This window comes from Pseudonocardia sp. T1-2H, from assembly GCF_038039215.1.
Classification (GTDB): Bacteria; Actinomycetota; Actinomycetes; order Mycobacteriales; family Pseudonocardiaceae; genus Pseudonocardia.
In genome coordinates, this window is the sequence record NZ_JBBPCL010000001.1 from 5,741,189 (window position 1) to 5,796,360 (window position 55,172).

Sequence of the window (55,172 nt, forward strand, 5' to 3'; positions counted from 1 at the left end):
CGAGGGCCAGCGCCAGCAGCTGCAGGCGCACGGTGCGGGTGATCACGAGCCACCTCCGAGAAGACCGCCGAGCACGCCGCCGCCGGGCGCCGGGGTGGTCGTGGGAGCGGGTGTGGTCGTGGGCGCCGGCGGGGTCGTCGGCGGCGGGTTGCCCGCCGAGTGGCCGCCGGACGGCGTCGGGACGGGGCCGAGCAGCGGGAAGGCCGGCTGGTCCGGGCGACCGCCGAGCAGCGGGGAGAGCAGCTGCGCGGTGGCCGGCAGCTGGTTGAGGCCAGGGGTGTCCGGGCCGGGGAAGGGCTGGTTGGCGCGGGCCAGGTTGTCCAGCAGGTTCTTCAGGTCCAGGTCCGCGCGCACGTAGAGGTTCGCGTAGTCACCGGCGAACGCGTCGGTGGCGGCGTCGCTGAAGGGGAAGCTGCCGAGCAGCTGCAACGAGTCCGGGAGGTCCTGACCGGACTCGGCGAGCTTCTGCAGCGTCGGGCGCAGGGCCCGCAGATCCGCGACGGCGTCCTCCTGGCTGCGGTTCACCACGTTCGTCGCGACGCCGGAGAGCCGGTCCAGGGACTGCAGCATGTCCACGAGCTGGGTGCGCTGGCTCTCCAGCTCCCGCAGCCCGGGGCCGAGGTTGTCCAGGGCGTTCGCGATCTGCCCGTTCCGCTCGTTCAGCGTGGCGCCGAGCCGGTTGAGCCCGTCCAGGGCGCGGGTGATCTCGCCCTTGCGGTCGTCGAGCGCGCCGACCAGCGTGTCCAGGTTGTCCAGCAGCGAGCGGATCTCCGGGGCGCGGCCGTCGAGGGCGTTGTTCAGCTCGGTCGAGATGGTCTTGATCTGGGCGACGCCGCCACCGTTGAGGAGCAGGGACAGCGAGCCGAACACCTCCTCGACCTCGACGCCGCGGCCTGCGCGGTCGATCGGGATGGTCGCGCCGTCCGCCAGGGTCCCGGCGGCGCTGTTCCCCCGTTCACGGGAGCGGGCGCGGAGAGCTCGACGAACTTCTCCCCCAGCAGGCTCGTCGTGCGCACCCGGGCCTCGGCGTTCGCCGGGAGCGTCACGTCCCGGTTCACCGCGACGGTGACCATCGCGTTCCACGTCGCCGGGTCCACGGCGATCCCGGAGACGGAGCCGACCGGGACGTCGGCGACCTTCACCAGGGACTGCGGCACGAGGTCGACGACGTCCGGGAACTGGATGGTCACCGTGTACGGGTCGTCGCCGAGATCCGCGCCACCGGGGAGGGACACCCCGCGCAGGCCGCTGGAGAGCACGCCGCAGCCGCCGGTCAGCAGCGCGACCGTGGTGCCGAGGGCCAGCACCGACGCGACGCGGCGCGGGCGGGCGGTCCGAGGGCGGATCACGAGCCACCTCCGAAGAGCCGGGAGAAGAAGCCGCCACCGTCGTCGGCCGGGGCCGGCGGCGTGGTGGTCGGCGCGGGAGCGGCCGGCGCGGTGGTGGCGTTCTGCGGCACCGGGCCGGGCGTCGGCGTCGTCCCCGGGGCGGGGACGGTCGGCAGCGCCAGGCCCGGCACCGGGGGTGCCTGTCCTTGGGTCAGCGAGCTCAGGACCTGCGCGGCACTGGGGAGCGGCACCGCGCCGTCGAGCACCGGGGCCAACCCGGAACAGGTGTCCGCGACGGACCGGAACGGGGCCAGCTGCTCGGGCGTCGCCCGCTTCAGCTGGGTGCAGAGGGTGAGGATCGGCGGGTAGGACAGCTCGTTGATGTTCGCCCGGGTGTCCAGCGTCCCGGACGAGCCGTTGTAGCTGTTGGCGAGGTTGCCGAGACCCACCGGCGCGACGTCCAGGATCTCGGCCAGCGAGCGCTGCTGGTCCACGAGCACCTGGGTCACGTCGGTCAGCCGGTCCACGTTCGAGCGCAGGGTGTCGCGGTTGTCCCGGACGAAGGCGGAGACGTCGCCGAGCGCGACGCCGAGGTCCCGCAGCGCGCCGCCCAGGTTCTCCCGCTCCCCCGCGAGGAACCCGGTGACGTCGGAGACCCGGCCGTTGAACTCGCGGACCTGCGCGTCGTTCTGCGCGATGGTCTCGGTGAACTTCTGCAGCTCGGTGACGGTGCCGAAGAGGTCGTCGCTGGAGCCGGCGAGGGTGCCGGAGAGGCCACCGAGGTTCCGGATGGTGTCGTTGAGCGCCTGGCCGTTGCCGTCCAGGTTCTGCGCCGCGACGTCCAGGGCCTCCGACACCGCACCGGTCGAGTTGGCGCCCTGCGGGCCGAGCGCCCGGGAGAAGCTCGGTCGCGGTCCGGGAGAGGTCGTCCACCCCGAGCGGGACCGCGGTGCGCTCGAGCGGGATGGTCGCCCCGTCCGCCAGGGTCGGGGCGCCGGGGGCGGCGACCGGGAAGAGCTGCACATAGCGGCCGGTGACCAGGCTCGGCGAGACGACCGCGGCCTTGGCGTCGGACGCGAGCCGGACGTCCGGACCCGTGAGGGTCATGTCGACCTTCACCTGGGTGCCCTCGGGGGTGATCGAGTCGACCCTCCCGACCGGGACACCCAGCACCCGGACGTCGTTGTCCTCGAACAGCGCCGAGGCGTTGGTGAAGTAGGCGGTGACCTTGCGGCCCCCGTTGTTCGTGACCAGCCAGATCGCGCTGGCCAGCAGGATCACGATGACGGCCAGCAGCGCGAAGAGCTGCAGCTGACGACGGTCGTTGGACCAGGAACCCACCGGGAGCCTCATCTCAGCAGCCCCCCGGGTTGAGCGGGCCGATGCTCGGGGTCGGGAGCAGGCCGCAGATGTAGTTGTCGAACCAGCGGCCGTTGCCCGTGGCGTTGGTGAACAGCCGCAGGAAGACGGCCTCGTTCCGCAGCGTCGCCGCGAGGTTGTCCTGGTTGCTCTGCAGCACCGCGGTGACGCGGTCCAGGGTCTCCAGCGTGGGCCGCAGCTGCTCGCTGTTGTCCGCGACCAGCCCGGAGAGCTGTGCCGAGAGCGACCGGGTGCCGGTCAGCAGCCGGTCGATCGCGTCCTTGCGCTGCTGCAGCTCGCCGAGCAGCAGGTTGCCGTCGGAGAGCAGCTTGTCGAACTCCCCCCGGCGGTTGGCGAGGATCGTCGAGAGGTTGCGGGAACCGGCGAGCAGCTGCTTGATCTGCGCGTCCCGGCTGGAGATCGTCGTGGAGAGCCGGGAGAGGCCGTCGAGCGTGCCGCGCACCTCCCCGGGGGTGTCCCGGAAGGTGTCCGCGAGGGTCCGCAGGCTCTCCGCGAGCTGGCCGGTGTCCAGCTGGTCGACGGTGCCGGACAGGCCGTTGAACGCCTCGACGACGTCGAACGGCGAGACCGTGCGGGTCCGCGGGATGGTCGTGTCCGGGTCCTGCTCCGCCTCGCCCTGCGGGTCCAGCGCCAGGTACTTGCTCCCGAGCAGGGTCGCGATCTGGATCGAGACGCCGCTGCGGTCGCCGACCCAGGCGTCGTCGACGTGGAACGTGACGAGCACCTGGTCGCCGTCGAGCTCCACGCTGCGCACGCGGCCGACCTCGACACCGGCGACCGTCACGCGGTCGTCCGCCTGCAGTCCGGCGGCCTCGCCGAAGTAGGCCTTGTACGTGTCGCCGCCGCCGAAGAGCGCGGTTCCGTTGAACGCCACGAGCACGGCCACGAGGATCACCAGGATCCCGGTGATCGCGAGCGGGACCGGGCGGCGGGCTCCGGGGAGGGCCATCTCAGTTGCCTCCCGTTCCGAGGTCGCCGAAGAGCGGCAGGGCGGGAGCCCCCGCGGGCGGCTGCAACGGGTTCCGGCCCGAGACGAGCTGCTCGAGGGCCGGCGGGGGCGCCGGCAGCAGCGGGGACGGCTGCCCGTCGACGCCGTCCGGGTCCGTCCCGCAGCGCGGTGCGTCCGACTGCCAGAGCGGCAGCTCCTGCGCGGGAACCAGGTCCCCCACGCCGATCGAGCCGGAGAGCCCGCAGAGGTAGAACTGGAACCAGCTGCCGTAGCTCGCCGCCCGGGAGATCTTGTTCAGCTTGTACGGCGAGAACTCCAGGAAGTGCTCGAGCGTCGGCTTCGCCGCGTCCAGGTTCGACGAGAGCGCCCCGAGGGCGGCGATGTCGTCCTTGAGCGGCGGCCGGGCGTCCGCGAGGAACCCGGCGGTGACGTCGGTGAGCTCGCCGATGGACGCGATCGCGTCCCCGATGGGCTGCCGGTCCTGCGACAGCCCGGACACGAGCTGCTGCAGGGAGACGATGAGGTCGTCGAGCTGCTGGTCGTGCGCGTCGAGGGTGCCGAGCACGCCGTTGAGGTTGTCGATCACCTGGCCGATGACCTGGTCCTTGTCCGCGATCGTGCTGGTGAGCGAGGCGGTGCTGGCGAGCAGGCTCTGCACCGTGCCGCCCTCTCCCTGCAGCGTCTGCACGATCTGCATCGAGAGCTGGTTGACCTGCTGCGGGTCCAGCGCCGTGAACAGCGGCTTGAACCCGTTGAACAGGGTGGTCAGGTTCAGCGGGGGCTTCGTGTGCTCGACGGGGATGGTGTCCCCCGCGGCGAGCGTCGCCCCGGTGGCACCGGCGCCCTGGCCGAGGGAGAGGAAGCGCTGCCCGATGAGGTTCTTGTAGAGCACCGCGGCGATGGCCGAGGCCGGCACCCGCAGGCTCGAGTCGACACTGAAGTCCACCTGGGCCAGGCGCCGGTCGACGATCTGGATCTTGTCCACGGCTCCGACGACGACGCCGGCGATCCGGACCTCGTCGCCGGTCAGCAGGCCGTTGACGTCGGTGAAGCGGGCGCTGTAGGTGGTCTTGTCGCCGCCCTGGCTGTTCGCGATGGTCAGCCCCAGCACCGTGGTGGCCAGCATCGTGACCAGCGCGAACACGCCGAACTTGACGAGCGGTCCGATCGGGAGACGGCTCATGTCAGGGTCACCTCCGCACCCCGGTAGAGCGGGCCGACGAGGACGCTGCCCCACTGCGGGACGTCCTGCGGCGAGCCGCCGTTCTGCGCCGACACGAGCTCGGCGACCATCTGCTGCTCACCGGGCGAGTTCGGGACGCCCATGTCGACGCCCCGCCACGCGGCCGGGGTCGCACCCGACGTCGGCTCGTTCTCGCGCGGGCCACCGCCGCGGATCAGGCCCCACGAGTTCGTGCCGTCGTAGGTGCCGAAGGTGTCCGCACCGAACGCCTCGGGGTCGCCGCGCGGGGTGCCCACCGGCGCGGGCGGCGGGACCGAGCCGTCCCGGAACGGGCCGTCCGGCGGGTACTGCGGCCCCGGGTCGACGATCGGGTAGCAGCGCGGGCCACGGTCGTCGGAGAACTCGGGCTCGTCCTGGTTCGGGACGTACTTGCCGTTGTTGGCGACGATCTCCAGCGTGATGTGGATGCCGGGCTGGTCCGTGCCCTTGCCGAACACCTGGTCGACGTTCGGGATGAGCCTGTTCATCTGCTGGAAGAAGCAGGGGAACTCCGGCGCGTAGCGGGCCAGGGTCTCCAGCGTCGGCCGGCTGCTGGCGGAGAGCTGGATCAGGTTCTCGCCGTTCGCGTCGAGGAAGGCCCGCAGGTCGTCCGACGCGCCGGTGACGGAGCGGTAGAGGTCGCGCAGCTCGTCCCGCTGCTCGACGATCGTCCGGCTCGTGGTCGTGAGGTCGTCGAGGGCGTTCAGCAGGTCCGGCGCGGCGTCGGAGAGGTTCTGCGAGAAGTCCGCGAGTTGGGTGATGTCCTCCTGCAGGTCCGGGAGGGACGGGTTCAGGCCCGCGGTCAGCGTGTTCAGCCGGACCAGGGTGTCCCCCAGCTCCTCGCCGCGGCCGGCGAGCGCCTGGGAGAGCGAGCCCAGCGTCGTCGACAGGTCCTGCGGCTTGACCGCCTGCAGCAGCGGGAGCAGGTCGTCGAGGACCCGCTCGACCTCCATCGCGCTCTGGCTGCGGTCCTCTCCGATGACGTCCCCGGCGCTGAGCCGGGCCGCGCCCGCCTGCACGGGCGGGACCAGCGACACGAACTTCTCGCCGAACAGCGTCTTCGGCAGCAGCCGCGCCGAGACGTCCGCCGGGATCTGTCCGATGAGGTCCGGGTCCAGGCTCATCGACACGGTGGCGCCGGCGCCCTCCGTGCTGACCTCCTCCACCTTGCCGACGATCAGCCCGCGGATCTTGACGTCCGCCCGCTCGGCGAGCTGGTTGCCGACCCGGTCGACCTTGAGCGTGACGGGCACGCCGGACTGGAACGCCCCGACGTACTTCGCGATCGAGAGCCCGATCAGCAGCGCGATGACGGCCAGGAACGCGAGGCCCTGGACGACCTTCTTCGTGGACGTCATCCCGCCACCCGCACCGAGGTCTCGGTCCCGTAGATCACCAGGGTCAGGAAGAAGTCCAGGATCGCCGTGCTCACGATCGACAGCCGGACCGCGCGGCCCACGGCCACGCCGACGCCCGCCGGGCCGCCCTTGGCCGAGTAGCCGTAGTGGCAGTGGATCAGGATGACCACCGTCGCGAAGACGATGACCTTGAGATAGGAGTAGAGGATGTCGCTGACCGGCAGGAACAGGTCGAAGTAGTGGTCGTAGGTGCCACCCGGCAGCCCGTTCAGGAAGGTCACGTTGAGCCTGGACGCCGCGAAGCTCGACAGCAGGCCGATCGTGTACATCGGGATCACCGCGAGGATTCCGGCGATCACCCGGGTGGTCACCAGGAACGGCACGCTGGGCACCGCCATGACCTCGAGCGCGTCGATCTCCTCGGAGATCCGCATGGCGCCGAGCTGCGCGGTGAAGCCGGCGCCGAGCGTCGCGGTGAGCGCCGACGCCGCGACCAGCGGGGCGATGTCGCGGGTGTTGAAGTAGGCGGTGATGAAGCCGGTGAGGGCCTCGACGCCGAGTGAGTCCAGGGCCCGGAAGCCCTGCAGCCCGACGAGCGAGCCGACGAACAGCGACAGCGACGCCATGACGCCCGCGGTACCGAGGATGACGATCAGCGAGCCGGAGCCGAAGCTGACCTCGGCCAGCAGCCGGGCGATCTCCTTGGGGTAGCGGCGCAGCGTGCGCGGGGTCCAGGCGATCGCCCGCGCGTAGAGCGAGAGCTGGTCCCCCAGCTGTTCGAGCTGGTCGACGGGGCCGCGGAGGGCGCGGCGGGCCCGGACGGAGAGCGGGGTGGCCACGTCAGATCCCCTTCGGCGGGACGATCTGGAGGTACAGGGCCGTCAGCACCAGGTTGATCATGAAGACCAGGACGAACGAGATGACGACGGACTGGTTCACCGCGTCCCCGACGCCCTTGGCGCCGGGCGGCGGGTTGAGCCCCCGGTAGGCGGCCACGACCCCGGCGGTGAAGCCGAACAGCACGGCCTTCAGCTCGCTGACGACGATGTCGGACACCTGGGCGATCGCGGAGAAGCTCGCGATGTAGGCACCGGGAGTACCGCCCTGGACGATCACGTTGAAGAAGTAGCCGCCCCCGACTCCGACGACCGTGGCCAGCCCGTTGAGCACCACCGCCGTCGTCGCCATGGCCAGCACGCGGGGCACCACCAGCCGCTGGATCGGCGAGATGCCCAGCACCTCCATGGCCGCGATCTCCTCGCGGATGGTGCGGGCACCCAGGTCCGCGCACACGGCCGAACCACCGGCGCCGGAGATCAGCAGCGCGGTGACGATGGGCGCGGCCTGCTGCACGATCGCGAGCACGCTGCCCGCGCCGGTCTGGCTCTGCGCGCCGAACTGGCGGGTGAGCTCGCTGAGCAGCAGCGCGATCGTCGCGCCGAAGGGGATGGTGAACAGCGCGGTCGGCAGCGCGGAGACCTTGCAGACGAACCAGGTCTGCTCGATGTACTCGCGCAGCTGGAACGGCGGCTTGAAGGTCTGCCGGATGATGTCGACCATCAGCCCGAACATTCGCCCGACGGGGGTGAGGGCGCGTGTCACGGGACTGGGGCCGGCCTGGGGAGCGGTCACGGCGGTAGTCCTCGGGGAAGCTCAGCGGCTGTGGTGCCGGCCGGAGGGTGGCTCGAACAGGTTGTCGGGTCGGGGAAGGTCTCGGTGGGGGCGCCGTCGCCGGCGAAGCCGGAGTGCGGGGAGGCCGCCGGCTGGCCGTACGGGGAGGCGCCGGTGACCTGTTCGCGGGTGAGGGTCGTGCCGACCTGCTGCTCGCCGGAATAGGACTCCCGGATGGCGGCCTGGGCGGCGGGCGGGAGCGTGGGGAGCATCCGCATCACCCGCTCGCGGCGGCGGTGCACCGCCTTGCGGTCCGGGAGCCCGGCCGCCGCCTCGAGCTGCGGCTTGAGCGGCGGCAGCCCCTCCAGCTCGGTGACCTCGGCCATCTCCCGCGCCGCCTGCGCGGTGTCCTTCTCCTCCGACATCCCGATCGGGCCCTGCCGGCGACCGTTGAGGAACTGCGCCACCACCGGGTCGTCACTGGTCAGCAACACCTCGCGCGGCCCGAACATGGCCAACTGCTTGCGGTAGAGCATCCCGATGTTGTCCGGGACGGTCTGCGCGGTGTTGATGTCGTGGGTGACGATCAGGAACGTCGAGTCCGTCTGCGCGTTCAGGTCGATGATCAGCTGGTTCAGGTACGCCGTGCGCACCGGGTCCAGACCCGAGTCCGGCTCGTCGAACAGGATGATCTCCGGGTCCAGCACCAGCGCCCGCGCCAGCCCGGCCCGCTTGCGCATCCCGCCGGAGATCTCGCCGGGGAGCTTGTTCTCGTCGCCCTTGAGGCCGACGAGGTCCATCTTCTCCATCACCACGTCGCGGATCTGCGCCTCGGACTTCTTCGTGTGCTCGCGCAGCGGGAACGCGATGTTGTCGAACAGGTTCATCGACCCGAACAGCGCGCCGTCCTGGAACAACACCCCGAACAGCTTGCGCAGCTCGTAGAGCTTGGACTCGCTGCACCGAACCAGGTCGGTGTCGTGGATGACGATCGAGCCCTTCTCCGGCTTCAGCAGCCCGATCAGCGACTTGAGGAACACCGACTTCCCGGTACCCGACGGGCCCAGCAACACGCTGACCTCGCCCGGAGGGAGCGTCAGGGTGACATCCGACCAGATGTTGGCCCGACCGAAGGACTTCGTCAGCCCTTCGACCTTCACCTCGACACCGGTCACGTCGCCTCCTTGCGCTCACCGATCCGCCGTGCCAGGAACCACACCGCGCGGAGCGCGGAAGGGTCCTGCATCACACAACGAGCAGCACGCAGTGTGGTTACCCATCAGTATTCCCGGCGCCTCGAACGGCTCTCCGCCGGGTTCACCGACACGGGAACGCCTAGTGACCATGGATGGCTCTCCGTGACGATTTCGTCCGGACACTAGGCCGTATCGAGCACGGGACTGACCCGCTCGGAGGTACGAGCGGGCCAGTCCCGTCAGGTCGTGCATCACACCGCGTCCGTCGAATGTCACTCGATCGGAGCAGCATCCCGTGGCGGGGAACTCAGCCGGCGGCCTCCGGAACCGCCTCGAGCCCCCGGGCCGCGTGCGGCACCGGGCAGCCGGCCGGGAAGGTGCCCAGCCGGTCCACCTCGTGGCCCTGCGGGTAGCTGCGGACCTGGGGCAGATCCCGGACGAGCTGCGGCTCCGTTCGCACCGGCATGTGCCGGACGACCTTCGCGCGCAGCCGCATCGCGAACCGGGACGCCTTCTCGAACGCCGCCGGGGGCGCGTCGTAGTGCAGGGCCCGGCGCAGCGGCGGGTCCATCAGCGCCCGGGAGAACGCGTTGATCAGGGCCTTCGGCGCCTTGTCGTTGGGCGGGAACGTGCACATCAGATCCAGTGTGGAGTCCGCGACGGCGCGGCCGCCGGCGTCGAACCCGAAGTGCACGTTCTCGTACTCGTCGAGCGCGGCGCCGAACTCCTGCCACGTCGCCGGGATGTCCTTGATGCCCATGTGCTTACCGAGCTCGCGGTAGTAGTTCGCGCTCGCGACCTTCTCGGTCTCGGTGAACGGGCGCCAGCCGAACTCCTCCATCCACCGCAGCGGGACGACGACGAACGTGCACAGCACGTACCGCAGGTCGTCGTTCGTGATCGGGTAGCTGCGGTGCATCTGGTTCATCCGGCGGATCGCCGCGCGTCCGGTCTCGTGCGCGAAGCCGTGCTCCAGCACCGCCTCGAGGATCAGCCCGGTGTCGTCGTAGCGCTTCTGCACCCGCTCGGTGAACTCGCCGGTCTCCGCGAGCAGCCGCCCGATGCTCGGCACCGCGTAGGTGCGGAACAGTGCGAACCCGAGGGACTGGTTCATGTCCCAGGGGAACTCGTACATCGTGGTCAGCCGGTAGATCTCGTGGAAGTCGGCTTCCGGGTCCAGACGCTCGATCTCCGCGCGCCGGTCGAAGCGACCGGCGCGGTCGGGCAGGAGTCCCACGAGCTCAGCTCGCGGTCGCCAGCACGCGCTGGTCCTCGGCGTGGAACCGCTCCTCCAACGCCTCCGGGGACGCGTCGACGTCGATCGTCAGGAGATCGGCACCCCGCGCGGACTCGATCGCGCCGAGCCGGCGGCCGAGCTTGTCCATGGCGTACTCGGCCATCTCGGAGATGTCGACGGCGAACGGCGGGTCCTCGCCGTCGTACTTGTCGAACGTCGCCGTGACGACGCCCATCGCCGGGACCATCAGCTCCTGCATCCGCTCGTCCACGACGTCGAACATCGAGTCGTCGGCGGCGACGTGGCGGCGGCAGGTGAACGTCCCCCAGGCCATGTGGCGGCGCTCGTCGTCCCCGATGTACTTGATCACCTGCTGGATGCCGGGCAGGATCCCGCGGCTGGAACAGACCTTCTGCCAGGCGAAGTAGCCGGTCAGCGCCAGGGTGCCCTCGACGATGTGGTTGTAGGTCACCGACGCCCGGATCTGGTTGCGCGGCGACGGGTCCTGCGCCAGGGCGTAGAGGCTGTCCGGGAAGCTCCTTGGTGAAGATCTCCATGTACGAGTCGTTGAACTCGATGTACTCGTGGAGGTCCCCGGTCATCCCGATGGCGTCGAACCAGAGCCGGAAGGCCTGCGTGTGCTTGGCCTCCTCGTAGAGGAACTGGGTCAGGTACATCTCGTCCGCGAACCGGCCCTCGGCGGCCATCGCGGCGACGAACGGCTGCAGGTCCTGGGTCACGGACTCCTCGCCGGCGAGGAACTGGGCGGCGAGCGCGCAGGTCCACCAGCGCTCGTCGTCCGTCATGGCCGCGAAGTCCTTCGCGTCCTGGGAGAAGTCGATGTCCGCGGGGTTCCAGTGGCGCGCGTTGCCCTTGGTGAACAGGCGCATCGGGAAGGAGTCGTGCTTGATCCCACCCTCGCCCAGGGACGCGAACCCGTTCCGCTTGCCGTGCTCGATCGTGCGCATCGTTCGGCTCCTTCGCCGTGCCGGGGAATCAGAAACGGATGAGGCCGCGGATGTTGCGGCCCGCCCGCATGTCCTCGTAGCCCTCGTTGACCTGCTCGAGCGTGTACTCCCGGGTGATCAGCTCGCGGAGCTTGAGCATGCCGAGGTTGTGCATCTCCAGCAGCCGCGGGACGTCGTGCTGGCCGTTGGAGCTGCCGAACAGGGCGCCGCGGATCTGCTTCTCGTAGAGCGTCAGCTCCAGCAGGGACAGCGAGGCGACCTCCTGCTCCGCCTTGCCGAGCGCGGTCACCACGACCCGCCCCTTCTTCCCGACGAGCTGCAGCGCCGGCTGCAGGTCGTCGCCCTCGGCGATGCCGGTGGTCAGGATCGCGGCCTCCGCCAGCTGGCCGCGGGTGAGCTCGCTGACGATGCCCCAGGCCTCGTCGATGCTCGCGGCGGCGTGCGTGGCACCCAGCTCAAGCGCCTTGTCCCGCTTGAACTCGACCGGGTCGACGGCGACCACGTGGCGACAGCCCGCGGCCTTCGCGCCCTGCACGGCGTTGGCCCCGATCCCACCGATCCCGATGACGACGGCGGTGTCCCCCGCACGCAGGTCCGCGGTCCGCACGGCCGAGCCGAAGCCGGTGGTGACGCCGCAGCCGACGAGCGCGGCGAGATCGAGCGGGAAGCCCTCGTCGATCTTCACGACGGACTTCACGGGGGCGACGGTGTGCTTGGCGAAGGTCCCGAGCAGGCACATCTGACCGATGTCCTCACCGCGGGCGTGGAAACGGTAGGTGCCGTCGAGCTGCGGGCCGAGCGTGGCGCCGGCGCCGTCGTCACAGAGGCTGGTGTAGCCCCGCACGCAGTAGGAGCATCGCCCGCAGCTGGGCAGGAAGGTCATGACGACCGGGTCGCCGACCGCGACCTCGGTGACCCCGGGCCCGACCTCGATCACCCGGCCCGCACCCTCGTGCCCGCCCACCATGGGCAACGCCGCCGGCAGGTCGCCGGTGACCAGGTGTTCGTCGGAGTGGCAGAGGCCGCTCGCCGCGAGCTCCACCAGTACCTCGCCGGGACCGGGCGGATCGAGCTCGACGTCCTCGACCTCCCACTTGCCGCCGGGTTCCCAGAGCACCGCTGCCGTGGTCTTCATAGCGGCACACGATGCCGTGGATCACCACGTCCGGCACCGGGCCGACCGCGCCTCCCCTGGCCCGCCGGTGCCACGCGATCACTCCGACGGGTCAGGCGGCGGGGAGGGGCAGCTCGAGGCGGGCGGTGAGGCCGCCGCCCTCGCGGGGAAGCAGGCTGAGCTCGCCGTCCATCGCTCCCACCAGCGCCTCGACGATCCACAGGCCCAGGCCCGCGGTGCCCCTGCGCTCCCCGAGCGCGACGCCCTTCGCGGTGACCAGGCCCTGCTGCCCCGGCGGCAACCCCGGGCCGCGGTCCCGGACCTCGGCGACGAGCCGGCCCTCGGCGTGCTCCATCGCGAGCTCGACGGGCTCGGCGCCGCTGTGCCGGGCGGCGTTCTCGACGAGGTTGGTGAGCACCCGGCGCAGCCGCTGCGGATCGCACCGCACGGCCGCATCCGGCGGGTCGACCGACGGCCGTCGCCGCGCGGGCTCGACCCCGGCCGCGTCGAGCACGGCGTCCGCCAGCTCCGCGAGGACGACCCGCCGCTCCCGCACCCGCCCGAGCGGGCTCCCGTCCGTGACGGCCAGGTCCGCGAGCCCGTCGAGCATGTCCCGCAGGTGCACGGCATGCTCCGCCAGCAGGCGCACCGCGGTGACCTGCGACTTCTCCGAGAGCCGGCCGGCCGCGAGGTCTGCGGTGAGCGCCGTGAGCGAGGCGACCGGCGTGCGGAACTCGTGCAGGACGACGCGGACGCCGTCGAGCCGGGCCTGCTGCGCCGCGACGAGCCGGCCCCGCAGCTCCCGCTCGGACAGGAACCGCTCGTGCTCCGCGGCCGCCCGCGCCCGGGACACCGCGGCCGCCTGCAGCTGCCGTTCGAGCATCCGCACGAGCACGCCCACCAGCACCGCCGCCGCGACGAGGAAGCCCGACCACCAGGCCCCGGTGAGCAGCCGTTGCGCGAGCGGCACGGACGGGTCACTGCCGAGCAGGCACGCGACCGTGAACCCGACCCCCAGCGCGAGCGCACCGAGCCGGCCCCGGACGGCCCCGGTGCGCAGCGACGCCGCGATGGCCACCAGCGGCAGCACCGCCACCATGATCGTGTCCGCGCCGCCGGTCATCCCGCACGCGACCAGGAGCACCAGCCCGTCGACCACCGTGATCAGCGCGGGCCGCACCGGGAGCCGCTGGCGCCACTCCGCGACGGCGAGGGCCACGGCGTACACCCCGTAGCAGGCGACCAGGACCCACGCCGCGGTGAGCCGGCCACGCGCGATCTCCGGCCCGATCACCAGCGCCAGTGCGACGCTCGCCACCACGACGAGCCGGATGACGACCGCCGCCCGCTCCTCGGAGAGCCGCGTCGTCGGCTCCTCGTCGTCCCCCGTGCTCACGTCGATCCTCCTCGCGCAGGTCAGGCCGGTGTGCCGGGCCGACCCTAGGCCTGGTTAGGCTCGCCCCGTGCCGGACGGTCCGCACGTCGTCGTGATCGTCGACGACCACGCCCTCTTCGCCCAGGGTCTCGCGCTGCTGCTCGAGTCCCGGGCCGGTGAGACGTTCCAGGTCGCGGGCTTCGCCACCGCCGGTGAGGACGCCGTCGCGCTCGTCGGGAAGCACCGGGCGGGCATCGCGATCATCGACCTGGCCCTGCCCCCGCTCGGCGGCGTGGAGACCATCCGCCGGGTCAAGGCGGCCTACCCGTGCACCCGCGTCCTCGCGCTCTCCGGCACCGAGGACCTCTCACTCGCCGCAGCCGCGCTGCGCGCCGGCGCGGACGGCTACCTCGCGAAGTCCGCGGACCCGGAGGTGCTGGTCGCGCCGCTGCTCGCGCTGGTCGCCGGGGTGCGGGTGGTCCGCGCGGAGCTGCTCGACGCGCTGCTCGCGGCCGCGGACCGGACCGCGGACGGGCTCGTCGACCGGCTGGGGCCGCGCGACATCGAGCTCTGGACGTTGCTCGCCCGTGGGCTGGAGACCGCCGAGATCGCCCGGCCGATGCTGGTCAGCGAGCGCACCGCGAAGCGGATGATCGCGTCCCTGCTGCACAAGCTCGGGGTCGCGAACCGGATCGAGGCCGCGGCGCTGGCCGGCCGCTGCGGGCTGCTCGACGGCCCGGACGGGCTGCGCTGACCGTCCCGGCGGCCACGGGCCCGCACGGGCCAGACATGGCCCGGTCAGGGTGTCGTCGCGCTCGGGTCCGGTGCGCCAGACTTCGCTCCTCACGACGAGAGGAGCTGCGCCGTGGCGGCGTTCACCAGCGAGGACGAGGTCTACGACTACCTCGGCGGGGTCTTCCGGATGGGAATGGAGGACCCGGCGCTCGTCGAGAAGCTCAAGCCCTCGGGCGTCGTCCTCCGGATCACCTACACGGATCCGGACGCCGTGATCACGGTCGACATGCCGAATTCGGAGCTCCACACCGGCCCGGGCGTCGGCCCGGAGCCGAACGTGGAGCTGTTCATGTCCGCGGACACCGGCAACCGCTTCTGGCTCGGCAAGGTCGTCCTCCCGGTGGCCCTGGCGAAGGGCCAGGTCCGGGCGAAGGGCCCGGTCGCGAAGCTGCTGAAGGTGCTGCCGCTCGCGAAGGGCATGTTCGGCCAGTACAAGCAGAGCCTCGAGGCGAAGGGCCGCACGGACCTGCTCGCGGCGAAGTAGCTCGATCGGGTCCTTTCGGCGCGTCCGGCCGGTCCGGGCCACCCGGCACGCGAATACTCCCCGGCACGGTGGTCTCATGATCACCGGAGCCGGGGAGGGCGGTCGACATGGACACTGTGTGGCTGGACGTCCAGATGTGGACGCCGATGCGCGGGCGTGTGCACCCCTTCACGACGGTGGTCTGCGACGCGCCCGATCCCGCTCCCCGCACCACCGCGGACTGGCAGACCTGGGCCGCCGCCTACCTGGAGATCGTCGCGGGCAAGGACGACTGGCAGCCCGGCCGCTACCACTACACGGCCGAGCTGCGGGACGACGGCGGGCGTACCGCCCAGGTCTTCACCCGCGGTCAGTGGAACTGGCGCACCTGAGTACCACCCCGTCCGTGTATCCGGCGGACGACCGCACGTAGGTCACTCCCGATCGTCGGGCCACGCCGGTGGCGCGCCGCCGGATCGCGGCTGTCCACGCCGTAGCGCGGTGCCAGCAGGGCGATGAGGGTGAGCAGAGCCGGGATGACGATCAACATGATGTCCATGTGAGGAAGCGTGCGCCGGATTGGCCTTTGCAACCATGGCCAATTCGACGAGAGTGGACTCCATGGATCGTGACGTGCTGGAGCGCCGGATCGGCCCCCGCAGCTTCGCCCGGCTGCTCGGACCCTGGCGGCCACCGGGCGGCCGCGGGCTGGCCTCGGCCCTGACCGAGCGGGTCCGCCTGCTCGTCCTCGACGGCCGGTTGCCGCTGGACACCCGGGTTCCGGCCGAGCGCGAGCTCGCCGCCGCACTGGACGTCAGCCGCACCACCGTCGCCGGCGCCTACGACGCACTCCGCGCCGCCGGCTTCCTGCACAGCAGGCGCGGCGCCGGCAGCTGGACCAGGATTCCGGCCGGGCCCGCGGTCGGGGCGGACAGCCCCTCCCCGTTCTCCCCGGTCACCGACGACCACCTCGTCGACCTCGCCACCGCCGCCCTCCCCTCGCCGAGCGACGCCCTGCGCCGCGCGGCCGCCGCCGCCCTCACCGACCTCGACGGCCACCTCGGCGGCCACGGCTACACCCTCGCGGGCCTGCCGGTCCTGCGGGCCGCGGTCGCCCGCCGGTTCACCGACCGCGGCCTGCCGACGACGCCGGACCAGATCCTGGTGACCTCGGGGGCGCAGCACGCGATCGCGCTGCTCCTGGCCCTGTTCACCGGGCCGGGCGACCGGGTCGTCGTCGAGCATCCGACGTACCCGAACGCGCTCGACGCGATCCGCGGACGGGGCTGCCGGCCCGTCCCGGTCCCCCTCGGCCCGGACCCCGAACGGCCCTGGGACCTCGACCAGCTGACGGCCACGGTCCGGGACACCGCACCCGCGCTCGCCTACCTGATCCCGGACTTCCAGAACCCGACCGGCGCGCTCATGGACACCGCGACCCGCGCCGGCGTCGTCGAGCTGGCCCGGCGCACCCGCACCCCGCTGATCGTCGACGAGACGCTGGCCGAGCTGCCCCTGGACGTCCCGGGCCCGGTCCCGGTGGCCGCCCACGGCGCCGAGGACGGGTCCCTGGTGATGACGGTGGGCTCGGCGAGCAAGGTCTTCTGGGGCGGCCTGCGGATCGGCTGGATCCGGGCGTCGCCGGCGGTGGTCCGCCGGCTGGCGGCACTGCGGCCGTCGATCGACCTGGGCGGCGCGGTGCTCGACCAGCTCGTCGCGGCCCGGCTGGTCGGCGAGGTCGACGCGGTGGCCGACGAACGCCGGGAGACGCTGCGGACCCGGCGCGACGACCTCCGCGCGCAGCTCACCGCGGCCTTCCCCGAGTGGCACGTGCCGCGTCCGAGCGGCGGCCTGAGCCTCTGGGTGGACCTCGGCGCGCCGGTGTCCAGCCTGCTCGCGGGGGCCGCCCGGCGGCACGACGTCCTGCTCGCCGCCGGCCCGCGCTTCGGCCTGGACGGCGCCTTCGAACGGCACCTGCGGCTGCCGTACACGGTGCGCCCGGACCGCGTCCCGATGGCGGTCGAGCGGCTCGCCATCGCCTGGCGGACGCTGGGCAGCATGCCCCCTCCCACCGAGGCCGAGCGGATCGCCGTGGCGTGAGACATCCCCCGGCTCGTCGCGCCGGGGCGCGCCCGCACTCTAGAGTCCGACCGAACGATCGATAAACAAGGAGGACTGGTGACCACACGCAGCGGACCGCTCAGCGGGGTGCGGGTCGTCGAGCTCGCGGGGATCGGCCCGGGGCCGCACGCCGCGATGATCCTGGCCGACCTCGGCGCCGACGTGGTGCGGATCGACCGGCCCGGCGGCCTGCGCCTCGGCCCGGACACCGCGATCGACCCCACGCTGCGCGGCCGTCGCCGCGTCGCCGCGGATCTCAAGTCCCCCGAGGGCCGCGAGACCGTGCTGCGCCTGGTGGAGAAGGCGGACGTCCTGCTCGAGGGCTACCGGCCCGGCGTCACCGAGCGCCTCGGCGTCGGCCCGCAGGACTGCCACGCCCGGAACCCGAAGCTGGTCTACGGCCGGATGACCGGGTGGGGCCAGGACGGCCCGATGGCGGAGCGCGCCGGCCACGACATCAACTATATCTCCCTCACCGGCGCCCTGCACGCGATCGGCCGGGCCGGCGAGCGCCCGGTCCCGCCGCTCAACCTGGTCGGGGACTTCGGCGGGGGCTCGATGCTGCTGGTCATCGGCGTCCTCGCGGCGCTGCTGGAGGCCAAGGGCTCCGGCGAGGGGCAGGTCGTCGACACCGCGATGGTCGACGGCGCGAGCATCCTGCTGCAGATGGTGTGGAGCATGTTGCAGTCCAAGATCTGGACGGACGCCCCGGAGAGCAACCTGCTCGACGGCAGCGCCCCGTTCTACGACACCTACACCTGCGCGGACGGCCGGCACATGGCCGTCGGCGCGATCGAGCCGCAGTTCTACGCCGCCCTGCTCGACGGCCTCGGGATCGACGCCGCGGACCTGCCCCAGCAGTTCGACCAGGCCTCGTGGCCGGCCCTCAAGGCCCGGTTCACCGAGGTGTTCGCGACCAAGAGCCGCGACGAGTGGACCGAGATCTTCGCCGACACCGACGCCTGCACCACCCCCGTGCTGGCCTTCGGCGAGGTCGCGGCGCACCCCCACATCGCGGCCCGGTCCACGATCGTCAGCCCGGACGGCGTGCCGCAGGCCGCGCCGGCCCCGCGCTTCTCCCGCACCGCCACCCGCGTCCCGCCGCAGCCGGCGGCACCCGAGGACGTCGACTCGGTCCTCGCCGCCTGGTCCTGACCCACGCCACGACAGAACGCCCCCGCCGCGAGTGCGGCGGGGGCGTTCCGGTGGTGCTGTGCGGCGCGGATCAGGCGGTCGGCTCGTCCACCAGCAGGTTGCGGGTGCGGTTCGGGTCGACCGGGATGCCCGGGCTCGTCGTGGTGGAGACGGTGATCTTCTTGATGTAGCGGCCCTTGGCGGCCGACGGCTTGGCGCGCAGGATCTCGTCCAGCGCGGCGCCGTAGTTCTCCACCAGCTTCTCGGTGTCGAACGACGACTTGCCGATCACCAGGTGCAGGTTGGCCTGCTTGTCGACACGGAAGTTGATCTTTCCGCCCTTGATCTCGTTGACGGCCTTGGTGACGTCCGGCGTCACGGTGCCCGTCTTCGGGTTCGGCATCAGGCCACGCGGGCCGAGGATGCGGGCGATGCGGCCGACCTTGGCCATCTGGTCCGGCGTCGCGATCGCGGCGTCGAAGTCCAGCCAACCACCCTGGATCCGCTCGATCAGGTCCTCGGCGCCGACGACGTCCGCGCCGGCGGCCTCGGCCTCGGCGGCCTTGTCACCGATCGCGAACACGATGACGCGGGCGGTCTTACCGGTCCCGTGAGGCAGGTTCACGGTTCCACGGACCATCTGGTCCGCCTTGCGGGGGTCGACGCCCAGCCGCATGGCGACCTCGACGGTCGCGTCGGTCTTCGTGCTCGCGATCTCCTTGGCCAGGGTCGCGGCCTCGAGCGGGCTGTAGAGCCGCTCGGCGTCGATCTTCTCCGCCGCCTGGCGGTAGACCTTGCTGCGCTTTGCCATTGAACTGTCCTCATGCTTCCCCGGGTGGAGGTCCGCCCGGAAGGTCAGGTCGTGGTACGAGCCGCGCCCGGCTCTCCCACGCTCTCTGGTGTATCCGTACTGCTGGTGGGTCGGTGTCGGGGACTCAGCCCTTGACGGTGATCCCCATGGACCGGGCGGTGCCAGCGATGATCTTCGCGGCCTGGTCCAGGTCGTTCGCGTTCAGGTCGCGCATCTTCGTCTGCGCGATCTCGCGGACCTGGTCCATCGTGACCGTCGCGACCTTCTTGACGTGCGGCTCGCCCGAGCCCTTCTCGACGCCGGCGGCCTTGAGCAGCAGCCGGGCGGCGGGCGGGGTCTTGAGCTCGAAGGTGAACGAGCGGTCCTCGTAGACCGAGATCTCGACCGGCACCACGTCGCCACGCTGGGCCTCGGTGGCCGCGTTGTACGCCTTGCAGAACTCCATGATGTTCACGCCGTGCTGGCCCAGGGCCGGCCCGACCGGCGGCGCGGGAGTGGCCGCGCCGGCCTTGATCTGGAGCTTGATGATCGCGGAGAGCTTCCGCTTCTTGGGGGGCATCTCTGGTTTCCTCGTTCGTCGGTGCGCAGCATGGCTACTGCGCGCGCCGCGGACCTGCCTCCGCGGCGGAGGTTCGTGTGGGTCAGATCTTCGAGACCTGACTGAAGGCCAGCTCGACGGGCGTCTCACGGCCGAAGATGGACACGAGCACCTTCAGCTTCTGCGCGTCGACGTTGACCTCGTTGATCGTGGCCGGGAGCGTCGCGAACGGGCCGTCCATGACGGTGACCGACTCGCCGACCTCGAAGTCGACCTCGACGGTGCCGGCGCCGCGGCCGGAGGTGCCGCCGCCGGGCGCGGCCGCGGCGGCCTTGTCCTTGGCGGGCTCCTGCTTCGGCAGCAGGAACTTCAGCACCTCGTCGACGGTCAACGGCGAGGGACGCGAGGTGGCGCCGACGAAGCCGGTCACACCCGGGGTGTTGCGGACGGCGCCCCACGACTGGTCGTTGAGCTCCATGCGCACCAGGATGTAGCCGGGCAGCACCTTGCGCTGCACCTGCTTGCGCTGGCCGTTCTTGATCTCGGTGACCTCTTCCGTGGGCACCTCGACCTGGAAGATGAAGTCCTCGACGTCCAGGGTCTGCACCCGGGTCTCGAGGTTGGTCTTCACCTTGTTCTCGTAGCCGGCGTAGGAGTGCACGACGTACCAGTCGCCGGGCGCGCGGCGCAGGGCCTGGCGCATCTCCTCGACGGGGTCCAGCTCCTCGGCCGGCTCGGCCTCGGCGACCTCGTCGACGGCGCCGTCCGCATCCGCGGTGTCGGCTTCCTCGTCGTCAGTGCCGGCGGCGTCAGCCTCCTCGGCCTCGATCGTCTCCGCCGCGGCGCCGGGCGTCTCGACGTCCTCGACGTCCGTGTAGGAGTCCGACGCGACGTCCGCGCCGTACGCGGCCTCGACGTCGTCCTGCTGGACCGAGGTGGTGTCCTCTTCGGCACGGTCGTCGGTGTCCGGGGTGGCGTCGATCGCGGCCTGGTTCGCCTCGATCTCGCTCTCGGTCAGCCGCTGGCCGCCGTCTGGGGAGGTCACGTGCGTCTCGCTTCCTTCATCGCGTCGTGCTCTTGGTGGGTGGACGGGTCCGGCGGGCTCAGGTACCGAACAGGAACAGCACGCCCTGCCCGAACACCCAGTCCAGCAACGACACCAGAGCCACCATGAACGAGACGAAGACGAGCACGACGATCGTGTAGGTCACGACCTGCTTGCGCGTGGGCCAGATGACCTTGCGCAGCTCCGCGACGACCTCGCGGATGAACCGCACCAACCGGCTGAACACCGAGGGCTTGCGCTCGGTACGTCCGTCCCGCGACGGCGTCGGACGACCCTTGCGAGGCGTGGCGACCGCGCCCGCACCGGTGGAGGCGGGGGAGACACGCTTGCCCCGCCGGTCCGCGGCGGTGCTCGGACGTTCCCGCCCGGGCTGCTCCGGCTCCTCGCTCACGCTTCCAGGTCCTCCAGCTGTGACGACGCCGCGGCGCCCTCACTCGTCCGAAAAAGTTCCGTACTCGTCCTCGTCCGTCATGCCGTCCACGGATGTGCGGGCCGTGAATGTTGCAGGGGTGACAGGACTTGAACCTGCAACCTGCGGTTTTGGAGACCGCTGCTCTGCCAATTGAGCTACACCCCTACGCGTCCCGAACCGTCCGGTGGACGGCGCGGAACAGGCACACCTGAACTTCCGGTGTGCCCGGCTCGATCGAGTCTACCCCCACGCCGGACGGGGCCGGACACGGGACCTCGATGGAGCCGTCGGGTGCGAAACCCGCTGGCGGCAGCGTACGTGGCGTGCGGGAGACTGGGCACATGGCCACTCCGACAGCCTCCCACGCACCGAAGCCCAGGATCTCCGCCCGGATCGGGGGCATCGCCGAGTCCGCCACCCTCGCGGTCGACGCCAAGGCCAAGGCGCTCAAGGCCGAGGGGCGCCCGGTCATCGGCTTCGGCGCCGGCGAGCCCGACTTCCCGACCCCCGCCCCGATCGTCGAGGCCGCGCAGGCCGCCGCCGCGGACCCGAAGAACCACCGCTACTCCCCCGCCGGCGGGCTCCCCGAGCTCAAGGCCGCGATCGTGGCGAAGACGAAGCGGGACTCGGGCTACGACATCGCCGCGAACCAGGTGCTGGTCACCAACGGCGGCAAGCAGGCCGTCTACCAGGCCTTCGCCACCCTGGTGGACCCGGGCGACGAGGTCATCCTCCCGGCGCCGTACTGGACCACGTACCCGGAGGCGATCGCCCTCGCGGGCGGCACCCCGGTCGTCGTCACCACAGGGCCCGAGCAGGACTACATGCCCTCGGTCGAGCAGCTCGAGGCCGCGCGCACCGAGAACACCAAGGTGCTGCTGTGGTGCTCGCCGTCGAACCCGACCGGCGCCGTCGCCTCCCGGGAGCTGACCGAGGCCGTCGGCCGCTGGGCCGTCGAGCACGACATCTGGGTCGTCACGGACGAGATCTACGAGCACCTCGTGTACGACGGCGCCGAGGCCGTCTCGATGCCCGTCGCCGTGCCGGAGCTGGCCGACAAGTGCGTCGTTCTCAACGGTGTCGCCAAGACCTACGCGATGACGGGCTGGCGGGTCGGCTGGATGGCCGGCCCGGTGGACGTCATCAAGGCCGCGACGAACCTGCAGTCGCACCTGTCGTCGAACGTCGCGAACGTGTCCCAGCGCGCGGCGGTCGAGGCCCTGAGCGGCTCGCTCGACGCCGTTGCGGAGATGCGGGAGGCGTTCGACCGGCGCCGCCGGCTGATCGTCGAGCTGCTCTCGGCGATCCCGGGCGTCGAGTGCCCCACGCCGCGGGGCGCCTTCTACGCCTACCCGGCGGTCGGCGCGCTGCTCGGCAAGGAGATCCGCGGGCAGAAGATGGAGACCAGCCTGGACCTGGCCGCGGCGGTGCTGGAGCACGCCGAGGTCGCGGTGGTCCCGGGCGAGGCCTTCGGCACCCCCGGCTTCTTCCGGCTCTCCTACGCCCTGGGCGACGACGACCTGCGCACCGGCGTGACCCGCATGGGCGAGCTGCTGGCCGAGGCGAAGTAACCCGCTCACGCACACGTTCGCGGGCTCGCGCACAGGTCGGAACCCGTGCGCCGACCCGCGAAGGTGTGCGTGGGCCGCGGGCAGAACGAAGGGGCGGGCACCGTTGCGGTGCCCGCCCCTTCGTCGCCTGTGCTCTCTGCCGGTGTCGGGCTACTTGTCGGTGTCGGCCAGGTCGACCAGCGCCGCCGCACGCTTCGCGTACTTCCACTTGCCGAGGTCCGCGATCGTCTTGATGCCGAGCGCCGCGAGCTGCTCGTCGTGCTTCTCCGTCAGCCCCTCGAGGGCCGACGGCGGGGCGGCCAGGATCTCCGAGGCCGTCTTGTCCTCCCACGCCTTGTCCACGAGCTTGCCGAACTTCACGCTGTGCCCCCTTGACGTAGAGATGTGCGATACGCGCGCAGCATCTCGGCATCCGGAGCAGGCGGCAACCGGGGATCACCCGGCAGGTGGGGTCGGGCAGGTGGGGTCGGGCAGGTGGGCCTAGGGCAGCTGGACCTCGGCCGATGCGCGGCCGAGGACAGTCTTCCCGTCGAACTTCGCGGTGATGTCCACGCGGGCCACGCGCGTGCCGTCCGTCTCGGTCACGTCGCCGACGACGCCGGTGATGTCCACCGACGCGCCCTCGTCGTCGTCCGGGACGAGAACGGGGCGGGTGAACCGGACGCCGAACGTGCGCAGCGCGGTGGGGTCGCCGATCCAGTTGGTGACGAGCCGACCGGCCGTGGCCATGGTCAGCATCCCGTGCGCGATGACGCCGGGCAGCCCGGCGCCGGTGGCGACGCGGTCGCTCCAGTGGATCGGGTTGAAGTCCCCGGAGGCACCGGCGTAGCGGACCAGGTCGGCCCGCGTGAGGTGCACCTGCAGCGGGGACGCGTCCCCCTTCGCGACGCGGTTCGGCTCAGGAGTGCTCACGACGCCGCCTGCGTGACGAGGAGCGCCGTGGTGGTGGCGACCGGGGTGTCGTCCGCGATCTCGCAGCGGACCGTCAGCATGTGGCTGCCGGCGCGGCTGCGGAGGTCGTCGACGTTCACGGTCGTGAAGAGTTCGTCCCCGGCGTGGATCGGCCGGTGGAACGTGATGCGCTGGTCGCCGTGGACCATGCGGGTGTAGTCCCACCCGAAGGCGGGATCACGGAGGAACGCCTCGAGCAGCGGCATCGTGAAGGACACGGAGAAGGTCGGCGGAGCGACCAGGTCCGGGTGTCCGGCTGCTCGGGCGGCCTCGACGTCGTGGAAGACCGGCGAGTCGTCACCGATGGCGGTGGCGAACTCGCGGATCTTCTCCCGGCCGACCTGGAACGGGCCGGCGGTCGGGAGCGAGCGGCCGACGTAGGACTCGTCGGGCACGCGTCAGCGGGTCTCGCGGTGCGCCCGGTGAGTCCCGCAGTTCGGGCAGAACTTCTTGACCTCGAGGCGGTCGGGGTCGTTGCGCCGGTTCTTCTTGGTGATGTAGTTCCGGTGCTTGCACTCCTCGCAGGCCAGCGTGATCTTGGGCCTAACGTCGGTGGCCTTGCCCATCGGAGGTGCCTCCCAGCAGGTACTTCTTGAATCAGTTCGGTGTGGTAGCGGCGGCCGGACTTGAACCGGCGACACAGCGATTATGAGCCGCTTGCTCTACCGACTGAGCTACGCCGCCATGCGAAGCCCATCAGTGCCACTTCGCTGGAGCCCCTTTACGGAATCGAACCGTAGACCTTCTCCTTACCATGGAGACGCTCTGCCGACTGAGCTAAAGGGGCGGCATGGCCGTCCCGGGGAGTCTGAACCTCTCTCCCCGGTGGGCCTGGGCAACTCTACACAACGCCGCGTCCGGTGCGGAAATCCGGGGGTGCCCGTCCGCGTTCACGCAGGTCAGCGTACCCGCGCGGCGGGTGGTGCGCCGCCACCCGCCCACCGCGCGAAGACGCTCACCAGCTGGACTTGCGCACCCCCGGCAGGGCACCGGCGTGGGCGAGCTCGCGGAGCCTGATCCGGGACACCCCGAACTTCCGGGAGTAGGCCCGCGGGCGGCCGTCGACGGAGTCCCGGTTCCGGACGCGGGTCGCGCTCGCGTCCCGGGGCTGACGGTCGAGTTCCGCCCGGGCCGCGGCCCGCTCGTCGTCCGGGGTCGTGGGCCGGGCGAGCAGCGCCTTCAGTTCGGCACGCCGCGCGGCGTGCCGGGCGACGACCGCCTTCCGCCGCTCGTTGCGGGCGATCTTCGCGGACGTGGCGATCAGACCTTCTCCCCCTGGCTCCGGATCCGCCCGACCGCCGCCTCGACGCCGATCCGGTCCACGGTCCGGATCCCCTTGACCGAGAGCCGGAGCCGGACGAACCGGTTCTCCGACGCCAGCCAGTAGCGGCGGGACTGCACGTTCGGGTCGAACCGGCGCGGGGTGCGCCGGTTCGAGTGGGACACGTTCCGGCCGAAGCCGGGTTCGCGTCCCGTCAGCTGACACCTGCGGGCCACGCCGTCACCCCCGCCCGGGGCGCGGGTACGGCAGCAGGGCCATCTCCCGCGCGTTCCGGATGGCGACGGCGACCCGCCGCTGCTGCTGCGGCGTCAGGCCCGTCACCCGGCGAGCGCGGATCTTGCCGCGGTCGGAGATGAACGTGCGCAGCAGCGCGGTGTCCTTCCAGTCGACCTCGGTGATCCGGCGCTGGTGCAGGGGATTGACCTTGCGCTTCAGCGGGCGGCCGGGGCGCTCCGGGCGCGCCATGTCAGCGCTCCTCGCGGAAGTCGACGTGCCGGCGGACGACCGGGTCGTACTTGCGCAGGACCATCCGGTCCGGGTCGTTGCGGCGGTTCTTGCGGGTCACGTACGTCGTGCCGGTCCCCGCGGTCGAGCGGATCCGCACGATCGGACGGAGCTGGTTGCGGGCCATGCCCACCCCTCCCAAACAAATGACATCGATTTTCATTTACAGTAACAGCGCGACCGACCGCGTTGTTCCCTACCCGAGGAGTACCCGTGTCCCCACCCACCGAACTCATGGTGCTCGCCGGGTTGCCCCCCGTCGGCGTCGAGCAGGTGATCGCGCGGATCCGCGCGGCGGACCCCGAGGTCGTCGTGCTGCACCACGACCTGCGCGACGTCGCGTCCGGCACCGTCCACCGCCGGGTCCGCGGCCCCGGCACGGACACCTGGACCGACCTGCACCTCGCCCACGGCTGCGTCTCCTGCACGCTCCGCGAGGACCTGCTGCCCCGGCTCCGGGCGCTGGCCGGGACGGTCCGCCGGGTGGTGCTGCACCTCGATCCGGTGCTCGAGCCCGAGCAGGTCTGCTGGGCGCTGCGGCACGTGCTCGTCGACGGGGTGGTGCTCACCGACCTCGTGGACCTGCGGGGCGTGCTCACGGTCGTCGATGCCGGGACCTGGCTCGACGACGCGACGGGCGACGAGGCCGTCGAGGAGCGGGGGCTGGCGGAGCTGCCCGACGACGAGCGAACCCTCGCGCAGGTCGCCGTGGGCCAGGCCGAGTTCGCCGACGTGATCGTGCGGACCGGCACCGCCGAGGCCTGGGAGCTCGCCCGGCTCGACGCCGTCCTGGCCCGGCTCGCGCCCGCGGCCGGCCGGATCCCGCTCGCCGAGCTGGACGCGGGTGTCCTGGAGCTCGACGGCCTGCCCGCGGCCGCCCGTCGCGGCGTCCCGGACGACGTCCACGGGTCCCTGCTCCGCGGCACGCCGCCGCTCACGCCGGACTGCGGGGTGCGGCTGCACGTCTTCTCCGCGCGCCGCCCGTTCCATCCCGAGCGGTTCCACGAGGCGATCGACCTGCTGCTCGACGGCGTGGTCCGGGCCCGCGGACGGATCTGGCTGGCCACCCGCCCCGGCGACGTCCTGTGGGTCGAGTCCGCCGGCGGCGGGCTGCGCGTCGGCCAGGTCGGCGAATGGCTCGCCGCGCAGGACGCGGACGCCTGGGAGCGCGTTCCCGAGGAGCGACGGGCGCTGGCCTCACTGGGCTGGCACCCGGACTTCGGCGACCGCGCCCAGGACCTCGTCGTGCTCAGCCACGACGTCGACGCCGACGGGACCGACGCGCTCGACGCGGCCCTTCGCGGCGCCCTGCTCACCGACGACGAGCTGGCGGGCGGCCCGGCCGCCTGGCACCGGCTGCCGGACCCCTTCGGCTGGTGGCACACCGATCCCTGCGAGCCCACCCCCGGGGTCCCCGCCTCGACCGGCACCGATCACCACGAGGAGAACTCCTGATGGCCGTCCCCAAGCGCCGCACGTCCCGCTCGAACACCCGCAGCCGCCGCGCGAACTGGAAGGCCGCGCGACCGGACCTGCTCCCCGTCACGATCGACGGGCGACGCCACCTCGTCCCGAGACGCCTGGTGAAGGCCTACGAGCGGGGCATCCTGAGGCCCGAGTGAGGGCTCCTTACCCCCGGCCCGGGCCCGAGGCGTTCGCGGACGACGTGATCGTCCGATGCCGACGGGGCGGCCTCAGCACGACTCTCGACGCCATGACGACCGAGTACTTCATCCAGTCCGAGATCGCCGTCCGTCGTCGGGACATGCTGGCCGCCGCCGCCGAGTCGCGCCTGAGGCGCCTCGCCCGCGCCGCGCGCGACGCCCTCCGGGAGGCCTCGGCCGCGGCGGCCCCGCACGAGCACACCGTCGCGCAACTCCCCCGACATCGTCGGGGGGTCGTGCAAACATGACCCCCGTGCCGAGACCGGGGGTGGGGATCGGCCTGGTCGGCCGCCACGCCGAGCGGGCCACGCTGGCCGCTGCGCCGGCCCGCGCCCGGTCCGGCACGGCCTGCGGCGTGCTCCTCGGCGGGGACGCCGGGGTGGGGAAGTCCCGGCTTGCCGGCGAGCTCGTCGAGGAGGCCCGCCCGGACGCCCTCGTGCTCGTCGGCCGCTGCATCGACGCCGCCGAGTCCGCGCTGCCCTACCTCCCGTTCACCGAGGTCGTCGGCACCCTGCTGGCGGCGCGGCCGGAGCTGCCCGAGAGCCATCCGGAGCTGCTGCGGCTGAGCCCGGCCGGGCATCAGGACGCGCGCGCCCGCGAGGAGCGGGAAGCGGGCAACTGCGGGTGTTCGACGCCGTGCTGTCCGCGCTCGCGGCGGTCTCGGTGCGGGCACCGGTGCTGCTCGTCCTCGAGGACCTGCACTGGGCGGACCGTTCCAGCCGGGACCTGTTGACCTTCCTGCTCTCCCGGCTCGGCGGGCAGCGGTTGCTCGTGCTCGCCACCTATCGCACGGACGACCTGCACCGACGCCATCCGCTGCGCCCGGTGCTCTCCGAGCTGGTGCGGCTGCCCGCGGTCGAGCGCCTCGAGCTGGGGCCGCTGCCGCCGGCGGACGCGGTCGCCCTCGTGGAGCGGCTGGGTGGGGACCTGCTGGGCGAGGCGGAGGCCCTCGAGCTGGCGCAGCGCAGTGAGGGGAACGCGTTCTTCGCCGAGGAACTGGTCACCGCGTGGAACGACTCAGGCTCGCCGGGCGAGCTCTCCGGCGCCCTGTCGGACGTGCTGCTCGCCCGCATCGAGCGGCTCCCGGCGCAGGCCCAGCAGGTGCTGCGGGTGGCGTCGGTGGCGGGCCGCCGCGTCCGGCACGACCGGTTGGGTGTGATCTGCGCCCAGGGACCGGACGCCCTGGACGTCGACGAACTCGAGACGGCGCTGCGCGAGGCCGTCGCCCGGCACGTGCTGGTGGCCGAGTCCGCGCCCGGCGCCGTCGAGGGCTACTCCTTCCGGCACGCACTGCTCCGGGAGGCCGTCTACCACGATCTTCTGCCCGGGGAGCGGAGCCGACTGCACGGCCGCTACGCCGCCCTGCTGGCCGCGGCACCGGACGAGCCCGGCACCGCCGCGGAGCTGGCCCGGCACGCGCTGGCCGCGCACGACCTGCCCCGGGCGCTCGACGCGTCGGTCCGGGCGGCGCAGGAGGCGGACCGGCAGGGCGCCCCCGCCGAGGTGCTCGTGCACGCCGAGCGGGCGGTCGAGCTGTGGCACGCGGTACCCGGTGCCGAGGAGCTGACCGGCACGGACGAGGTCCAGGTGACGCTGGCCGCGGCCTGGTCGGCGAGCGCCACCGGAGATCCTGACCGCGGGGTCGCGCTGGCCCGGCGGGCCGTGGAGCTGGTCGACGCCCGGCGGGATCCGCACCGCGCGGCGGACGTACGCGTCCGCCTCGCGATGCGGCTGCTGGACCGCAACGACTACGGGGCCGAACCGCTCGCCGTCGCGCGGGAGGCCGTGGCCTTCCTCGCGGACGAGCCCCCATCCGCGGACCAGGCCTGGGCCCACGCCGTGCTGGCCCGGGCCTGCTGGCGCGAGGACGAGGTCGAGGAGATGCGCGCCGAGGCCGCGGAGGCCCTGCGGATCGCCCGCGCCGCCGCGGCCCGGCTCCGTGCCCGTTCCGGGGACCCGGAGGAGCCCGAACCCGACGACGACCCGCAGGACATCGCGGCGGCGGAGGCGGACGCGCTGATCACCCTCGCCGTCTCCGAGGAGCACGCCGGGCGCACCGGGCACTCCCGCGCGCTGCTGTCCGAGGCGCTGCCGCTGGCCCGAGGCTCCGGGAACGTCGCCGTCGAGCTGCGGATCTTCTACAACCGCGGGATCTCGTTCCTGGAGGAGACCCTGCTCGCGGAGGCGTCGGCCGAGTTCGCGGCGGCCGAGCGGCGGACCGCGGAGACCGGGTCGACCTGGAGCGCCTACGGGATGGACCTGCGGGTGGCGCACGTCCTCACCCTCTTCACGGCCGGGGACTGGGCGGCGGCGGAACGTACGGCCCGGCTCGGGGGCGCCTCCGTCTCCGCGACGGTCGCGGGCCGGCTCGCGGCGGCCGGCCTGCTGGTAGAGATCGCGCGGGGCCGGGACGTCGAGGCGCGTTGGACCGAGCTCGTCGCCATGGACACCCACGACGACCAGGTGCTCCTGCTGCTCGGGCGGACCGGGGCGGAGTCCGCGCTCTGGCGGGGCGAGCCCGCCGAGGCGGTCCGGCGGATCGACCACGCCCTGGCCCACCTGCGCCGCGTCTTCACCCTGGACATGGCCGAGATCATGCTCTGCGCGCTGGGCCTCGCGGGCCGGGCGGAGCTGGGCACGAACCCGGAGAACCTGACCGCGGCGGACGCGCTCGCGGCGGCCGCCGAGCACGTCGCGGCGCACGGGCTGCCGAGGGCGGGCACGCTCGGGCCCGAGGGCCGGGCGTGGCTCGCGCAGGTCCGCGCCGAGCTCGGCCGGGTGCACGGCCGCTCGGATCCGCAGGAGTGGGCGGCGGTCGTCGAGGCCTTCGGCTACGACGCGTTCCGGCAGGGGATCGCCCGGCTGCGCCGCGCCGAGGCGTTGGTCGGTGCCGCCGTGGACGCCGGCCACGAGGGGGCGAACGGCCGATCGGGGGCCGCCGGTCTCCGGGACGAGGCGACCGCCGAGCTCCGGGCCGCGATCGGGACCGCGGAACGCCTCGGTGCCGTTCCCCTCGCCGCCGCGGTCCGGGAGTTCGCGGCCCGCTCCGGCCTCCGGCTCACCACCGCGGGTCCTGCCGCCGAACCCTTCACCCCCCGGGAGCGGGCGGTGCTCGCGCTGGTGGCGGGCGGGCGGACGAACCGCCAGGTCGGCGAGGCGCTGTTCATCAGTGAGAAGACGGTCAGCGTCCACCTGTCCCGGGTGATGGCGAAGCTCGGCGCGGGCAACCGCACCGAGGCGGTCTCGATCGCGCACGAACGCGGCCTCCTCGCCGCGGACTGAGCGTTCGCGTTCCCGCCGGGAACCCGCGCGCGGGAGCCTCGTCCGGCGGAAACCGTTCCCTGAATGACCGTTCAGTAACTATGCTTCGGACGGGCCGGTCACCGAGGACCGGCGGGAGGGACGAAACCCATGTCGACGACCGAACGGTCACCCGACGCCACCACCACCCCCCGACCGGATCTCTCCGACGTCGAGGGTTTCTGGACCGCGCCGATCCCCCGGCGGGCAGCCGCGTTCGCCGGGCTGCGGATGAATGAGCCGATCCCCTTCTACGAGGAGCCGCTGCTCACCTACGTCCCACAGGGCCCCGGCTACCACGCCCTGACCCGGCTCGACGACGTCGTCGAGGCCAGCCGGAACCCGCAGATCTTCCGCTCGGGCAGTGGCTCGACCTCCGTGGCGGACATGCCGCCGGAGTTCAACGAGTTCTTCGGCTCGATGATCAACATGGACGACCCGCGGCACGCCCGGCTGCGCCGCATCGTCTCCCGCGGCTTCACCCCGCGCCGCCTCGCCCAGCTCACCGAGGACGTCGAGCGCTCGGCCCGGCAGATCGTGGACGACGTGATCGACGCCGGCGAGTGCGACGCCGTCACCCAGATCTCGGCCCGGCTCCCGCTGAAGATCGTCTGCGACATGATGGGCGTCCCCGCGAGCCAGTACGAGTTCGTCTTCGACCGCTCGAACGTCATCCTCGGCGCGGCCGATCCGGAGTACGTGCCGGACGCGGGCAACATCGTCGCCGCGCTGCTCGGCGCCGGGGCGGACCTGGCCGGGCTGATGAAGGAACTCGGCGAGGAGCGCACGAAGAACCCGACGGACGACGTCACGTCCGCGCTGGTCAACGCGGAGATCGACGGCGAGCGCCTGACCCCGGAGGAGCTGGCGAGCTTCTTCGTGCTGCTCGTCGTCGCCGGGAACGAGACCACCCGCAACGCGATCAGCTGGGGCATCAACCTGCTCACCGAGCACCCGGAGCAGCGCGACATCTGGCTCGCGGACCTCGACGGGGTCACTCCCACCGCCGTCGACGAGATCGTCCGCTGGGCCTCGCCGGTGATCTTCATGCGGCGGACCCTCGAGACGGATGCGGTGCTCGGCGGCAAGCAGCTCACCGCCGGGGAGAAGGTCCTGCTCTTCTACTGGGCCGCGAACCGCGACCCCGCGCATTTCACCGACCCGGAAGGCTTCGACGTCCGCCGCTCCCCGAACCCCCACGTCGGCTTCGGCGGAGCCGGGCCGCACTACTGCCTCGGCGCGCACCTCGCCCGCCGCGAGATGTCGGTGATGTTCCGCGAGCTGCTCACCCGGATCCCGGACATCCACACGACCGGCGAGCCGCAGCGGCTGCGCTCGATGTTCATCAACGGGATCAAGCACCTGCCGGTCGCCTTCACCCCCGGAGGGAAGAAGTGAGGACGCTGGACTACCCCGAGGTCCCCGTCGGCGCGATCCTCGCCGGTGCCGCCCGCCGCTACACCGACCGCACCGCACTGCACTACTACGGCCGCGAGCTGACGTTCGCGCAGCTCCACGCGCGGGCGAGCGCCTTCGCGAACGCGCTGACCGACGCCGGGATCGGGCGCGGCGACGTCGTCGCGATCCACCTGCCGAACTGCCCGCAGTACGCGATCGCCTACTACGGGATCATGCTGTCCGGCGCCACGTTCACCCCGGCGAACCCCCTGCTCCCGCCCGCGGACCTGGCCGCGCAGCTCGCGGACTCCGGCGCCGTCGCGATCCTGAGCTGGGCGCCCGCGTACCCGGCGTTCGCCGCCGTCCGGGAGAAGACCGGGGTGCGGCTCGCGCTCGTCACGGACAAGGCACAGGCGCTCGACCCCGCGCACCGGCTCGCCCTCGACGGAGCGGAGGACTTCGAGGCCTTCCACGCGGACGGGCCGACCACGCCACCCTCCGTCGAGATCGACGTCCACAGGGACCTGGCCCATCTCGCCTACACCGGCGGGACCACCGGCCGGTCCAAGGGCGTGCAGCTGCCGCACCGCAACGTCGTCGTCAACGTCCTGCAGTACGCGTGCGTCGGCAGCGGCGCGCATCCCGCCCTCGACGAGGCGGGCGGCCTGATGCTGGCCGAGCAGGGCCCGCCCGAGGAGTACCCGACGCGCTTCGGGGAGGGAGCGGTCGTCAACCTCACGCCGTGGTTCCACGCGATGGGCACCATCGGCGGCCTGAACATCCCGGCGCTGACCGGCACCACCGGCATCCTGCACGAACGTTTCGACCCGGCCGCCTACCTCGCGGACGCCGAGCGGTTCCGGGTGACGTCGATGGGTGGCGCGCCGCCGCTCTACGCCGCGCTGCTGCGGCACCCGGATCTCGTGACCCGGGACCTGTCGACGGTGCGGTCGATCAGCTCGGGCGCCGCGCCCCTGCCCGTCGAGATGATCGACGCGCTGCGCCGCCGCTTCGGTGCGGACGTCGTGATCACCGAGGGGTACGGCCTCACCGAGGTCACCATGGGGGCCACCCAGAACCCGTCCCACCGCTCGGGCGACCGCCGCATCGGCACGGTCGGGATCCCGGTGCCGGACACCGAGGTCCGCGTCGTCGGGCCCGACGGCGAGCCGCTGCCCACCGGGGAGGCCGGGGAGGTGTGCATCAAGGGCCCACAGGTGATGACGGGCTACAAGGACCGGTCCGAGGAGACCGCCGCCGCCCTGCGGGACGGCTGGCTGCACACCGGCGACGTCGGCGTGCTCGACGCGGACGGCTACCTGCGGATCGTGGACCGGCAGAAGGACATGCTGCTCTACAAGGGCTACAACGTGTACCCGCGGGAGCTGGAGGAGATCCTCTTCCGGATGCCGGGTGTCGTCGGGGCGGCCGTGGTCGGCCGGCCCGATCCGGACGTCGGGGAGCTCGCGGTGGCGTTCGTCGTCGCTCCCGGGCTGGACCGGGCCGGCGCCGAGGCGCTCATGACCGCGGTGAACGAGCAGGTCCTGCCCTACAAGCGGCTCCGGGAGATCCGGCTCGTGGACGAGATCCCGGTGTCCGCGGCGGGCAAGGTCCTCAAGCGCGAACTGCGCGAGCGGCTGACGACGGTCCCGGGCTGACGCCCGTTCGTCGACCGGAGCGGCCCGGGAGGACCGACGGCTGCTAACGACGGCGCGTAGCCGAGCGATCACCAGAAGGTGCGGAACCCGGCAGGCGGTCCGGGGCCCGCACACCGGTCGCCGAGGAGGCGGTCGACGCTGCCTCGGGAGACGGTGATCAGACATGTCGGTGCCGACGCAGCCGGCCGTTCCGGGCGCGCGCACCCTCCGGGGACCGCGGCACGTGCTGCGGCTCGAGCCGCCCGCCCCGGGCCGCGTCGCAGCACCGGTCCGGGCCGGGCGTCGGCCGCACACGGCGTTCGACGTGATCGGCCGCGCGGGCAGCCTCGTGACGCTCGCGGCGATGCTCGTGCTCGGGGCCGCAGCCGGCGGAGCCCTGGACGACACGCCGAGCACCCGGCCGACGTCCGGCATCTCCGGCCCGGCACCCGCCGGACCCGCGCACTGACCGGACGCGCGGACCCGAACAGGGGGCTGGAGCCAGGGTCCGGGCCTAGGCAGCCACGTCGGACTGGTTCAGCGGCGTCTTGAGGACGTGGTCCACCAGACGCATGACGAGCTGGCCGCCGCCGAGGCGGTAACCGAACTCCTCCCAGGTGAGCAGCTCGCGGGAGAGCATCTCGCCCACGGGGCCCGGATACAGCCGGGTCACGCGGAACGCCGCTGCTCGCAGGCGCATCTTCTCGTGGTGGTCCATGGGTACGGGACTCATTCCGCTACCTCCGTGGGCGTTGGAACTGCGGTCCGGCGCGCGCGCTCAGCGCTGAGTCGCCCTCCGTAGGGCTCCATCGTGACGCACCACGTTGACCACCCTGTTTTCTGGCACCCGGGAGTGACCAGTCTCTCACTGTGAGAGAACAGCGTGTACGTGATCCGCTACCGCCTGCAGCTCGGAACACGGCTGGGGATGACCCGCACCACAGCGCCCAAACCTCCACGGCCGCTAGCGTTCCTGCATGACCATCGGCGCCCGCACCCGCACCACCGACGTCCTCTGGGCCGACATCACCGACATCTACGCCGCCGTCCTGGCCCACCCGTTCGTCACCGGCCTCACCGACGGGACCCTGCCCCACGAGGCGTTCCGGCACTACATCGTCCAGGACGCGCACTACCTGCGTGGCTACGCGAAGGCGTTGGCGGTCTGTGCGGCGAAGGCGCCCGACGAGCACGACCTGGCCATGTTCGCGGCGCACGCGGGCGGGGCGATCGCCGCGGAGCAGGAGCTGCACGCGGACCTGCTCGGCGGGCTCGGGCTGACCTCCGAGCAGGCCGCGGCGGAGCCCGTCGCGCCGGCGACCCGGGCCTACGTCAGCTACCTGCTGGCGACCGCGTACTCCGGCTCGTACGCCGAGGCCGTCGCCGCCGTGCTGCCCTGCTACTGGATCTACGCGCGGGTCGGCGAGCACCTGCTGGAGCAGGGGTCGCCGGACCCGCTGTACTCGCGCTGGATCGCCACGTACGGCGGCGGGGACTTCCAGGCCGTCGTCGACGCGGTGCTCGCCGCGACGGACCGGATCGGCGAGGGCCTCTCGGAGCGCGAGCTCGCCCGCATGCGGGAGCACTTCACGACGACCTCGCGCTACGAGTGGATGTTCTGGGACGCGGGCTACCGCCAGGAGCGCTGGCCCGTCTGAGCGGCGCCGGCCCCGCGGCTCAGCGGCGGTCGAGGCTGTCCGGGATGACCAGGTGCAGCAGGAAGCCGACGACCGCGACGATCACCGCACCCCAGAAGCCCGGCCAGAACCCGGCGATGTGGAAGGGCAGGCCGACGTTGCTGCTGAGCGTCCCGACGAGCCAGAACAGCAGCGCGTTGACCACCAGCCCGAACAGCCCGAGCGTCAGGACGTAGAGCGGGCAGCTCAGCACCTGGATCACCGGCTTGAGCACGGCGTTGACGATGCCGAAGATCAGGGCGACGACGACCAGCGTGCCCAGCCGGGCCTGGGTCGTCGCCCCGCCGAGGGAGATGCCGTCGACCAGGATCGTGGCGATCCAGAGGGCCACCGCGACGACGACGACCCGGATGACGAAGGCCAGGATCGGGGATCCCGGCCGGTCCGTGTAGGTCATTCCACCACCGCCTGGTTGACGAGGACCCGCAGCTGCGAGCGGATCGGATAGGTACTGGAGGGCATCAGCTGGGTCATGAAGACCCCGGTGATCTCCTCGACCGGGTCGACGTAGAACGCGGTGCTGGCCAGGCCGCCCCAGGCGTACTCGCCCAGGCTGCCGAAGGCCTTGCCCGCGGCGGGGTCGACCACCACCGAGAAGCCGAGGCCGAACCCGACGCCCTGGAACGCGGACTCGGCGAAGATGGGCCGGCCGAAGGCCTCGAGGTCCGCGTTGCCGGGCAGGTGGTTGCGGGTGGCGTAGGCCAGCGTGCGCGGGCCGAGGATCCGGACGCCGTCGAGCTCCCCGCCGCGGGCCAGCATCTGGGTGAAGCGGTGGTAGTCGTGCAGCGTCGACGCGAGACCCCCGCCGCCGGAGAGCAGCGTGGGCTCGCGGGTGATCGCGTCCCCCATCGCGCTGCTGCGGACGAGCCCGCCACCGGGCTTCGGGACGTAGAGGCCGGCCAGGCGCGACAGGTCGTCCGGCTCGCTGACGTGGAAGGACGTGTCCGTCATCCCGAGCGGGCCGAGGATGCGCTGGGCGAAGAACGCGTCCAGGGACTGGCCGGAGGCGACCTCGACGACGCGGCCGAGCACGTCCGTCGCGACCGAGTAGTTCCACTCGGTGCCCGGCTGGAACAACAGGGGGATGCTCGCGTAGCCCTCGCAGGCGGCGGCGAGGTCCTGGCCGCGCGGGGCGCCGAACTCGTAGCCCTTGCCGCGGTACATCTCGTCGACCGGGTGGGCGTGGTGGAAGCCGTAGGTGAGTCCGGCGGTGTGCGTGAGCAGGTGCCAGACGCGGATCGGCTCGGTGGCCGCCTCGGTGCCGGGGTTCAGCGCGGAGCCGGACCTGTAGACCCGCATGTCCGCGAACGCCGGGATGTAGCGGGAGATCGGGTCGGTGAGCTCGAGCGCGCCCTCCTCCCACAGCATCAGCGCCGCGACGGAGGTGATCGGCTTGGTCATCGAGTAGATGCGCCAGATCGTGTCGTCGGTGACGGGCAGGGCCGCGTCGATGTCGCGCAGGCCGTGGTGGCTCACGTGCACGACCTTGCCGCGGCGGGCGATCGCGACGGACCACCCCGCGAGCTTCGCCTCGTCCACGTAGCGCCGGAAGTGGGTGTCGATCCGGCCGAGCCGGGCGGCGTCCATCCCGACCTCGGCGGCCTCCGCCTCGATCTTCAGTGCGGTCACCCGGCCGACCCTACCCGGGTATCAGCCCTAGGAAACGAGGACGCGCATCATGGAGCCATAACGCGATTCCAGGGCCCGAAAAGTCGCATTGTGGCTCCATAACGCGAAAATCAGGGTGGGGTGAGGACGGCCCGGCCCAGCCATCTCGTGGCCAGGAGGGCGAGTTCGACGTCCAGGCGGCCGTCGGCCAGCGGCCGGCCGCGCTCCTGCTCCGCCCGGCTCACCCGGTACTTCACCGAGTTCTTGTGCATCGTCAGCCGCTCCGCGGCGGTCGTGTAGCTCCCGCCGCTCGTGAGGAAAACCCGCAGCGTCTCGCGCAGCCGGGCGTGCTGCGGGTCGTCCAGGGCCAGCCCGCCGAGCGTGTCCGCGACCCAGGACCGGGCGGCCTCGAGGTCCCCGCACAGCAGCGACACCGCGCCGACGTCGGCGAACGCGGTGGCGACGTCCGCCTCCGCCCCGGCGACGAGCGCGACGGACTGGGCGCGGACGGCTTGGCGGTGGCTCGCCCGGAAGCCCGCGATCCCGGCGCCGGGATCGCCGAACGCCAACCGGGCGGAGGGGTCCAGCTCGCGGACGACCGCCCCGACGGCGGCCGGGTCCGGCGGCGCGGAACGACCGACGGGCAGCCAGGCCCAGGCCGTCGCGTGGTCGTAGGCGACCGACAGCGGCCGGCTCCGGCAGCCGAGCTGCTCCGCCAGCGCCCCGGCCAGGCGTTCCGGCCCGGCCAGCTCCCCCTCCGTCGACCAGGCCACGACGGCCAGGTGCCGCCCGCGCAGCGCGTAGCCGAGGACCCCCTCCAGCGCGTCGACGTCCAGCGGCCCCGTCCCGTCGAGCGTGCCGTCGAGCAGGGCACGGATCCGTCCCGCGCGCAGCGTGTTGCGGTTGGCGAGCCAGCGCTCGCGCTCCTCCTCGTAGACCTCGGCGACCTGCTGGGAGATCCAGTCGACGTAGCCGAAGGTGTCCGCGACCATCCGGCGCACCACCCCGAGTGCGGTGGCCGGGTCCTCGTCGCGCCGGTCCAGCTCCTCGAACGTCCAGGCCAGCAGCCGGTCGTGACCGAGCCGGTAGGCGCGCAGCAGGGCGTTGACCGGGACCCCGCGCTGGGCGAGCCGGCGCGCGTACTCGAACGCGGCCGAGGGCGGTTCGACGTGCTCCGCGGGGATGTCGTGCTGGAGCATGTGCAGGATCGTGGCGACGTTTCCCTCGATGCTCGCGCCCAGCAGCTCGACGATCCGCGGGTCCCCGTCGAGCTCGGAGATCTCGGTCGACAGGACGTGCCGCAGGTCCATCGTCACCTCGACGACCTGCGCGCCGAGCCGCGCCGCGATGGACACGACGCACTCCCCGACGCGCTCGGGCGCGCTGCGGAGGTCCGTCGACGATGGCGGCACGGGCTCCAGACTAGGGACTGACGATCGTTCGGCAAGGCCCGTCCGAGCGCAATCCCGGCCGGGGTCCCGCGTCGGCGACGCTGCCGACGCGGGACCCCGGCCGGAGTCTCAGCTCCCGGTGGGGACCAGGTCGTAGGCGTCCACGTCGAGCCGGCGGGTCGCCGCCTTGTAGTCCTCGACGCTGCCCATCCAGTTGTTGGTGATCCGCCCGGCCGCGGTCTTGTACCAGCTGTTGCAGCTGCCCGCGAAGGAGCTGTCGCTCAGCTCGGCCTGCAGCTCGTCGTTGAACCGCCGCTGGACGTCCGCGCGGACGTCGAGCGCCGCGTCCTTCTCCTGCGAGACCTCCAGACCCTGCAGCACGTAGTCGAACTGGCACTCGAGCATGGTGATGATCGAGTTGTGGCCGAGGTTCGTGTTCGGGCCGTAGAGCATGAACATGTTCGGGAAGCCGGACACGGTGACGCCGAGGTAGGCCTGGGGGCCGTCCCGCCACGCCTCGTTCAGCGAGACGCCCCCGCGGCCGGTGATGTCCAGGGCGCTGTTGAAGGACAGCGTCTCGAACCCGGTCGCGTAGACGATCACGTCGAACTCGTGGAGGGTGCCGTCCGAGGTGCGGATCCCCGCCTCCTCGACGCCCTCGATCTTGTCGGTCACCAGTGAGACGTTGTCCCGCACCAGCGCGGGGTAGAACGTGTCCGCGATGATGATCCGCTTGCAGCCGATCGGGTAGTCCGGCCAGAGCACCTCGCGCAACGCCGGGTCCGGCACCTGCGCCTCCAGGTGGGCCCGGGCGGCCGCGGTGAACTCGGCGGCGACCTCCGTGCCCTGCTTCATCGCCCCCATCCAGCCCTCGTGCTCCCAGTAGAAGCCGTCGCGGCTCGCTCGGAGCTTGTCCGGCTGCTCGAGGAACTCCTTGCGTTCGAGCTGCTCGTAGGGCCGGTCCTCGCGGGGCACGACGTAGTTGGGCGTCCGCTGGAACACCGTCAGCTCGCCCGCGACCTCGGCGACCTCCGGGATGAGCTGGGCCGCGCTGGCGCCGTTGCCGATGCACGCGACACGCTTGCCCGCGAGGTCGACGGCGTGGTTCCAGCGCGCCGAGTGCCACGACTCGCCGCGGAAGGTGTCCCGCCCGGGGATGTCCCGGTACGTCGGGCGGTTGAGCTGGCCCCACGCCGTGACCAGGGACTTCGCCCGGACCTCCGAGCCGTCGGCGGCCGTGATCCGCCAGACCCCGGCGGCCTCGTCCCAGTGCGCCGCGGCGACCTCGGTGTTCAGCCGGATGTGGCGGCGCAGGCCCATCCGGTCGACGAGCCGGTCGATGTTGGCCTTGATCTCCGGCTGGAACGCGAAGACACGGCTCCAGTCCGGCTGCTCGTCGAAGGAGAACCAGTAGAGGTGGGACTGCACGTCGCAGCTGGCGCCCGGGTAGGAGTTGTCCCGCCAGGTGCCGCCGACGTCCGACGCCTTCTCCAGGATGACGAACGAGTGCTCGCCGGATTGGGTGAGCTTCATGCCCATCCCGAGCCCGCCGAGCCCCGCGCCGAGGATGGCGACGGAGAACTCCTGCTGCCGGCTCATCGGCCGACCGCCGCGGTCACGGCGGCCGCGATGTCGTCGATGATCACCGCGCCGGACGGCGTGGCGCCGAGGGTCCACAGGAAGTCGTGCAACATCCCGTCGTAGCGCTTGGCCGTCACGGCGACGCCCGCCGCCTCCAGCTTCCGGGCGTAGGCCTCGCCCTCGTCCCGGAGCGGGTCGTACTCGGCGGTGGCGACGAACGCGGGCGGCAGGCCGGCGAGGTCCTCACGACGCCCGGGCGTCAGGTAGTCGATGTCGACGTTCTGGGCCCCGAGGTAGTGGGCCCAGAACCACTCCATGGAGCCGCGGGTGAGCAGGTAGCCGTCCGCGTTCTCCTCGTAGGAGGGCGTGGAGAAGTCGAAGTCCGTGGCCGGGAAGAGCAGCAGCTGGGCCGCGATGGCCGGGCCGCCGCGGTCCGTGGCCGCCTGCGCGACGGACGCGGCGAGATGCCCGCCCGCGGAGTCCCCGGCGACGATCAGCCGGGCCGGGTCCGCGCCCAGCTCCGCGGCGTGGGCGGCGGCCCATTCGGTGGCGGCGTAGCAGTCGTCGAATGCGGCGGGGGCGACGTGCTCGGGCGCGAGCCGGTAGTCCACGGAGACGATCACGGCGCCGGTCCGGTTCGCGATCGTGCGCAGCGGCCGGTCGACGATCTCCAGGTCACCGATGACCCAGCCGCCGCCGTGGTAATAGACGATCAGCGGCTTGGGGCCGGCCCCGTCCGGGGTGTAGACCCGGACGGGGATCTGGCTCGCCGGCCCGTCGATCCGCCGGTTGTCGACCGCGATCGGCTCGGGTTCGCCCTGCAGGTCGAGGAACCCCTTGGTGGCCGCGCGGGCCCCCGGGACGGTCATCTGCGGGAAGGGGGGCATTCCGGCCTCGGCCAGTGCTCCGAGCAGTGCCTGGGCTTCCGGGTGGACGGGCAACGTCGCCTCCATCGGTGCGCGGGTGTCCCCCACACCGTGACACCCGTCACGTCGAAACCGTTCGTGTCCGGGAGACGAAAGCGCGCCGGCTCTTCGTGCTCCGGACACGGTGCGCCCGGCTAGCGCGCCAGAACCTCGTACCGGGCGAGCCGGTGGGCGCGCTCGGCCCTGGTCAGCCGCGCGCTCAGCGCACCCGCGCGGTGGCTGAACCCGGCGCGCCGGGCCGTGGCCGGCGGCAGCTCGCCGGTGCGCCGGGACTCCTGCAGGCGCAGCCCCCACGGCTCCAGCTCGACGGGGTCCTCGCAGGTCCAGTCGAAGGTGAGGCCGAGCGGGCCGAGAGGGGCGCTGCTCTCCAGCCGCTCCGCCGCGGCCCGGCCGACCGTGTCCGTCACCAGCACCGCGCCGGGGAGCACGCGGCCGATCATGTCGACCAGCCGCTGCACGCCCTGCTCGGGCAGGTGCACCAGGACGGACTCGGAGACCAGCAGGTACGGGCCGGGGTGCCGGCGGGCGACGTCGAGCCAGTCCTCGTCGAGCACGGACCCCGCGAACGTGGTGCGGCTGCCGGCGTCCGGCAGCAGGTCCCGGCGCAGCCCGGCGACCTCCGGGAGGTCGATGTCCAGCCAGTGCGCGCGTTCGCCCACGGCGCTGCCGCCGAGGCGTTCGGACCGCGTGTCCAGCCCGCAGCCCAGCTCGACCACCGTGCCGCCGCGGTGGGCGGCCAGGAAGTCCCCGACCCACTGGTCGATCACGGCGGCGCGGAGAACCGGCACCAGCGACCCGCCTGCGGCGAGGCCGAGCGCGGCGACGAGCTCGGAGGCGCGACGGTCCGCGAGTAGGGGCCGGCGACGGCTCGCGTCCCGTGCCCGCGCGCGCAGCGGCGTCAGCAGCGTCCGCTGCACGGCCTCCAGCTCTGTTCCGCCCACCTCGGCGTCCCCCACGTACCCACCCCCGGCCGCGGAAGCTAACAGTGGCCCGGCACCCGGTGGGAGCGGCCCCACCGTCAGCGGCGGCTGCCGAGCGCCGCGCGGTAGCCCGCCAGCTGTTCGCGGGTCTCCGGCGCCGCGAACGTCCTGGCGAACTCGTCGACGCTGGCGACCGCGCCGTCGGCCAGGCCGGTGTTCTGCCAGGTCTCGAAGAGCCGTTTCTGCGCCGCCAGCACCGTCCGCGTGTGGCCGGTGACCTTCGCCAGGAGCTCGTCGACGCGTGGGCCCAGCTCCCCGGGTTCGACGACCGCGGTGCAGATGCCCGCGAGGCTCGCGGCCGGGTACGGGTCCCCGGTCAGGATGATCTCCTTGGCCGACGAGAGCCCGACGTACTGCTGCAGCAGCGCCGCGTCGACGACCGACGGGATGCCGAGCTTGATCTCCGGCAGCCCGAACGCGGCACGGGTGGTGGCGACCCGGAGGTCGCAGGCCAGGACGAGCTCGAACGCGGCGCCGAGGCAGTAGCCGTCGATCGCGCAGACCGTGGTGACCGGCGCTGTCCGCACCGTGTGCAGCAGCTCGCGCAGGCCGTCGATGAAGGTCCGGGCCTCGGCCTCGGAATCCAGCGCGAGGAAGACGTCGACGTTCATGCCGGCGCAGAACGCGCGCTCCCCGGCGGCGTCGAGGACGACCGCACGGACGTCCTCGCCGACGGTGAAGGCCTCGCGGAGATCGCGCAGGTCGTCGAGGGTGAGGGCGTTGCGGGTCTCCGGCCGGTCCAGCGTGACCCGCCGGACCGGGCCGTCCTCACGCACCTGGACACCGTTCACGTCGTCTCTCCTCCTCCGTCGCGGCGGGCGATGATGACCCCATGCGCCCGGAGATCCACGAGAACACGGAGGAGCCCGCCCCGCTACAGGGGGACGCCGAGGTGCTGCGGCTCCTGCTGCGCCGCCGGGACGAGGGCAGCACCCCGCTGAACCGGAGCGATCCCCATCGCGTGGCGCTCGTCGTCGGCGGGGGCGGGATGCGCGGCGCGTACGCGGGGGGCATGGTGCACGCCCTGCAGGAGGCCGGCCTGAACAGCGGTTTCGACGTCGTCTACGGGGCCTCCGCCGGCGCGTTCGTCGGGACGGCGCTGCTGCTGGGACACGGCTACGAGGCCGCCCGGATCTTCCCGGACGACATGGCGAACCGGGCCTTCATCGATCGCCGGCGGTTCGGCGGGCGACGGCCGATGGTCTCCCTCTCGCATCTGATCGACGAGGTGCTCGTGCGCTCGAAGCCGACGGACTGGGACGCGCTGCGGGACTCCCCCGCGCCGCTGCGGGTGATGGTCACCGACGCCGCGGACCTGCGCCCGCACGTGCTCACCGGCCTGGCGACGGCCGCGGAGTGGCGGCTCGCGATGCGGGCCACGGCGGCGATCCCGCTGCTCACCGGGCCGCCGGTGGAGCTGCACGGGCGGCGCTGGGTCGACGGTTCGATCGGCGACCCGCTGCCCGTCGTGCGCGCGCTGCGGGACGGCGCGACGCACGTCCTCACGCTGCTCACGCGGACCGTGCCGGAGCTGCGGCGGGCGGATCCGGCGCAGCGGGTGCCGTGGTGGGTCCGGTCGCTCAACCTGCTCGCGCCCGGCCTCGGGTCCATGACCCAGGACGGCCGGCGCTACGCCGAGACCATCGCGTTGCTCTCCGACGCCGCGCATCCGGACCGCGCGGGCCTCCACCTCTTCGCGATCACGCCGCTGCGCTCCTCCGGGATCGGCGGGCTGACGACGGACGTGCCGCGGGTCGAGCGGGCCTCGGAGCTGGGGTTCGAGGCGGCCCGGGCGGCGCTGCACGCCGCCGCGGGGTAGTCCACCGATGACTTTCCGGTCGTCGGGTGGTCCCTAGCTGTGTGGGCCGCACGCCGGCTCTTCGAACGAGGGGTGGGAGTCGCCGTGAGCGGTACCGGCGCGGGCCGGGGTGAGCCTACGGGCGGCCCCGGCCCTGCCGCGTTCTCGCGGCGGACCTTCGTGATCGAACCCGGCGGGTGCCGGCCGCACGTCGAGGAGGAGTGGATCGGCGTCCTGGTGGTCGTGAAGGCCGGGGAGATCGAGCTGCAGTGCCGGCACGGGGGTGCCCGCCGGTTCGTCGAGGGGCACGTCCTGTGGTTCACGGGCCTGGACCTGCGGACCGTCCACAACCCGCGATCCGAGCCCGCGGTGTTCCTCGCGGTGTCCCGCCTCCGCCCGGCCTGACTCAGCGGGCTCGCCTGGCTCGTGGACCGGGACGGCGCCGCCGCCCGCACCGCCCTCGACGCCTTCGCGGACCAGCTGGCGAGCTACGCCCGCTGAGCGCGGAGGAACTCCGCGAGGACCGGCGCGAGCACGTAGGCCGCGATCCTCGTGATCGGCAGGTCCTGCCCCGCCACCGCGACCCGCGTCCGTACGAAGGGACTACCCGCCGCCGGTCGGCTGTACGCGGGTCGAGGACGGTGCGACACTCTTCCGGCCCCGATGCGCGGGCGGGCGGCGGCACGAGACGAGCGGGGTACCGGTGATCGACGAGCCAGGCCGCGAGCCGTTCGCGTACCCGTCGCTCTGCGATCCCGAGCGGCTGCGCGCCCTGGCCCGGACCGGGCTGACGGCGGATCCGGACCCGGAGATGGACGACATCGCCGAACGGGTGCGGCGGTGGCTGCACGTCCCGATCGGCCTGGTCTCCCTGGTGCAGGCGGAGCAGCAGATCCTCCCGGGCATGTCCGGGCTGCCGGAGCCGTGGGCCACGAAACGCGCCACGCCGCTGAGCCACTCGTTCTGCCGGGAGGTCGTCGTGGCCGCCGCGCCGCTGGCCGTCACCGACGCCCGGGCCGATCCCGTGCTGCGGGCCAACCCGGCGATTCCCGAGCTGGGGATCGTCGCCTACGTCGGCGTGCCGCTGACGGACGAGGACGGCGGCGTCCTCGGCGCGCTGTGCGCCATCGACACCGCGCCCCGCCGGTGGACGCCGACCCATCTCGACGTCCTGCGGGACCTCGCGCGGGCCTGCTCGACGGAGCTCCGGCTGCGCCTGTCCCGCCACGACGCGGACAGGGAACGCACCCGGCGGGACGAGCTGGAGCACGCCCTGCGCCGGTCGCTGGAGCGCAGCCGCACCCTGCTGACCGCGTCGCAGCGGTTCACGGACACGTCCACCGTCGCCGACGTCCGGGACCGGGTCGGCGAGCTGGTGTCCACCGAGCTGGCGCCGTCCTACGTCGGGATCTCCCTGCTCGGCCCCAACCGGCGGATGCAGCGCGTGGACGATCCGGCGTTCCCGCTCGGCGCCGAGGGACTCCGGCCGTGGGCGAACTACGACCTCTCCGCCGTGCTGCCGACGGCGACGGCGACCCGCGAGCAGCGCCTGGTCCACTATCCGGACCTCAGGAGCTTCGACGCCGACCACCCGCCCGGCGCACGCCGGCTGGTCCGGGACCTCGGTCTGCAGGCGGTCGTCGCCGCGCCGTTGCCCGGTGACACGCATGCCGTCGGCGCGGTCGTGCTGGGCTGGGCCGAGCCGCGCACCTTCGCGCCCTCGGACCTGCTGATGATCACGACGATCGCCGGGTACGCCGCGCAGGCCCTCGGCCGGGCCGAGCTCCTGCAGCACCGCACGACCGTCGCCGAGCAGCTCCAGCAGGCGATGCTGACGAACCTGCCGGAGGTTCCCGGCCTGCGGATGGCCGCGCGCTACCAGCCCGCGGACTCCCGCGAGCACGTCGGCGGGGACTGGTACGACGCCGCGGCGCTCCCCTCCCGGGACGGCCGCGGCACCCCCGTGCTCGCGGTGTCGGTGGGCGACATCATCGGCCACACCCTCCAGGCAGCGACGATCATGGGCCAGGTCCGGGCCATGGTGCGACAGGCCGCCTGGGACCTCCCGGACGCCCCGCCGTCCCGGACCCTGACCGCGTTCGAGACCGCGAGCGCGGGGCTCCACCTGGACGCGGCGGGGACCGCCGTCCTCGCCCACCTGCACCGCACGGCGGGCCCGGGCTGGACCATGACCTGGAGCAACGCCGGGCACCCGCCCCCGATCGTGATCGCCCCGGACGGGCGCGCGCGCCTGCTGGCCGAGCACGACTTCCTCTTCGGGTTCCCCTCGGTCTCCTCACTGTTGCGGCGGGACCACCGGACGGAGATCGAGCCCGGTTCGCTGCTGTTCCTCTACTCGGACGGCCTGGTCGAGCACCGGGACCGGGACCTGGACGTCGGGACGGACCGGCTGCTGGCCCTGCTCGGCCGGATCCACGAGCGGGAGCCGGCGGAGATCGTGGACCTCGCGGTCGACGGCCTGGCCCCGGACTCGCCGGACGACGTCGTCGCGTTCGCCGTCAGGTTCCTGCCGGACCGAGGCGCCGGCGCAGTCCCTCGACGATGATCTCCAGGCCCTCGTCGAGCTCGCGTTCGCCGTCGAAGGACGCGAGCTCGGTCGCGAGGCTGCGCAGCCGCGGGAACTCGCGCGCGGGCAGCCGGTGGAGGCCGAGCCGCAGCAGCGCGTCGGTCTCGTCCGGTGCACTCACGCGCTCCTGCAGCTCGGTGAGTACGAAGCCGTAGAGGAAGCCCGTGTAGAGGCGGTAGCCGTGCAGCGCCGCACGCTCGTCGAAACCGGCGCCGATCAGCAGCTCGAGCAGGCTCTCCAGGGGGCGCAGCGTGCCGGCCGGGCGCAGCCCCAGCGGGGTGGCCAGCGGCCGCGTGATCAGCAGCGGCACGACGTTGGGGTGCGCGAGGGCCAGCCTGCGGAAGCCGTGCGCAGCGCCGCGCAGCACGTCCTGCCAGTCCCCGCCCGCGGCCTCGGGCACGCAGAGCTCCTCGAGCACGAGCTCCACGACGCCGTCGAGCAGGGCGTCCTTGCTGTCCGCGAAGCGGTAGAGGCGCATCGGGTCCCGGTCCAGCGCCTTGCCGAGGCGGCGCATGGACAGCGCCTCCACGCCGTCGGAGTCGATGAGCCGCAGAGCCACGGTGAGGACCTCCCGGCGGCTGAGCGCGGGCCGGCGACGAACGGCTCTCGGCTCGACGGACTCGACGGTCACGGGCGCGTTCCCCCAGGTAGATGGGCCGGTGGAGAAAGATTGCGCTACAGCGTAGCTTCTACACCGTAGCGCTATGGCTGCCCACACCCCGAGAGGCTCCGGATCCCGACCGCGACAGTGAGGAGCACGTTCATGGCACCGACGGCCACCGCCACCCGACCGGCGAGCGGGACGGCCGCCGGCCAGGACGTCGGCGCCCCCGCGGACTCGGTCCGCGCGTACCTCCGCGAGATCGGCCGGGTCGCCCTGCTCAGCGCCCAGGACGAGGTCGATCTCGCCACGCGGATCGAGGCCGGGCTGTTCGCCGGTGAACGGCTGCGGATCGCCGCGGAGAACGGCGAGACCCTGGACCAGGCCCGCGACCTGCGCTGGCTCGTCCGCGACGGGGCCCGCGCCCGGGATCGCCTGGTCACCGCGAACCTGCGGCTCGTCGTGTCCGTGGCGAAGCGGTACACCGGCCACAACGTGCCCTTCCTCGACCTCATCCAGGAGGGGAACCTCGGGCTGCTGCGCGCCGTCGAGAAGTTCGACCACCGCACCGGCTACAAGTTCTCCACCTACGCGACCTGGTGGATCCGGCAGTCCGTCGGCCGGGCGCTGTCGGACCAGTCGCGCACCATCCGGATCCCCGCGCACAAGGCGGAGCTGCTGAACAAGCTGCGCCGCGCCCGCCGCGAGCTGGTCATGGAGACCGGGGACGAGCCCGGTGCCGCGGCCCTCGCCGCGCGGCTCGGGGTGACCGAGGAGCAGGTCGTCGAGATCCTGGACCGGTCCCGCGTCCCGATCTCGCTGGACGCGACCCTCGGCGACGACGGCACCGGCGCCCTGGGCGACCTGCTGGAGGACCCGCACGCGCCCGTCGCCGCGGACATCGTCGGCTTCGGCCTGCTGCAGGACGAGCTCGACGCGGTCCTCGCGACGCTGACGGACCGGGAGTCCCACATCGTCCGGCTACGGTTCGGCTTCGACGACGGCCGCCCGCACACCCTCGACGAGATCAGCCAGGTCTACGGCGTGAGCCGGGAACGGATCCGGCAGATCGAGTCCCGCACGATGACGAAGCTGCGCCACCCCGCACGGTCGCGCTCGCTGCGCGACTACCTCGACTAGCCCGCCTGCGGCGCCCGTGCGCGCTTCTCGTTGTCAGGGCGACGGCTACCGCGCACGAGCAGCGGAAGCGCCTCCGGCGTCCCTCTCGGGTGTACCGTCCCGACCCTTGTGACCTCCCCCTCGCTCGTCGCCGTCGTCGATCGACTCCGCGCTGCCGGCTGCGTCTTCGCCGAGGACGAGGCGAAGCTGCTGGCCGGCGCGGCGTCGTCACCGGCGGAGCTGGCGGCCATGGTCGAGCGGCGGGTGGCCGGGCTGCCGCTCGAGCAGGTCGTCGGCTGGGCGGAGTTCTGCGGGTTGCGCCTCGTCGTCGAGCCCGGGGTGTTCGTGCCGCGGCGCCGCACGGAGTTCCTCGCGGAGCAGGCGATCGCGCTCGCCCGGCCGGGCGCCGTCGCCGTCGACCTGTGCTGCGGCGTGGGGGCCGTGGCCGCCGCGCTGGTCGACGCCGTCGAGCGGATGGAGGTCTACGCCGCGGACCTCGACCCGGCCGCGGTCCGGTGCGCCCGCCGCAACGTCGCGGCGGACCGGGTCTTCGAGGGCGATCTCTACGAGCCCCTGCCCGGCGGGCTGCAGGGACGCGTCGACGTCCTCGCGGTCAACGCGCCGTACGTCCCCACCGGCGAGATCCGGCTGATGCCGCCGGAGGCCCGGGACCACGAGCACCACGTCGCCCTGGACGGCGGCCCGGACGGGCTCGACGTCCAGCGCCGGGTCGCGGCCGCGGCGCCGCGGTGGCTGGCGCCGGGCGGGCACCTGCTGATCGAGACGAGCGAGCGTCAGGCGCCGCTGACGGTCGCCGCGTTCGAGCGGAGCGGGCTGACCACGCAGGTCCTGCACCTCGAGGACCTGGGCGCGACCGTCGCCGTCGGAACCCTTCCGGTCCATCGCTGATCCGGGCTAGCATCGTGTTGTGGGGGCTGACCGACCTGCTGCGCAGGGCGGAGTTGCTGCTGGCCGAGACCGGGAACGCGGTCGCGCTGTGCCCTGCGTACGCGGACGCGGCGGCGACCGATCATGACCCTGGACCGTCGAGCCGTGCTCCACCACCGGATCCGGCTGCTCGTCGCCGCGACCATCACCTACAACGTGATCGAGGCCGTTGTCGCGATCACGGCGGGGACCGTGGCGTCGTCGGTGGCGCTCGTCGGGTTCGGGCTGGACTCGGTGATCGAGGTCGGCTCGGCCGCTGCGGTCGCCTGGCAGTTCGCGGGGCCGGACCCGGAACGCCGCGAACGGACCGCGCTGCGCGTGATCTCCTGGACGTTCTTCGCACTCGCCGCGTACGTGGCCGTCGAGTCGCTGCGGGCCCTGCTCGGCGGGGGCGAGGCGGACCGTTCGGTCGTCGGCATCGCGCTCGTGGCGCTCAGCGTGGCCGTGATGCCGGTCCTGTCGCTGGCCCAACGCCGCGCAGGCCGCGAGCTCGGCTCCGCCACCGCGGTCGCGGACTCCAAGCAGACCCTGCTCTGCACCTACCTGTCCGCGGCGGTGCTCGTCGGCCTCACCCTGAACGCGACGCTCGGCTGGTGGTGGGCGGACCCGGCCGCCGGTCTCGTCCTGGCGGCGCTCGCGGTGCGGGAGGGCCTCGCCGCGCGGCGCGGGGACGCCTGCTGCACCCCCGTCCGGCCGGACACCGAGGAGGGCCCGGTCGACGCCTGCTCGCCGAGAACGCTCACGCCCGCACCGTTCCGCGCGCGATAGCCCCGACCTCCGGCCCCGCCTCCGCGACGACGGCCCCGTCCGGCACCCAGATGCCGGAACGCCCCGCGGCCTCGTCGAAGCCGCCGCCCGCCGCGCCGGCGTAGCTCGCCGTCACCACCCAGAGGCCATGCGCGGCGGCGACCCGGCGGGCGCGCTCGTCCGGCACGGCCGAGTCCTCCCTCGTCTCCAGCACCCCGGCGACGCAGGCGTCGACGCCCAGCGCGGCCGTGTCCGCGGCGTGCTGCGGGATGCCGGTGTCCCGGCAGACGGCGAGCCCGAGCCGCCAGCCGTCGACGGCCAGGATCGCGATGTGGTCGCCGGATCCGGGGCTGGGCGGCGGCGATCGTCAGGGGCTCGCGCATCCGGCTACTGCCCCACCGCGCCGTCGATCCATTGTCGCCGGGCCCGCGAGGGGATTTCACTCGCGCAGGGAACCGGCCGGCGTCACCGGACGACGCGGAACCAGACGTTGGTCCCGCCCGGCGCCTGGCTCAGGCCGATGCGGTCGAGCCTGACGTTCGCCCCACCCGGGTGGGCGAAGAGCCGCACGCCGTCGCCCAGCAGGACGGGCACGATGCAGGTGAGGATCTCGTCCAGGTATCCGGCTTCCAGGCACTGCCGGGCGACGTCCGCGCCGAGGACGTTGACGTACCTGTCCCCGGCGGCGTCCTTCGCCGCCGCCACCGCGGTCTCCAGATCGCCGGCGAACGTGACGCCGGGGACCGGCTTCTCCGGGGCGTGGTGGGTGAGCACGACCTGCGGCCCGCTCCACTCCCCGCCGAACGGCTCGCCCTCCTGGGGTGTGCCCTTGTACGGGTCGTCGCCGCCGAAGGTGCGGTTGCCGACGAGGAGCGAGCCGACGTCGTCGACCAGCTCGTCGACCGTCGGGTTGGGGCCGAGATGGTCGCTCAGCCAGGACATGTCGCCGCCGGGACCGGCGATGAAACCGTCCAGGGACATGCAGGCCGAGTAGAGCAACCTCGCCACGGGCCACCTCCGTCGGCTGCACCGTACCGAAAACGTCGGTGCACGGAGTGCGGCGTCACCGCGCTGGTGGTCAACGACCTGCTCGGCCGAGACCTCGTGCGCGGGGAGGTCCACGTCGACGGCGAGCGGGTGGACTTCCACTGATGGAACCGTCTCGGTCTCGGCGTGGAGGTCGATGGCTGCCACCACGCCGGGCCACAGCGCCGCCGCCACGGCTCCGATGTCCCGGTCGGTGTGCCGTTTGCCAGCTCAAGGCCCCCCGAGGGCGGCCGAGCCGGATCGTCGGTGAAGCCCTTCGGCTCACCGCCGGTCGTCGACACCGGTCGGGCGAAGGATGCTTCGCCCAGCCGGTGCAGCCCAGGGGGAGCGGGCCGTCGGTTTGGTCGAACCGTGTCCGAGGTGTGCCACCACCACCGGAGAGCGTCCATGATGGCTCCTATCGATTCCTACCCGGGAGGAGGACTCCCAGGTTCGGTACCGGCGGCTCCGGCGTGACTCACTACGGACCGCCCGCTTCGGCTCGATCTTCTTCTGACCTGTCCGTTGTGGTTGCCGCACCGGCCTGGCCCACGCCCCACGCGCTACCTGCCGGCATGAGCCCGAGGACTCCGGTCACCCCCGGGCATGTCAGCCGCTGGCGGTGATGCGCACGGTCTGCATCACCGCAACGCTGGTTCGGTGAAGCACATACCGATCACGCTCCTCGCCCGTGGCGGAATCGGTCGGTGATGGCCGGGAGGGCGGCATGACCAGCGGGAACCGCAGGGTCAGGGGTCGGGAGGGACGTCCACATGAAGATCGTCGTGGATCTCACGCGGTGCCAGGGGTACGCGCAGTGCGCCTTCGCCGCGCCGGACGTGTTCGCCATGCGGGGGGACGAGGCGCTGCTCTACGACCCCGCTCCGGACGACGCGCAGCGGGAGAAGATCACGCGGGCCGCGGCGGCCTGCCCGGTCCAGGCCATCGTCCTCGACCGGGAGGACGCCCGGCATCGGCAGCCGGGGGCCGGGGCGCAGGTGGCCACCTCAGGCGCTGAGGAGGCGTTCGAGCGCACCGGGCGCATCGTCATCGTCGGGGCCTCCCTGGCTGGGCTGCGGGCTGGTTGGGCGCTGCGCCAGGAGGGCTTCACCGGCTCGCTGACCGTGATCGGGGACGAGCCTTACCCCCTTACGACCGGCCGCCGCTGTCCAAACAGGCGCTCCTGGGCCAGGTTCCGGCGCGGCGGACCACCCTGCCCCGCTACGACGCGTTGGACGCGGACTGGCGGCTCGGAGTCGCGGCCACGGGGCTCGACCTGCGCGGCAAGCAGGTGCTCCTGGCCGACGGCGAGCAGGTGGGATTCGACCGGTTGCTCATCGCGACCGGGGTGCGGGCCCGCCCGGGACCGAACGAGGCAGAAGCCGGGCTCGATGGGCTCTTTGCGCTGCGCACCCCGGACGACGCGGACGGGCTGCGCCGACGGCTGGCCGCCGGACCCGGCCGGGTGCTGGTCATCGGCGCCGGGTTCACCGGCTCCGAGGTCGCCTCCGCCTGCCGCGAGCTGGACGTGCCGGTGACCGTGGCCGAGCGGGGCCCGGCCCCGCTGGTCGGCGCACTGGGCGCGGTGATCGGCGGTGTCGCGGCCCAGATGCAGCGCGACCACGGGGTCGACCTGCGGTGCGGCGTTCAGGTCGAGGCGCTGGAAGGCGATGGGAGCGGGCGGCTGCGGCGCGCCCGGCTCTCCGACGGCAGCACGCTGGACGTCGAGGTGGCGGTGGCCGCGCTCGGCAGCATCCGCAACGTCGAATGGCTGGAAGGCTCGGGGCTGGCGGCCGGGGTCTGGGGGGTGGCGTGCGATGCGGGGTGCCGCGCTGTCGACGCCAACGGCGTCGTCACCGACGATGTGTTCGTCGCAGGCGACGTGGCCCGATTCCCACACCCGGTCTACGACTACCAGTATCTCGCCCTGGAGCACTGGGGCAACGCCGTCGCCCAGGCGGAGATCGCCGCCCACAACATGATCAGCGCCCAGAGCGGGCGCTGGCCGCACCTGGCGCTACCGGAGTTCTGGTCCACCCAGTTCGACACCGAGATCAAGTCCGTCGGCGTCCCGACCCACGCCGACCAGGTCGTCATCGCCCAGGGATCGGTGCCCGAGCGCCGCTTCGTCGCCGCCTACGGCTGCCGCGGGCGCATCACCGCGGCGGTCGCCTTCAACCAGTCCAAGTGGCTGGAGTTCTATGCGGGGTTGATCGACCGGGCGGCGCCGTTCCCGCCGTCCTTCCGCACCGTCGACCAGCCCACCGACGGGCACCCGGTCGCGGCCGAGGTCCCGGACCGGCCCACCCCGCAGGCCACCGTCGTGGTGACCGGCCACCGACCCAGCGAACGGCGGGCCACGTTCGTCCGCAGAACGTACTTGTGACCCTGCCCGAGGCGGCACAGTCCAGATCCCCGAGTTGCGGGAGACGCCCACCATGGCCCAGACCAGCATCTGGCAGCAGATCCTCGACCACTCCCACCGGGCCGACCCCTACCCGCTCTACGCCGAGCTGCGGAAGACCCCCGTGGTACGGACGGAGGACGGGAGCTATGTCGTGAGCACCTACCGGGAGATCGTTGCCCTGCTCCACGACCCACGGCTCAGCTCGGATGTGCGCAACCTCCCCGAGCTGGGCGCCGACGCGCCGATGCAGGCGTCCGAAGAGGTCCCTGCCGGGCTCCCGCCCAATGTCATTGCCATCGATCCGCCCGAGCACGACCGAGTCCGGCGCCTGCTGACGCGGAACTTCGGGCCGCCGCACCGCCCCGGTCGCGTCGACAGCATGATTCCCGACATGGTCGAGATCGTGACGAGCGAGATCGACGACTTCGCAGGAAAGGACCGGTCGGGCACAACCCGGGTCGACATCGTCGACGATTTCGCCTATCCGTTCCCGGTCACGGTGATCTGTCGACTGCTGGGAGTGCCCCGCGAGGACGAACCGCGATTCCAGGCATTGTCCGACGCGGTCGTCAAGGCCGTCGACCCGACCACCGGACGGATCGCGGAGCGGCAGCGCCGACGCGCCGAAGCCATCGCCGACCTCGGTCGGTACTTCGCCCAGCTCCTCGATGCGCGCCATGGCCGTCCGGGCGACGACCTGCTCTCCGGGCTCGTCGGCGGCGACGGCCCCGAGACGCCGATGTCACGGGAGGAGGTGCTGAGCAACGCGGCCCTGCTGCTCGTCGCCGGGCACGAGACGACCGTCAACCTCATCACCAACGGCATGCTCACCCTTCTGCGGCACCCCGAGGTGCTCGACCGGCTACGCCGCGGCGACGAACCCGATCTGGCCGCCCGGGTGATCGAGGAACTCCTGCGCTTCGAACCACCGGTGCAGTTCCTGCCGAACCGGAACGCCCTCGACGACATCGAGGTCGCCGGCACCACCATCCCCAGGGGCTCACCGGTCACACTCGTGCTGGCTGCCGGCAGCCGTGACCCGGACGTCGTCCCGGACCCCGACCGCTTCGATCCCGACCGCGAGCACAACGAACACATGGGCTTCGGCGGCGGCGTCCACTACTGCTTCGGTGCGCCATTGGCCCGTCCCGAGGCCCGGATCGCGCTCACCGAGCTGGCCCGCCGGTTGGAGAACCCCCGACTCGCCGATCCGCCGCCCTACCGCCCGAATCCGGTCCTGCGCGGCCCCCTCCACCTCCTCGTCGAGATCGACGGCGTCAACCCCGCGCAACACCGCCCATCGTGACCATGCGCCGTACCCGCTCGACCGCCCAGCGGCACGGGATCACCGCCGACTTCGACCACACCAGCGACTCATGCCTTTCGGGCGCCTTTCGGCGAGCCTGCGTCTACGCCCCGCGGCTCAGGCGGTTTGGTTCTCGGCGCTCACCATCCATGCGTACTTCTCGAGACTGTCGATGATGGCGTGGAGCAGGTCGGCGGTAGACGGGTCTTCCCGGTCGACCTCATCGTGGACCTCCCTCGCGGTCGCCGCCGCGCGACGCAGCCGCTCGGTGATCAGGTCGACGACGGTAGAGGTTGCCTGCTCTCCCGAAGGGAAGCGGGCCAGGCTGGTGCTTGCGGCGATGGTGTCTGCGCGTCCGTCGGGGACGGCGTTGAGCGCGCGCATGCGTTCGGCGATGGTGTCGGCGAACTCCCGCGCAGCGTCGACGATCTCATCGAGCTGCAGGTGAAGATCCCGAAAGTTGCGCCCTACGACGTTCCAATGCGCCTGCTTGCCCTGGAGATGCAGCGCTATGAGATCGACCAGGACCCGTTGGAGGTCACCGGCCAAAGCCGTGGAGGCGGTGAAGCCAGCTGCGAGGTTCTCAGTGGCTGTGGTCTGTTGGCTCGTGGGAGGTGACATTCGCTTGAGCCTCTCTGGATCGTGGTCGTGTGGGCTTCCACCGAGGAGGCTTCCTCAGTGCCGCACCGGCAGACCTGAATCGGTCAGACGGTGCGTGCGGCCCCTGGCGCAGGTATCCCGCTGTTGCTGGCCCAGGGACTTGCGCCAAGGCCGCTTGTGCAAGTGTGTCCGGCGGGCCCGGCCTCGGAAAGGGTGCACACTGACGTCGATCTCGGGCCCGAATGCTGGTCACGGCCTGCGGCAGCCGGAGGAGGCGTACAGCCGGGAGCGACGCACGTCTTCCCGCCTTGTGCCCCACCCCTCGGTCTGGCAGCCGTCTCGGCGCGCCGTGAGGAGATCACCACCCCGCCGCACTCCCCCTGATCTCTGAGCGGTGCCGGGTTCGGGCAGAGCCCGGAATTTCGGATATTGGCCTTAAAGTGGCGCAGTCCCATACTTCCGTTA

General features: G+C 72.6%; 55 protein-coding genes, 3 tRNA genes and 7 pseudogenes. 24 read left to right on the top strand and 41 right to left on the bottom strand.

Features of this window, described 5'->3' with window-relative positions; all coding sequences use genetic code 11:
* Positions 1–42: 42 nt before the first annotated feature.
* The 13 genes and pseudogenes from WBK50_RS28290 to WBK50_RS28355 form a co-directional block, all read right to left on the bottom strand.
* Positions 43–1,346, bottom strand: a pseudogene (locus WBK50_RS28290) (MCE family protein).
* Positions 1,346–2,185, bottom strand: coding sequence for an MCE family protein (locus tag WBK50_RS28300; RefSeq protein WP_341338493.1), 840 nt, complete (start codon positions 2,183–2,185; stop codon positions 1,346–1,348). Before WBK50_RS28300 ends, WBK50_RS28290 begins: the two are co-directional and overlap by 1 nt.
* Before the next feature lie 211 nt (positions 2,186–2,396).
* Positions 2,397–2,588, bottom strand: a pseudogene (locus WBK50_RS28305) (MlaD family protein); the annotation flags it as partial.
* A gap of 94 nt (positions 2,589–2,682) precedes the next feature.
* Complete coding sequence (locus WBK50_RS28310) at positions 2,683–3,657, bottom strand: MCE family protein (RefSeq protein ID WP_341338494.1); 975 nt, start codon at positions 3,655–3,657, stop codon at positions 2,683–2,685.
* A 1-nt stretch (position 3,658) separates the two neighbouring features.
* On the bottom strand, positions 3,659–4,840 hold the full coding sequence (locus WBK50_RS28315) for an MCE family protein (protein WP_341338495.1): 1,182 nt from the start codon (positions 4,838–4,840) through the stop codon (positions 3,659–3,661).
* Positions 4,837–6,237, bottom strand: a complete 1,401-nt coding sequence (locus WBK50_RS28320; protein WP_341338496.1) for an MCE family protein — start codon at positions 6,235–6,237, stop codon at positions 4,837–4,839. Before WBK50_RS28320 ends, WBK50_RS28315 begins: the two co-directional genes overlap by 4 nt.
* Entirely contained in the window at positions 6,234–7,076 is an 843-nt protein-coding gene (locus WBK50_RS28325; RefSeq protein WP_341338497.1) for an MlaE family ABC transporter permease, read from the bottom strand. The genes WBK50_RS28320 and WBK50_RS28325 overlap by 4 nt, the downstream gene beginning before the upstream one ends.
* A 1-nt stretch (position 7,077) precedes the next feature.
* Positions 7,078–7,809: an MlaE family ABC transporter permease gene (locus tag WBK50_RS28330; RefSeq protein WP_341339532.1), complete on the bottom strand. Its 732-nt coding sequence runs from the start codon at positions 7,807–7,809 to the stop codon at positions 7,078–7,080.
* A 56-nt stretch (positions 7,810–7,865) separates the two neighbouring features.
* Positions 7,866–9,023 (bottom strand): ABC transporter ATP-binding protein, encoded by a 1,158-nt coding sequence (locus WBK50_RS28335; protein WP_341338498.1) that lies wholly within the window; start codon positions 9,021–9,023, stop codon positions 7,866–7,868.
* A gap of 328 nt (positions 9,024–9,351) precedes the next feature.
* Positions 9,352–10,281 carry an oxygenase MpaB family protein gene (locus WBK50_RS28340; RefSeq protein WP_341338499.1) on the bottom strand — a complete coding sequence of 310 codons (930 nt, stop codon included), beginning with the start codon at positions 10,279–10,281 and terminating at the stop codon, positions 9,352–9,354.
* Positions 10,282–10,285: 4 nt separating this feature from the next.
* Positions 10,286–11,249, bottom strand: a pseudogene (locus tag WBK50_RS28345) (R2-like ligand-binding oxidase).
* A gap of 28 nt (positions 11,250–11,277) precedes the next feature.
* Positions 11,278–12,384 carry an NDMA-dependent alcohol dehydrogenase gene (locus WBK50_RS28350; RefSeq protein WP_341338500.1) on the bottom strand — a complete coding sequence of 369 codons (1,107 nt, stop codon included), beginning with the start codon at positions 12,382–12,384 and terminating at the stop codon, positions 11,278–11,280.
* 91 nt (positions 12,385–12,475) lie between these two features.
* Positions 12,476–13,759, bottom strand: a complete 1,284-nt coding sequence (locus WBK50_RS28355) for a sensor histidine kinase (protein ID WP_341338501.1) — start codon at positions 13,757–13,759, stop codon at positions 12,476–12,478.
* A gap of 67 nt (positions 13,760–13,826) precedes the next feature.
* On the opposite strand from WBK50_RS28355, the gene WBK50_RS28360 reads away from it, so the two are divergent.
* From WBK50_RS28360 to WBK50_RS28370, 3 genes are all read left to right on the top strand, one after another.
* Positions 13,827–14,492 carry a response regulator transcription factor gene (locus WBK50_RS28360; RefSeq protein ID WP_341338502.1) on the top strand — a complete coding sequence of 222 codons (666 nt, stop codon included), beginning with the start codon at positions 13,827–13,829 and terminating at the stop codon, positions 14,490–14,492.
* A gap of 111 nt (positions 14,493–14,603) precedes the next feature.
* On the top strand, positions 14,604–15,017 hold the full coding sequence (locus tag WBK50_RS28365; protein ID WP_341338503.1) for a sterol carrier protein: 414 nt from the start codon (positions 14,604–14,606) through the stop codon (positions 15,015–15,017).
* 107 nt (positions 15,018–15,124) lie between these two features.
* On the top strand, positions 15,125–15,388 hold the full coding sequence (locus tag WBK50_RS28370; protein ID WP_341338504.1) for a hypothetical protein: 264 nt from the start codon (positions 15,125–15,127) through the stop codon (positions 15,386–15,388).
* Here WBK50_RS28370 and WBK50_RS28375 read toward each other — a convergent pair.
* Complete coding sequence (locus WBK50_RS28375) at positions 15,367–15,555, bottom strand: hypothetical protein (protein WP_341338505.1); 189 nt, start codon at positions 15,553–15,555, stop codon at positions 15,367–15,369. The genes WBK50_RS28370 and WBK50_RS28375 overlap by 22 nt on opposite strands.
* 62 nt (positions 15,556–15,617) lie before the next feature.
* On the opposite strand from WBK50_RS28375, the gene yczR reads away from it, so the two are divergent.
* Together yczR and WBK50_RS28385 are read left to right on the top strand one after the other, a co-directional pair.
* Entirely contained in the window at positions 15,618–17,096 is a 1,479-nt protein-coding gene (gene yczR, locus WBK50_RS28380) for a MocR-like transcription factor YczR (protein WP_341338506.1), read from the top strand.
* A gap of 78 nt (positions 17,097–17,174) precedes the next feature.
* Complete coding sequence (locus tag WBK50_RS28385) at positions 17,175–18,272, top strand: CaiB/BaiF CoA transferase family protein (RefSeq protein ID WP_341338507.1); 1,098 nt, start codon at positions 17,175–17,177, stop codon at positions 18,270–18,272.
* 70 nt (positions 18,273–18,342) lie between these two features.
* On the opposite strand, the gene rplA is transcribed toward WBK50_RS28385, so the two are convergent.
* The 5 genes from rplA to WBK50_RS28410 all read right to left on the bottom strand — a co-directional run bounded on the left by rplA (position 18,343) and on the right by WBK50_RS28410 (position 21,243).
* Positions 18,343–19,062: a 50S ribosomal protein L1 gene (rplA, locus tag WBK50_RS28390; RefSeq protein WP_341338508.1), complete on the bottom strand. Its 720-nt coding sequence runs from the start codon at positions 19,060–19,062 to the stop codon at positions 18,343–18,345.
* A gap of 124 nt (positions 19,063–19,186) precedes the next feature.
* Entirely contained in the window at positions 19,187–19,621 is a 435-nt protein-coding gene (rplK, locus tag WBK50_RS28395) for a 50S ribosomal protein L11 (protein WP_341338509.1), read from the bottom strand.
* An 82-nt stretch (positions 19,622–19,703) separates the two neighbouring features.
* On the bottom strand, positions 19,704–20,603 hold the full coding sequence (gene nusG / locus WBK50_RS28400; protein WP_445942402.1) for a transcription termination/antitermination protein NusG: 900 nt from the start codon (positions 20,601–20,603) through the stop codon (positions 19,704–19,706).
* 100 nt (positions 20,604–20,703) lie between these two features.
* On the bottom strand, positions 20,704–21,057 hold the full coding sequence (gene secE / locus WBK50_RS28405) for a preprotein translocase subunit SecE (protein ID WP_341338511.1): 354 nt from the start codon (positions 21,055–21,057) through the stop codon (positions 20,704–20,706).
* 113 nt (positions 21,058–21,170) lie between these two features.
* Positions 21,171–21,243 (bottom strand) — tRNA-Trp (locus WBK50_RS28410).
* Between the two features lie 176 nt (positions 21,244–21,419).
* Here WBK50_RS28410 and WBK50_RS28415 point away from each other — a divergent pair.
* A complete protein-coding gene (locus WBK50_RS28415; RefSeq protein WP_341338512.1) occupies positions 21,420–22,649 on the top strand; it encodes a pyridoxal phosphate-dependent aminotransferase in 1,230 nt (409 codons plus the stop codon).
* A 150-nt stretch (positions 22,650–22,799) separates the two neighbouring features.
* Here WBK50_RS28415 and WBK50_RS28420 read toward each other — a convergent pair whose 3' ends face one another.
* From WBK50_RS28420 to rpmG (WBK50_RS28465), 10 genes are all read right to left on the bottom strand, one after another.
* On the bottom strand, positions 22,800–23,009 hold the full coding sequence (locus WBK50_RS28420) for a hypothetical protein (RefSeq protein ID WP_341338513.1): 210 nt from the start codon (positions 23,007–23,009) through the stop codon (positions 22,800–22,802).
* A 120-nt stretch (positions 23,010–23,129) separates the two neighbouring features.
* A complete protein-coding gene (locus tag WBK50_RS28425; RefSeq protein WP_341338514.1) occupies positions 23,130–23,561 on the bottom strand; it encodes a MaoC/PaaZ C-terminal domain-containing protein in 432 nt (143 codons plus the stop codon).
* Complete coding sequence (locus WBK50_RS28430) at positions 23,558–23,995, bottom strand: FAS1-like dehydratase domain-containing protein (RefSeq protein ID WP_341338515.1); 438 nt, start codon at positions 23,993–23,995, stop codon at positions 23,558–23,560. The genes WBK50_RS28425 and WBK50_RS28430 overlap by 4 nt, the downstream gene beginning before the upstream one ends.
* A gap of 3 nt (positions 23,996–23,998) precedes the next feature.
* Positions 23,999–24,166 (bottom strand): 50S ribosomal protein L33, encoded by a 168-nt coding sequence (gene rpmG, locus WBK50_RS28435; RefSeq protein ID WP_093076862.1) that lies wholly within the window; start codon positions 24,164–24,166, stop codon positions 23,999–24,001.
* Between the two features lie 42 nt (positions 24,167–24,208).
* A tRNA-Met gene (locus tag WBK50_RS28440) sits at positions 24,209–24,284 on the bottom strand.
* Between the two features lie 27 nt (positions 24,285–24,311).
* Positions 24,312–24,387: transfer RNA gene (locus WBK50_RS28445), tRNA-Thr, on the bottom strand.
* 168 nt (positions 24,388–24,555) lie between these two features.
* Complete coding sequence (gene rpsN, locus WBK50_RS28450) at positions 24,556–24,861, bottom strand: 30S ribosomal protein S14 (RefSeq protein ID WP_341339533.1); 306 nt, start codon at positions 24,859–24,861, stop codon at positions 24,556–24,558.
* Positions 24,861–25,097 carry a 50S ribosomal protein L28 gene (gene rpmB / locus WBK50_RS28455; RefSeq protein WP_341338516.1) on the bottom strand — a complete coding sequence of 79 codons (237 nt, stop codon included), beginning with the start codon at positions 25,095–25,097 and terminating at the stop codon, positions 24,861–24,863. Before rpmB ends, rpsN begins: the two co-directional genes overlap by 1 nt.
* A gap of 4 nt (positions 25,098–25,101) precedes the next feature.
* The gene (rpsR, locus tag WBK50_RS28460; protein ID WP_341338517.1) at positions 25,102–25,347 is read right to left on the bottom strand and encodes a 30S ribosomal protein S18; all 246 of its coding nucleotides are present in this window, start codon (positions 25,345–25,347) and stop codon (positions 25,102–25,104) included.
* A gap of 1 nt (position 25,348) precedes the next feature.
* Positions 25,349–25,513 (bottom strand): 50S ribosomal protein L33, encoded by a 165-nt coding sequence (gene rpmG, locus WBK50_RS28465; protein ID WP_341338518.1) that lies wholly within the window; start codon positions 25,511–25,513, stop codon positions 25,349–25,351.
* A 107-nt stretch (positions 25,514–25,620) separates the two neighbouring features.
* On the opposite strand from rpmG (WBK50_RS28465), the gene mrf reads away from it, so the two are divergent.
* From mrf to WBK50_RS28505, 8 genes and pseudogenes are all read left to right on the top strand, one after another.
* Positions 25,621–26,841 carry a ribosome hibernation factor-recruiting GTPase MRF gene (gene mrf / locus WBK50_RS28470; protein ID WP_445942403.1) on the top strand — a complete coding sequence of 407 codons (1,221 nt, stop codon included), beginning with the start codon at positions 25,621–25,623 and terminating at the stop codon, positions 26,839–26,841.
* The gene (gene rpmF, locus WBK50_RS28475; protein ID WP_341338520.1) at positions 26,841–27,008 is read left to right on the top strand and encodes a 50S ribosomal protein L32; all 168 of its coding nucleotides are present in this window, start codon (positions 26,841–26,843) and stop codon (positions 27,006–27,008) included. Before mrf ends, rpmF begins: the two co-directional genes overlap by 1 nt.
* 92 nt (positions 27,009–27,100) lie before the next feature.
* A complete protein-coding gene (locus tag WBK50_RS28480; protein WP_341338521.1) occupies positions 27,101–27,298 on the top strand; it encodes a hypothetical protein in 198 nt (65 codons plus the stop codon).
* Positions 27,295–27,531 (top strand): annotated as a pseudogene (locus tag WBK50_RS28485) (AAA family ATPase); the annotation flags it as partial. The gene WBK50_RS28480 and the pseudogene WBK50_RS28485, both read left to right, overlap by 4 nt.
* Positions 27,501–30,332, top strand: a complete 2,832-nt coding sequence (locus WBK50_RS28490) for a helix-turn-helix transcriptional regulator (protein WP_341339534.1) — start codon at positions 27,501–27,503, stop codon at positions 30,330–30,332. The pseudogene WBK50_RS28485 and the gene WBK50_RS28490, both read left to right, overlap by 31 nt.
* Positions 30,333–30,461: 129 nt before the next feature.
* On the top strand, positions 30,462–31,748 hold the full coding sequence (locus tag WBK50_RS28495) for a cytochrome P450 (RefSeq protein ID WP_341338522.1): 1,287 nt from the start codon (positions 30,462–30,464) through the stop codon (positions 31,746–31,748).
* The gene (locus tag WBK50_RS28500; protein WP_341338523.1) at positions 31,745–33,406 is read left to right on the top strand and encodes a class I adenylate-forming enzyme family protein; all 1,662 of its coding nucleotides are present in this window, start codon (positions 31,745–31,747) and stop codon (positions 33,404–33,406) included. Before WBK50_RS28495 ends, WBK50_RS28500 begins: the two co-directional genes overlap by 4 nt.
* A 163-nt stretch (positions 33,407–33,569) precedes the next feature.
* Positions 33,570–33,854, top strand: coding sequence for a hypothetical protein (locus WBK50_RS28505; protein ID WP_341338524.1), 285 nt, complete (start codon positions 33,570–33,572; stop codon positions 33,852–33,854).
* 45 nt (positions 33,855–33,899) lie between these two features.
* On the opposite strand, the gene WBK50_RS28510 is transcribed toward WBK50_RS28505, so the two are convergent.
* The gene (locus tag WBK50_RS28510) at positions 33,900–34,118 is read right to left on the bottom strand and encodes a hypothetical protein (protein WP_341338525.1); all 219 of its coding nucleotides are present in this window, start codon (positions 34,116–34,118) and stop codon (positions 33,900–33,902) included.
* Positions 34,119–34,362: 244 nt separating this feature from the next.
* On the opposite strand from WBK50_RS28510, the gene tenA reads away from it, so the two are divergent.
* Positions 34,363–35,043, top strand: coding sequence for a thiaminase II (gene tenA / locus WBK50_RS28515; RefSeq protein WP_341338526.1), 681 nt, complete (start codon positions 34,363–34,365; stop codon positions 35,041–35,043).
* 19 nt (positions 35,044–35,062) lie between these two features.
* Here the strand turns inward: tenA and WBK50_RS28520 are convergent, their stop codons facing one another.
* The 7 genes from WBK50_RS28520 to WBK50_RS28550 form a co-directional block, all read right to left on the bottom strand.
* Positions 35,063–35,479 carry a phage holin family protein gene (locus WBK50_RS28520; RefSeq protein ID WP_341338527.1) on the bottom strand — a complete coding sequence of 139 codons (417 nt, stop codon included), beginning with the start codon at positions 35,477–35,479 and terminating at the stop codon, positions 35,063–35,065.
* On the bottom strand, positions 35,476–36,711 hold the full coding sequence (locus WBK50_RS28525) for a serine hydrolase domain-containing protein (RefSeq protein ID WP_341338528.1): 1,236 nt from the start codon (positions 36,709–36,711) through the stop codon (positions 35,476–35,478). The genes WBK50_RS28520 and WBK50_RS28525 overlap by 4 nt, the downstream gene beginning before the upstream one ends.
* A gap of 110 nt (positions 36,712–36,821) precedes the next feature.
* Complete coding sequence (locus tag WBK50_RS28530) at positions 36,822–38,102, bottom strand: PucR family transcriptional regulator (RefSeq protein ID WP_341338529.1); 1,281 nt, start codon at positions 38,100–38,102, stop codon at positions 36,822–36,824.
* 108 nt (positions 38,103–38,210) lie between these two features.
* Complete coding sequence (locus WBK50_RS28535) at positions 38,211–39,680, bottom strand: flavin-containing monooxygenase (protein ID WP_341338530.1); 1,470 nt, start codon at positions 39,678–39,680, stop codon at positions 38,211–38,213.
* Positions 39,677–40,615, bottom strand: a complete 939-nt coding sequence (locus WBK50_RS28540; RefSeq protein ID WP_341338531.1) for an alpha/beta hydrolase — start codon at positions 40,613–40,615, stop codon at positions 39,677–39,679. Before WBK50_RS28540 ends, WBK50_RS28535 begins: the two co-directional genes overlap by 4 nt.
* A 107-nt stretch (positions 40,616–40,722) precedes the next feature.
* Entirely contained in the window at positions 40,723–41,529 is an 807-nt protein-coding gene (locus tag WBK50_RS28545) for a class I SAM-dependent methyltransferase (protein WP_341338532.1), read from the bottom strand.
* 77 nt (positions 41,530–41,606) lie between these two features.
* A complete protein-coding gene (locus WBK50_RS28550; protein WP_341338533.1) occupies positions 41,607–42,359 on the bottom strand; it encodes an enoyl-CoA hydratase/isomerase family protein in 753 nt (250 codons plus the stop codon).
* A 41-nt stretch (positions 42,360–42,400) separates the two neighbouring features.
* Here WBK50_RS28550 and WBK50_RS28555 point away from each other — a divergent pair, with 41 nt between their 5' ends.
* The 3 genes from WBK50_RS28555 to WBK50_RS28565 all read left to right on the top strand — a co-directional run bounded on the left by WBK50_RS28555 (position 42,401) and on the right by WBK50_RS28565 (position 45,932).
* The gene (locus WBK50_RS28555; RefSeq protein ID WP_341338534.1) at positions 42,401–43,387 is read left to right on the top strand and encodes a patatin-like phospholipase family protein; all 987 of its coding nucleotides are present in this window, start codon (positions 42,401–42,403) and stop codon (positions 43,385–43,387) included.
* Positions 43,388–43,546: 159 nt separating this feature from the next.
* Positions 43,547–43,771 carry a hypothetical protein gene (locus WBK50_RS28560; RefSeq protein ID WP_341338535.1) on the top strand — a complete coding sequence of 75 codons (225 nt, stop codon included), beginning with the start codon at positions 43,547–43,549 and terminating at the stop codon, positions 43,769–43,771.
* A gap of 298 nt (positions 43,772–44,069) precedes the next feature.
* Positions 44,070–45,932 (top strand): SpoIIE family protein phosphatase, encoded by a 1,863-nt coding sequence (locus WBK50_RS28565; protein ID WP_341338536.1) that lies wholly within the window; start codon positions 44,070–44,072, stop codon positions 45,930–45,932.
* Here the strand turns inward: WBK50_RS28565 and WBK50_RS28570 are convergent.
* Positions 45,886–46,584, bottom strand: a complete 699-nt coding sequence (locus WBK50_RS28570; RefSeq protein WP_341338537.1) for a TetR/AcrR family transcriptional regulator C-terminal domain-containing protein — start codon at positions 46,582–46,584, stop codon at positions 45,886–45,888. The genes WBK50_RS28565 and WBK50_RS28570 overlap by 47 nt on opposite strands.
* 186 nt (positions 46,585–46,770) lie before the next feature.
* On the opposite strand from WBK50_RS28570, the pseudogene WBK50_RS28575 reads away from it, so the two are divergent.
* The 3 genes and pseudogenes from WBK50_RS28575 to WBK50_RS28585 all read left to right on the top strand — a co-directional run.
* A pseudogene (locus WBK50_RS28575) lies at positions 46,771–47,694 on the top strand (RNA polymerase sigma factor); the annotation flags it as partial.
* A 108-nt stretch (positions 47,695–47,802) separates the two neighbouring features.
* Entirely contained in the window at positions 47,803–48,582 is a 780-nt protein-coding gene (locus WBK50_RS28580) for a putative protein N(5)-glutamine methyltransferase (protein WP_341338538.1), read from the top strand.
* 123 nt (positions 48,583–48,705) lie between these two features.
* Positions 48,706–49,389: a cation transporter gene (locus WBK50_RS28585; protein WP_341338539.1), complete on the top strand. Its 684-nt coding sequence runs from the start codon at positions 48,706–48,708 to the stop codon at positions 49,387–49,389.
* On the opposite strand, the pseudogene WBK50_RS28590 reads toward WBK50_RS28585, so the two are convergent.
* Both WBK50_RS28590 and WBK50_RS28595 read right to left on the bottom strand, forming a co-directional pair.
* Positions 49,361–49,708, bottom strand: a pseudogene (locus WBK50_RS28590) (nitrilase-related carbon-nitrogen hydrolase); the annotation flags it as partial. The gene WBK50_RS28585 and the pseudogene WBK50_RS28590 sit on opposite strands and share 29 nt — an antisense overlap.
* A 125-nt stretch (positions 49,709–49,833) precedes the next feature.
* Positions 49,834–50,376: a dihydrofolate reductase family protein gene (locus tag WBK50_RS28595; protein ID WP_341338540.1), complete on the bottom strand. Its 543-nt coding sequence runs from the start codon at positions 50,374–50,376 to the stop codon at positions 49,834–49,836.
* A gap of 791 nt (positions 50,377–51,167) precedes the next feature.
* Here WBK50_RS28595 and WBK50_RS28600 point away from each other — a divergent pair.
* The 3 genes and pseudogenes from WBK50_RS28600 to WBK50_RS28610 form a co-directional block, all read left to right on the top strand.
* A pseudogene (locus WBK50_RS28600) lies at positions 51,168–51,332 on the top strand (ferredoxin); the annotation flags it as partial.
* Between the two features lie 146 nt (positions 51,333–51,478).
* Positions 51,479–52,780, top strand: a complete 1,302-nt coding sequence (locus tag WBK50_RS28605) for an NAD(P)/FAD-dependent oxidoreductase (RefSeq protein WP_341338541.1) — start codon at positions 51,479–51,481, stop codon at positions 52,778–52,780.
* A gap of 52 nt (positions 52,781–52,832) precedes the next feature.
* The gene (locus tag WBK50_RS28610) at positions 52,833–54,107 is read left to right on the top strand and encodes a cytochrome P450 (protein WP_341338542.1); all 1,275 of its coding nucleotides are present in this window, start codon (positions 52,833–52,835) and stop codon (positions 54,105–54,107) included.
* 117 nt (positions 54,108–54,224) lie between these two features.
* On the opposite strand, the gene WBK50_RS28615 is transcribed toward WBK50_RS28610, so the two are convergent.
* A complete protein-coding gene (locus WBK50_RS28615) occupies positions 54,225–54,728 on the bottom strand; it encodes a Dps family protein (protein ID WP_341338543.1) in 504 nt (167 codons plus the stop codon).
* Positions 54,729–55,172: the final 444 nt, after the last annotated feature.

Excerpts from the sequence above, each read along its gene's own strand:
- WBK50_RS28310 (WP_341338494.1), bottom strand. The coding sequence starts at position 3,657 with ATGGCCCTCCCCGGAGCCCGCCGCCCGGTCCCGCTCGCGATCACCGGG.
- WBK50_RS28315 (WP_341338495.1), bottom strand. The coding sequence starts at position 4,840 with ATGAGCCGTCTCCCGATCGGACCGCTCGTCAAGTTCGGCGTGTTCGCG.
- WBK50_RS28320 (WP_341338496.1), bottom strand. The coding sequence starts at position 6,237 with ATGACGTCCACGAAGAAGGTCGTCCAGGGCCTCGCGTTCCTGGCCGTC.
- WBK50_RS28330 (WP_341339532.1), bottom strand. The coding sequence starts at position 7,809 with ATGTTCGGGCTGATGGTCGACATCATCCGGCAGACCTTCAAGCCGCCG.
- WBK50_RS28350 (WP_341338500.1), bottom strand. The coding sequence starts at position 12,384 with ATGAAGACCACGGCAGCGGTGCTCTGGGAACCCGGCGGCAAGTGGGAG.
- WBK50_RS28370 (WP_341338504.1), top strand. The coding sequence starts at position 15,125 with ATGGACACTGTGTGGCTGGACGTCCAGATGTGGACGCCGATGCGCGGG.
- WBK50_RS28375 (WP_341338505.1), bottom strand. The coding sequence starts at position 15,555 with ATGGACATCATGTTGATCGTCATCCCGGCTCTGCTCACCCTCATCGCC.
- yczR (WP_341338506.1), top strand. The coding sequence starts at position 15,618 with ATGGATCGTGACGTGCTGGAGCGCCGGATCGGCCCCCGCAGCTTCGCC.
- rplA (WP_341338508.1), bottom strand. The coding sequence starts at position 19,062 with ATGGCAAAGCGCAGCAAGGTCTACCGCCAGGCGGCGGAGAAGATCGAC.
- rplK (WP_341338509.1), bottom strand. The coding sequence starts at position 19,621 with ATGCCCCCCAAGAAGCGGAAGCTCTCCGCGATCATCAAGCTCCAGATC.
- WBK50_RS28415 (WP_341338512.1), top strand. The coding sequence starts at position 21,420 with ATGGCCACTCCGACAGCCTCCCACGCACCGAAGCCCAGGATCTCCGCC.
- rpmG (WP_093076862.1), bottom strand. The coding sequence starts at position 24,166 with ATGGGCAAGGCCACCGACGTTAGGCCCAAGATCACGCTGGCCTGCGAG.
- rpsR (WP_341338517.1), bottom strand. The coding sequence starts at position 25,347 with ATGGCGCGCCCGGAGCGCCCCGGCCGCCCGCTGAAGCGCAAGGTCAAT.
- rpmG (WP_341338518.1), bottom strand. The coding sequence starts at position 25,513 with ATGGCCCGCAACCAGCTCCGTCCGATCGTGCGGATCCGCTCGACCGCG.
- mrf (WP_445942403.1), top strand. The coding sequence starts at position 25,621 with ATGGTGCTCGCCGGGTTGCCCCCCGTCGGCGTCGAGCAGGTGATCGCG.
- rpmF (WP_341338520.1), top strand. The coding sequence starts at position 26,841 with ATGGCCGTCCCCAAGCGCCGCACGTCCCGCTCGAACACCCGCAGCCGC.
- WBK50_RS28480 (WP_341338521.1), top strand. The coding sequence starts at position 27,101 with ATGACGACCGAGTACTTCATCCAGTCCGAGATCGCCGTCCGTCGTCGG.
- WBK50_RS28495 (WP_341338522.1), top strand. The coding sequence starts at position 30,462 with ATGTCGACGACCGAACGGTCACCCGACGCCACCACCACCCCCCGACCG.
- WBK50_RS28505 (WP_341338524.1), top strand. The coding sequence starts at position 33,570 with ATGTCGGTGCCGACGCAGCCGGCCGTTCCGGGCGCGCGCACCCTCCGG.
- WBK50_RS28510 (WP_341338525.1), bottom strand. The coding sequence starts at position 34,118 with ATGAGTCCCGTACCCATGGACCACCACGAGAAGATGCGCCTGCGAGCA.
- tenA (WP_341338526.1), top strand. The coding sequence starts at position 34,363 with ATGACCATCGGCGCCCGCACCCGCACCACCGACGTCCTCTGGGCCGAC.
- WBK50_RS28520 (WP_341338527.1), bottom strand. The coding sequence starts at position 35,479 with ATGACCTACACGGACCGGCCGGGATCCCCGATCCTGGCCTTCGTCATC.
- WBK50_RS28535 (WP_341338530.1), bottom strand. The coding sequence starts at position 39,680 with ATGAGCCGGCAGCAGGAGTTCTCCGTCGCCATCCTCGGCGCGGGGCTC.
- WBK50_RS28540 (WP_341338531.1), bottom strand. The coding sequence starts at position 40,615 with ATGGAGGCGACGTTGCCCGTCCACCCGGAAGCCCAGGCACTGCTCGGA.
- WBK50_RS28555 (WP_341338534.1), top strand. The coding sequence starts at position 42,401 with ATGCGCCCGGAGATCCACGAGAACACGGAGGAGCCCGCCCCGCTACAG.
- WBK50_RS28585 (WP_341338539.1), top strand. The coding sequence starts at position 48,706 with ATGACCCTGGACCGTCGAGCCGTGCTCCACCACCGGATCCGGCTGCTC.
- WBK50_RS28610 (WP_341338542.1), top strand. The coding sequence starts at position 52,833 with ATGGCCCAGACCAGCATCTGGCAGCAGATCCTCGACCACTCCCACCGG.
- WBK50_RS28615 (WP_341338543.1), bottom strand. The coding sequence starts at position 54,728 with ATGTCACCTCCCACGAGCCAACAGACCACAGCCACTGAGAACCTCGCA.